Source organism: Reichenbachiella versicolor, from assembly GCF_003171675.1.
Taxonomy (GTDB): domain Bacteria; phylum Bacteroidota; class Bacteroidia; order Cytophagales; family Cyclobacteriaceae; genus Reichenbachiella; species Reichenbachiella versicolor.
On the sequence record NZ_QFZQ01000004.1, the window covers coordinates 57672 to 115342 of the forward strand.

General features: G+C 37.2%; 38 protein-coding genes (1 of these 38 only partly in view). 21 read left to right on the forward strand and 17 right to left on the reverse strand.

The genetic code is table 11. The features are described 5' to 3' along the window. Positions 1 to 134 precede the first annotated feature (134 nt). The 7 genes from DKG80_RS09960 (at position 135) to DKG80_RS09990 (ending at position 11836) form a co-directional block, all read left to right on the forward strand. Positions 135 to 1937 (forward strand): alpha-1,3-galactosidase-related protein, encoded by a 1803-nt coding sequence (locus DKG80_RS09960; protein ID WP_221409101.1) that lies wholly within the window; start codon positions 135 to 137, stop codon positions 1935 to 1937. Positions 1938 to 1988: 51 nt separating this feature from the next. After that, positions 1989 to 2813 carry a hypothetical protein gene (locus tag DKG80_RS09965; RefSeq protein ID WP_162555801.1) on the forward strand — a complete coding sequence of 275 codons (825 nt, stop codon included), beginning with the start codon at positions 1989 to 1991 and terminating at the stop codon, positions 2811 to 2813. A gap of 24 nt (positions 2814 to 2837) precedes the next feature. Continuing rightward, positions 2838 to 5390: a T9SS type A sorting domain-containing protein gene (locus tag DKG80_RS09970; RefSeq protein WP_109831198.1), complete on the forward strand. Its 2553-nt coding sequence runs from the start codon at positions 2838 to 2840 to the stop codon at positions 5388 to 5390. Further along, entirely contained in the window at positions 5332 to 7671 is a 2340-nt protein-coding gene (locus DKG80_RS09975) for a beta-galactosidase (RefSeq protein WP_162555802.1), read from the forward strand. Before DKG80_RS09970 ends, DKG80_RS09975 begins: the two co-directional genes overlap by 59 nt. A 144-nt stretch (positions 7672 to 7815) precedes the next feature. Then, the gene (locus DKG80_RS09980; protein WP_109831200.1) at positions 7816 to 9684 is read left to right on the forward strand and encodes an alpha-1,3-galactosidase-related protein; all 1869 of its coding nucleotides are present in this window, start codon (positions 7816 to 7818) and stop codon (positions 9682 to 9684) included. A gap of 469 nt (positions 9685 to 10153) precedes the next feature. After that, positions 10154 to 10819: a peroxiredoxin-like family protein gene (locus DKG80_RS09985; RefSeq protein WP_109831201.1), complete on the forward strand. Its 666-nt coding sequence runs from the start codon at positions 10154 to 10156 to the stop codon at positions 10817 to 10819. Between the two features lie 420 nt (positions 10820 to 11239). Beyond that, positions 11240 to 11836, forward strand: a complete 597-nt coding sequence (locus DKG80_RS09990) for a Crp/Fnr family transcriptional regulator (RefSeq protein ID WP_109831202.1) — start codon at positions 11240 to 11242, stop codon at positions 11834 to 11836. Between the two features lie 141 nt (positions 11837 to 11977). Here DKG80_RS09990 and DKG80_RS09995 read toward each other — a convergent pair whose 3' ends face one another. Continuing rightward, positions 11978 to 13375, reverse strand: coding sequence for a sulfatase (locus DKG80_RS09995; RefSeq protein ID WP_109831203.1), 1398 nt, complete (start codon positions 13373 to 13375; stop codon positions 11978 to 11980). 142 nt (positions 13376 to 13517) lie between these two features. Next, positions 13518 to 14894, reverse strand: a complete 1377-nt coding sequence (locus DKG80_RS10000; RefSeq protein ID WP_162555803.1) for a sulfatase family protein — start codon at positions 14892 to 14894, stop codon at positions 13518 to 13520. A gap of 554 nt (positions 14895 to 15448) precedes the next feature. On the opposite strand from DKG80_RS10000, the gene DKG80_RS10005 reads away from it, so the two are divergent. Then, a complete protein-coding gene (locus DKG80_RS10005) occupies positions 15449 to 18355 on the forward strand; it encodes an outer membrane protein assembly factor BamB family protein (protein WP_109831205.1) in 2907 nt (968 codons plus the stop codon). A 20-nt stretch (positions 18356 to 18375) separates the two neighbouring features. Here DKG80_RS10005 and DKG80_RS21305 read toward each other — a convergent pair whose 3' ends face one another. Continuing rightward, positions 18376 to 18576, reverse strand: coding sequence for a hypothetical protein (locus DKG80_RS21305; RefSeq protein ID WP_109831206.1), 201 nt, complete (start codon positions 18574 to 18576; stop codon positions 18376 to 18378). 189 nt (positions 18577 to 18765) lie between these two features. On the opposite strand from DKG80_RS21305, the gene DKG80_RS10015 reads away from it, so the two are divergent. Both DKG80_RS10015 and DKG80_RS10020 read left to right on the forward strand, forming a co-directional pair. After that, positions 18766 to 18999 (forward strand): helix-turn-helix domain-containing protein, encoded by a 234-nt coding sequence (locus tag DKG80_RS10015; RefSeq protein WP_109831292.1) that lies wholly within the window; start codon positions 18766 to 18768, stop codon positions 18997 to 18999. Positions 19000 to 19595: 596 nt separating this feature from the next. After that, the gene (locus tag DKG80_RS10020) at positions 19596 to 20864 is read left to right on the forward strand and encodes an alpha/beta hydrolase-fold protein (RefSeq protein WP_162555804.1); all 1269 of its coding nucleotides are present in this window, start codon (positions 19596 to 19598) and stop codon (positions 20862 to 20864) included. A gap of 302 nt (positions 20865 to 21166) precedes the next feature. On the opposite strand, the gene DKG80_RS10025 is transcribed toward DKG80_RS10020, so the two are convergent. Further along, entirely contained in the window at positions 21167 to 21598 is a 432-nt protein-coding gene (locus DKG80_RS10025; RefSeq protein ID WP_109831208.1) for a peptidylprolyl isomerase, read from the reverse strand. Between the two features lie 54 nt (positions 21599 to 21652). Beyond that, positions 21653 to 22351 carry an RsmE family RNA methyltransferase gene (locus tag DKG80_RS10030; protein ID WP_109831209.1) on the reverse strand — a complete coding sequence of 233 codons (699 nt, stop codon included), beginning with the start codon at positions 22349 to 22351 and terminating at the stop codon, positions 21653 to 21655. A gap of 255 nt (positions 22352 to 22606) precedes the next feature. Between DKG80_RS10030 and DKG80_RS10035 the strand changes: the two genes are divergently transcribed. The 3 genes from DKG80_RS10035 to DKG80_RS10045 all read left to right on the forward strand — a co-directional run bounded on the left by DKG80_RS10035 (position 22607) and on the right by DKG80_RS10045 (position 27851). Further along, positions 22607 to 24769, forward strand: coding sequence for a glutamine synthetase III family protein (locus tag DKG80_RS10035; RefSeq protein ID WP_109831210.1), 2163 nt, complete (start codon positions 22607 to 22609; stop codon positions 24767 to 24769). An 11-nt stretch (positions 24770 to 24780) separates the two neighbouring features. Continuing rightward, positions 24781 to 25689 (forward strand): tetratricopeptide repeat protein, encoded by a 909-nt coding sequence (locus DKG80_RS10040; RefSeq protein ID WP_162555805.1) that lies wholly within the window; start codon positions 24781 to 24783, stop codon positions 25687 to 25689. Between the two features lie 128 nt (positions 25690 to 25817). After that, the gene (locus tag DKG80_RS10045; RefSeq protein ID WP_109831212.1) at positions 25818 to 27851 is read left to right on the forward strand and encodes a tetratricopeptide repeat-containing sensor histidine kinase; all 2034 of its coding nucleotides are present in this window, start codon (positions 25818 to 25820) and stop codon (positions 27849 to 27851) included. Between the two features lie 90 nt (positions 27852 to 27941). Here DKG80_RS10045 and DKG80_RS10050 read toward each other — a convergent pair whose 3' ends face one another. Next, positions 27942 to 30179, reverse strand: a complete 2238-nt coding sequence (locus tag DKG80_RS10050) for a S9 family peptidase (RefSeq protein WP_109831293.1) — start codon at positions 30177 to 30179, stop codon at positions 27942 to 27944. A 722-nt stretch (positions 30180 to 30901) separates the two neighbouring features. On the opposite strand from DKG80_RS10050, the gene DKG80_RS10055 reads away from it, so the two are divergent. Then, a complete protein-coding gene (locus DKG80_RS10055; RefSeq protein WP_245906990.1) occupies positions 30902 to 33418 on the forward strand; it encodes a S8 family serine peptidase in 2517 nt (838 codons plus the stop codon). A 152-nt stretch (positions 33419 to 33570) separates the two neighbouring features. Here the strand turns inward: DKG80_RS10055 and DKG80_RS10060 are convergent, their stop codons facing one another. The 5 genes from DKG80_RS10060 to DKG80_RS10080 are packed head-to-tail and all read right to left on the reverse strand — an operon-like array spanning position 33571 to position 37170. Continuing rightward, a complete protein-coding gene (locus DKG80_RS10060) occupies positions 33571 to 34116 on the reverse strand; it encodes a TetR/AcrR family transcriptional regulator (RefSeq protein WP_109831214.1) in 546 nt (181 codons plus the stop codon). 10 nt (positions 34117 to 34126) lie between these two features. Continuing rightward, on the reverse strand, positions 34127 to 35110 hold the full coding sequence (locus DKG80_RS10065; RefSeq protein ID WP_109831215.1) for an alpha/beta fold hydrolase: 984 nt from the start codon (positions 35108 to 35110) through the stop codon (positions 34127 to 34129). Between the two features lie 25 nt (positions 35111 to 35135). Then, the gene (locus tag DKG80_RS10070; RefSeq protein ID WP_109831216.1) at positions 35136 to 35552 is read right to left on the reverse strand and encodes a nuclear transport factor 2 family protein; all 417 of its coding nucleotides are present in this window, start codon (positions 35550 to 35552) and stop codon (positions 35136 to 35138) included. Continuing rightward, positions 35549 to 36178, reverse strand: a complete 630-nt coding sequence (locus DKG80_RS10075) for a pyridoxamine 5'-phosphate oxidase family protein (RefSeq protein WP_109831217.1) — start codon at positions 36176 to 36178, stop codon at positions 35549 to 35551. The genes DKG80_RS10070 and DKG80_RS10075 overlap by 4 nt, the downstream gene beginning before the upstream one ends. A 5-nt stretch (positions 36179 to 36183) precedes the next feature. Further along, a complete protein-coding gene (locus DKG80_RS10080) occupies positions 36184 to 37170 on the reverse strand; it encodes a type I glyceraldehyde-3-phosphate dehydrogenase (RefSeq protein WP_109831218.1) in 987 nt (328 codons plus the stop codon). Positions 37171 to 38287: 1117 nt separating this feature from the next. On the opposite strand from DKG80_RS10080, the gene DKG80_RS10085 reads away from it, so the two are divergent. From DKG80_RS10085 to DKG80_RS10105, 5 genes are all read left to right on the forward strand, one after another. Beyond that, the gene (locus DKG80_RS10085) at positions 38288 to 40936 is read left to right on the forward strand and encodes a S8 family serine peptidase (RefSeq protein ID WP_109831219.1); all 2649 of its coding nucleotides are present in this window, start codon (positions 38288 to 38290) and stop codon (positions 40934 to 40936) included. 428 nt (positions 40937 to 41364) lie between these two features. Beyond that, on the forward strand, positions 41365 to 43737 hold the full coding sequence (locus tag DKG80_RS10090) for a TonB-dependent receptor (RefSeq protein WP_109831220.1): 2373 nt from the start codon (positions 41365 to 41367) through the stop codon (positions 43735 to 43737). Between the two features lie 5 nt (positions 43738 to 43742). After that, positions 43743 to 44603: a DUF4249 domain-containing protein gene (locus DKG80_RS10095; protein WP_109831221.1), complete on the forward strand. Its 861-nt coding sequence runs from the start codon at positions 43743 to 43745 to the stop codon at positions 44601 to 44603. A gap of 15 nt (positions 44604 to 44618) precedes the next feature. Continuing rightward, the gene (locus DKG80_RS10100) at positions 44619 to 45659 is read left to right on the forward strand and encodes a sensor histidine kinase (protein WP_109831222.1); all 1041 of its coding nucleotides are present in this window, start codon (positions 44619 to 44621) and stop codon (positions 45657 to 45659) included. A 6-nt stretch (positions 45660 to 45665) separates the two neighbouring features. Then, a complete protein-coding gene (locus tag DKG80_RS10105; protein WP_109831223.1) occupies positions 45666 to 46436 on the forward strand; it encodes a LytR/AlgR family response regulator transcription factor in 771 nt (256 codons plus the stop codon). Positions 46437 to 46841: 405 nt separating this feature from the next. Here DKG80_RS10105 and DKG80_RS10115 read toward each other — a convergent pair whose 3' ends face one another. From DKG80_RS10115 to DKG80_RS10135, 5 genes are all read right to left on the reverse strand, one after another. Next, on the reverse strand, positions 46842 to 51818 hold the full coding sequence (locus DKG80_RS10115) for a DNA repair ATPase (RefSeq protein WP_109831225.1): 4977 nt from the start codon (positions 51816 to 51818) through the stop codon (positions 46842 to 46844). 89 nt (positions 51819 to 51907) lie between these two features. Beyond that, positions 51908 to 54073 (reverse strand): flotillin family protein, encoded by a 2166-nt coding sequence (locus DKG80_RS10120; protein WP_109831226.1) that lies wholly within the window; start codon positions 54071 to 54073, stop codon positions 51908 to 51910. A 13-nt stretch (positions 54074 to 54086) separates the two neighbouring features. Beyond that, complete coding sequence (locus DKG80_RS10125) at positions 54087 to 54698, reverse strand: OB-fold-containig protein (protein ID WP_109831227.1); 612 nt, start codon at positions 54696 to 54698, stop codon at positions 54087 to 54089. 52 nt (positions 54699 to 54750) lie between these two features. After that, positions 54751 to 55458: a PspA/IM30 family protein gene (locus tag DKG80_RS10130; RefSeq protein WP_109831228.1), complete on the reverse strand. Its 708-nt coding sequence runs from the start codon at positions 55456 to 55458 to the stop codon at positions 54751 to 54753. Between the two features lie 111 nt (positions 55459 to 55569). After that, a complete protein-coding gene (locus tag DKG80_RS10135) occupies positions 55570 to 55962 on the reverse strand; it encodes a molecular chaperone Tir (RefSeq protein WP_109831229.1) in 393 nt (130 codons plus the stop codon). 159 nt (positions 55963 to 56121) lie between these two features. Here DKG80_RS10135 and DKG80_RS10140 point away from each other — a divergent pair, with 159 nt between their 5' ends. Together DKG80_RS10140 and DKG80_RS10150 are read left to right on the forward strand one after the other, a co-directional pair. Next, the gene (locus DKG80_RS10140; protein WP_109831230.1) at positions 56122 to 56928 is read left to right on the forward strand and encodes a LexA family transcriptional regulator; all 807 of its coding nucleotides are present in this window, start codon (positions 56122 to 56124) and stop codon (positions 56926 to 56928) included. A gap of 451 nt (positions 56929 to 57379) precedes the next feature. Continuing rightward, positions 57380 to 57577 (forward strand): hypothetical protein, encoded by a 198-nt coding sequence (locus DKG80_RS10150; RefSeq protein ID WP_162555806.1) that lies wholly within the window; start codon positions 57380 to 57382, stop codon positions 57575 to 57577. 26 nt (positions 57578 to 57603) lie between these two features. Here the strand turns inward: DKG80_RS10150 and DKG80_RS10155 are convergent, their stop codons facing one another. Next, positions 57604 to 57671 carry the end of a class I SAM-dependent methyltransferase gene (locus DKG80_RS10155; protein ID WP_221409102.1) on the reverse strand. Its footprint extends 637 nt past the window's final position, so only the last 68 of its 705 coding nucleotides appear in the window; its start codon lies beyond the right edge, outside the window; it ends in the stop codon at positions 57604 to 57606.

The window sequence follows — 57671 nt, forward strand, 5'->3', positions numbered from 1 at the left end:
CTTTACAGTAAGTGAAAAGAAACACTACCCGAGACATTCGAGATACTGACAGGTACACCTTTGCTTACAAATTGTTTGATACTTGTGAGTGTTTATGAACTCGATTCAGAGTACTAATATCAATAGATAGTAATATGGTGGGAAGAAAAATATTGATTAGTCTAATAGCATTATTGTTAATTGAAACTATTCAAGCAAAAGACATAGTGAGGTTTTCTCCAAATGAAGGAGACTTTACCAGCGTTGTTCGACAAGCAATAGAAAAAGCAGAAAGTGAGGAGATAAAATTAATTTTCGAAAAAGGTGTTTACTCTTTCAAACCTGATTTAGCATTTGAACAATACATGTCAGTTACGAATCATGAGAATGGTTATAAGAAGATAATATTTCCCTTTCAAGGATTCAAGTCAGTTGAAGTTGAGGGGAATGGATCAGAATTTATATTTAGTGGACAAGTAATGCCGTTTTTGTTTTCAAAATGCGGACAAGTTTCCATGAGTGGATTAAATATTGATTGGAGTACACCATTTACTTTTCAAGGAGAGGTTGTAGCTATTAATCCAGAAGAAGGGTGGAGAGAAATAAAACCTTTCACGGATGGATTTAGCTGGAAACTAAATCGAGGACAGATTGAGTTTCCATTAGTAGACGGATTTAAGTTTTCTTGTTTAGGTAGTACTTTGGCTTTTGATCCGGTATCTACAGCCGTTAGTTATGATGCTAAAGATATCTATAGCAAACCCACTACTGTAGAACGTATGCCCAATGGTAATCTTCGGGTGTATGAAAAACTCAAAAAGTATCCAGCAGTAGGTTCCATACTTAATTCAAAAGGACCCAAAGGTGAAAACAGATATGCCCCTGCTATACACGTTATATCCTCCAGTAATATTAATATCGATCGAGTAGTAATACACCATGCATTAGGTATGGGGTTTTTAGCAGAGCGATCAGATACTTTTACACTCACCAATTCAGGAGTATATGTAAGAGAAGGAAGTGATCGAGTTGTTTCGATCATTGCAGATGCGACCCATTTTTGCAATATGAAGGGACACGTATTGATCGAAAATTGTCGATTTGAGCATATGTTAGACGATGGTACAAATGTTCATGGTACCTACGTTACCATTGATAAAGTCCTGAACGACCATCAGGTAAGAATATCACTAGAACACTTTCAACAAACAGGGTTTGAATTTGCAGATCAAGGAGACGAGTTATGGTTTATTCATGAACCCAGCCCTGACCGAATGGAAGTGAATACGGTGATGGACGTAAAGGTTATCAATTCAAAGTATTCAGTTTTGACTTTCAAAAACAAACTTCAACCTGAAACGAAAAAAGGAGATGTACTTGAAAACAAAACATGGAACCCAACTTTTACTATGCGAGGTTGTACTATTCAGAATCACAGAGCAAGAAATATAGTACTTAAATCTCCTCTTAAAACAATAATCGAAAACAATACATTATCATCAATGATGGCCTCTATTTTGTTCAGAGGAGAGACTTATTATTGGTTTGAGTCTGGTCAAGTAGGAGATGTGTTGATTAGGAATAATACTTTCATAGACTGTGTACAAGGCGGAAGTGAGCAAGCAGTATTTTATGTCACACCACGATTAGGTAAACATTTTAATAGTAAGGCTATCTATGATCGAAATATTGTGATTGAAGACAATAATATTCGAACCTTCAATAATCGTATAGTTTGGGCCGATCGTACAGCTGGAATAGTTATTCGAAACAATGATATTGTACAAACAAAGGATCTACAAGTACGATTTCCAGAAGCACCAACCTTTCAGTTTGATAATTGTGAGGATATTTTAATTGAAGGGAATACTTACATCGGAGACAATAATAATATGATTAGAGCCGACGAAAAATCTTCTAAATCTATCAAAATCAAAAAGAATAAAGGGATCCATTAAATGATTCAAATTGAAATAATATAATTCCATGTTAACAAAACTAATAATACTATGAAAAGATTATATGTACTTATAATGATGTTAATATCCACCTTAGGGGTAGTCAGAGCAGAAGAAGTTGTTGATCCTGAGATTAAAAAACTAATTCTCAAAGATGCTAAGTCGAGATTGAAGATAGACGAAGTCGTATCATTGGAAAGAAAAATATGGGGAGTATATTGGTTACGTGTTAAGTGTAAGACGCAGTTTGGTTCAAGTACCTCGGTTGATGTACTTTATGACACCGATAAAGTTTGGGGGCAAACTAAATACAACCTTTTAAAGAAAGACATAGAAGGATCAGAACTACAAACAGTCATCGCCAGAGACAGTTTGTCAAAATATCGGCAATTGATCTTTATAGAATCAGATTTTTACCAGCCCTACTATAGTGTTAAGATGCCTGGAGGGAAGTATTTTTTCTATAGTTCAGACTTGAAAACTTTATCACACGGCTATCTGGATAACTGCAAGTTGACAAACAAAGTTGTCATGGATATGAATGAGAGGTTGATCGATCCAGTAGTTATTAGAGGATGGCGGGGAGCTGAAGGTATGAGCACTTTTGAGATCACTGCAGATACACACAATGGATATACGAATATGGGTCAAATTCAGTATGATGAGTCGGATGAATGGTTTAAAACCAGTTATTACATGAATGATTACTTTAAGTTACCCTTAGAGTTACTCATGTACGTCAATGATAATGGAGGGCTTGAAAAGTTCGAAAAAATAACGCAAGTAATAAATCGAACAGGAACGGTTTATTGGGTACATATCAATAGTAATGCTATAAAGTTGGATCAAGATTTAAACAAACTAGCTTCTCAATAATTATACAAATAAATAAGACTAGCTATGGATTTTCAACCGCTTTTTAGACTGGTTTGTTTGATAAGTATTTATTTGAACTTGAGTATTAACTTATACGCACAGACACTTACAGAAAAAGCAACCACTAGCATAGAGGAATATAAGTTGCTGATAGAAGAAGCTCAGTTACAAGGTATAGATGTTCTCCGTGATAGATTGACCATAAGAACAGCAGAAGTATTTTTAGAATTTGCTGCATATGATCAAGACAATGTATCTAAAAATGAGATAGACTTTTCTATTGTCCAACCCTACAAAGACAATGCCTCAGAAATGGCAAACCTACTTCCTGATTGGGAACGTCAGAATGTCATCAATATGTTGGAATCTGGAATAAAAGAACTACAGGCTGTCATTAAGGGAGAAGTGGTGAGAAAGACTACTCCAAATGTCGATTGGCATCAGGCTTTTCTAGATGGGGATCAAATTACCTATCAAGGCAGACCCGTTTTTTTAGCAGACTGGACATGGAAGCCCTCAATCGATAAGTTAAAAGAATTTCATGGTCAGCAAGATGGTTACTTCTTACCTCTATCAGTAGTAAATAACAAAAGCGGTAAAATTACCCCTTGGGTATTAAATAACCTCAGTAGTAAACCTGATGGTAGTTTGGGGTTTGTTTTCTTCAATCACAGATCAGTTCCGGATTGGGCTAAGTTGGAGTATGGAGATCAATTCGAAATTCGCAATAGCGCAAGATACACAGAGTACGATATAGATCATCCTGGAGCTCGCGAGATGATGGGGTTTCTCATAGACGGGACAGTCCCAGATATGATAGGGAAGAAGTACAGAGAGCTAGGATATATGCTTTGTAATGAACCTCATTTTTATACAACAAAAACCGGTAGTAAACTCGATTGGGCCAGCAGCATTGTCTCTACGTTTACTATTGATAAGTTTAAAAATTGGTTATCTACACAGCATGAGACTATAGCAGACCTGAATCTATTATGGGGAACTAGTTTTAGCAGTTTTGATGATGTAACAATCGAAATCCCTATAGATCGATCCAATATTGGTAAACCGATGTGGTATGATTGGGTATTATTCAATCAATACCGTGTCACAAACTGGTATCAATTTATAAAGGATCGAATTCTCTCCCACGATCCAGAAGGTCTAGTTCATCTTAAAGTGATGCCTAATCTATGGACGGAAAATACCAGAGGGCATGGTATAGATATGGAAGCCCTTACAAGGATGAGCGGTATAATAGGAAACGACGCAGGTGCATTATATAATCATATGTTTAAGACAGAAGAATGGATGGATCATTATGCATTTGATTGGAGAGAGATGTCAATGGGACACGATTTCTATAAGTCCATTAGTCCTCAAAAAATAATGTACAACACAGAAGCACATTACTTGTCCACCGTAAGATCGAGAGATTTATATCAGAACCCCAAATACAGTCGTGCTACATATTGGCTAGCTCATACACAAGGAATGACAGCCTCACAGACATGGTATTGGTCCAGAAGAGAGGACGGTAGTCCTAGAAATGATAAAGACAAAGGTTACGCAGGGTCAAACAATCAACAGCCATGGGTTACCAATGAGGTACACAAAACCATAATGGATCTAAACTCCTTTTCAGAGGAAATCATGGCATACCAACGTCAGCGGAAGCCTATAAGGATTTACTATACAAAGGCTTCAGCAATTAATAAGGCAAAACACATGGATGACCTATTCGAGTTATATGAAGACCTATTTTTTGAAGGTATTCCACTTGGTTTTGCTACACAAGGAATATTGGAAAATGAAAATCAAGCAGATTGGGACGTTATCCTAGTATATAAGACAGAGTACGCTACCCGAGCAGATATTGAAGTATTACAAAAATACATAGACAAGGGTGGGAAGGTAATTCTAGATGGAGAAAGTCTCAAAAAAGATGAATATGGAAGGTCAAGATCTAATTCAATTATTGGAGCTAGTAATGTAAATGGGAGAGATGCGGTTAAATCTTCTGCATTACAAATAGTTGAAGAAAAAGGCCTCACCCCAAAGGTATTGTTGAAAGAGACAAATAGTATTGGAGTATCAGGTTGTACATGGAAGATTATTGAAAATGGACAAGGGAAGTACGTAGTATCTATAGTTAACTTAGGAAAAACAGAAGCAGAAATCGATTTGACAATAAAAGATGCTATCAACGGAACACAGATAATCAATATGTTAGACGGCACATCTATACCTAAAACATTTTCCATGAAACCCTATGATGTCAAGTTCTTGGAGGTACAAGATGCTTCGAATACTACTACAGCTGTGGAAACAAAAAAAACTCAAAAGATCAGTATCTCTCCCAATCCAGTGACTGGAGATTGGGTTGAGATCAAGTTACCAGCTATTAGAAAAAAGATAGAGATAGAAATGATAGACCTTTTAGGAAAAGTAGTATTTCGACATGAAGATAAGCTTAAAGAAGTGATTATACTGAACAAGAGTAGGTTTCAAAATGGAATGTATGCTATCAGAGTTCGTACTGAAACAGAACAGGAAAGTCACATTATTCGAATTGACTAATACAAAGGATAAGAAAAGCATGAAGGGACAAATCTTCGGTATAATACTAATGTTGGCATTGGTAGTACCAGAGTTATCAGCCAGCAAATTAGAAAGTGAAGCGTACAAAAAAATCGATCAGCTCAATACCCTTATCAAAAAAGCTGAAAAAGAGAAGATCGATGTATTAAGAGAGAAAATGACAGTCCGTACGGCAGAAGTTTTCTTAGAGTATGCAGAATGGGATGAGCAAAACTTAGACATCAATATAAAAGAATTTAAGTCTGTAGCAGAATATAAGAACAAGTCCGAAGAGGTAGCTAAGTTACTTCCTGACTTTGAAAGGCAGGAAGTAATTAAAATGTTAGATGAGTCCATTGATTTTTTGAACCAATTGATCAAAGGAGAAGTAAGTAGAAAACAAACCCCAAATGTTGATTGGTCCCAGTCATCTCACCAAGGAGATCAGATCACCTTTGACAATAGACCAGTATTTTTAGCTGACTGGACATGGAAACCTCGTATAGAAAGGCTCACTGAATATCATGGAAATCAAGACGGCTTTTTTATTTCTCCATCTCAGATTCAGAATGAACATGGTAGCATCAAACCAAAAGTAATTAACGAATTAAAGTCTAAACCCAATGGTTCACTAGGTTTTATATTTATCAATCATAAAGGAACTCCGAACTGGGCCAAGAAGAAGTACGGAGAAGAATTCGAAATAGCTAAAAATGTACGCTATACCGAGTACGATATAGATAACCCAGGAGCAAGAGAAATGATGGGTTATTTGCTAGAAGCTACAGTTCCAAAAATGGCTAATAAGAAATTCTCAGAGTTAGGATATATGCTATGCAACGAGCCACATTTTTATACCTCTAAAAAAGGAGATAAACTAGATTGGGCAAGTGGACCAGTATCAAGTTATACCAAAGAAAAATTTAGAGATTGGTTATCAAAAAAGCATAAGTCAATCGACTCTCTCAACACACTCTGGAAAACTTATTTTAGCAGTTTTAATTCAGTAGATATAGAAATTCCAATAGATCAATCATTATTAGGTACCCCAATGTGGTACGATTGGACCACTTTCAATATGTATCGTGTATCAGACTGGTATATGTTCATGAAAGAAAAAATTAAAATGCTAGATCCAAATGCCAAAGTACACCTCAAGGTAATGCCCAACCTGTGGACAGAAAATAACAGAGGAAGTGGAATAGATATGGAAGCCCTGACCCGTATGAGTGATATCATAGGTAATGACTGTGCCGCAGAATACAACCATATGTGGAAAAAGCAAGAATGGATGGAACATTATCAATACGACTGGAGAGAGTTATCTATGTCTCATGATTTTTTTAAGTCAGTAAGTCCCAATAAAATAATGTACAACACTGAAGGACATTATCTAAGTACAGTAAGATCAAGAGACTTGTATCAAAACTCACAATATGTCAGGTCGACCTACTGGTTGGCCTTAACCAGTGGAATGACGGCCACCCAAACTTGGTTTTGGGCAAGGCGAGAAGGCGGGAGCATTCGAAAACAATCAGGAAATGGATACGCAGGGTCCAATAATCAACAACCTAGAGTAGTCAATGAAGTACATCGAACCTTCATGGATGCCAATGCCTATGCAGAGGAAGTCATGGCTATGCAGAGATTACGCAAACCAATTAGAATTTATTATACCAAAGCATCAGCAGTCAATAAAAAAGCACATATGGATGATGTCTTTGAACTATATGAAGCTTTAAACTTCGAAGGAGTTCCATTAGGGTTTATGACACATGGCATCATAGAAGAACAAAGCCCTAATGCATGGGATGTTGTAGCAATTTATAAAACCCCTTACGTTAAAGCTGAAGACATCACAGCAGTACAATCCTATATAGATGCAGGAGGAAAAGTATTTATTGACGAAGAAAGTTTTAAAATGGATCAATACGGCCGTGCCATTAAAGGTTTACAAGGAGCGACGTTAATCAAAAACTTAGCATCAATGAAGATCGCAATACTAGCTGAAGTAGATAAAAAAGGTAGTATGCCTAGTATTTCTTTAACCGAAACACCAGCAGATAACATAAAAGGATGTACATGGAAAACTATTGAGAATCAGGAAGGAAATCACGTAGTCTCAATAGTAAATCTAGGCAAAACCGAAGCCTCCCTTAAGCTTCAGCTGAAAGGTGCAAATAGCATAACGCTTAAAAACTTATGGGATGGCACTAAGCTCAATTCTGAATTTGTAATACAGCCATATGAAACAAAATTTATTGAAGTAAAGCCTCAATAAGTTTTCTCTAGGTAAGAAAGATTTGTTAAGACCAGCGTCATCTATATCAGATATCTACCTAGTATTCAGGTTGACTTTTTGAATAGACTATATGAAGTAGGAAAGGACAGTTCGTATCAAGTTATAAATCATAACAACTCAATCATGACGCTCCCGAAGCACGTAATTCTAATATTAACATTGATTTCTTGTATTCAATCGAAAGGATCTATCGAGCTATACTTTGATACTAGAATAGCAGACGATGCCACGCCTACAGTACTTAGAAAGATAATGGCAGGCAGAGACTCAGGTATCTCCAAGATTACATTTGAGAAAGGGATTTACCATTTCTATCCAGACAAAGCGTTAGAGTATTATATGCATATCTCAAATCATAATGACGTCAATATTCGTACAGCTTTTCCTATCGAAAAAATAGAGAACATCACCATAGACGGACAGGACTCTAAATTTATTTTTCATGGACGAATGGTGCCATTTTTGATTGATCATTGTAAAAATGTGACATTAAAAAATATCACTATAGACTGGGAGCAGTCATTTCATAGTGAAGCAATTGTTGTTGCCAATGATTTGCAGAAAAAAACTTTTGATATAAAGATACCTCAAGAATATCCCTATGAGATAAGAAATGGTCAGTTGATTTTCATCAAAGAATATTACGAACATACCATAGGACAAACAATACTCTATGACCCAGTACGAAAAGCCATATCGTTTAACACAGAATCCTACACCCCATTGACCATTTATGATCGAAATATTACTCAAAGAAACGTCAATAATATAAAATATAAATACGAAAGAGACCTGAGAGGTCCCGAAATGAAAGTCATAGGTTCACAAAACCGGCTAATCGTAGAAGAATTAGAACCAAGTCTTGTAAGAATAGTAGGACACAAGAAGAAAATGCCAGAAGTAGGCAAAATACTAGTCTGTAAAGGAGAACAAAAAGACAATCGACTAGCCCCAGCCATACGAGTCACATTTACAGATCAGCTTCATATTAGTAATATGACAGTACATCACGCAGGAGGTATGGGGTTAATCGCAGAGAACTCTTCCAACCTGTATCTGGACAAATTCAATGTAGTCCCTTCCCAAGGTAGAATGGTGTCAACAACGGCCGACGCTACACATTTTGTAGGTTGTAGAGGGAAAGTAGAACTCACCAACTGTACTTTTCATCAGCAACTCGATGACGCCACCAACGTGCACGGAACCTACCAGAAAGTAATAGATGTACTTAATAAGAATCAACTAGGAGTCAGAATGGGGCACTATCAGCAGCAAGCGTTTGTGATAGGAAAACAAGGCGATGCTATAGGGCTAGTTAGATTAGAGGAATCCTTTTTTCCGTATGAAAAGCTAACCCTACAAAGGGTGCAAAAAATTAACTCAAGATATCAAATACTAACCTTTAAAGAAGAAATTCCCAAAAGCATACAATCAGGAGACCTCATAGAAAACCTAGACGCATATCCAGAAGTATTAATAGAGAATTGTGATATCAGCAGAAATAGAGCAAGAGGGGTGTTGCTCTCATCACCTAAAAAGACAATAATTCGAAATAACTTCTTTGGATCAGAGATGGAAGCAATTTTAATTCCAGTAGAGAGTAATCACTGGTATGAATCAGGAAGCGCTGTAGATTTAACAATAGATGGCAACACTTTTCAAGATTGTTTACACAGTGGTCAAAACAGAGGGGTTATTAGACTCGTGACAGATGATCATAACAAAAATATAGCCTTCAAGAATATCAAAATTATCAATAATACATTCAATCACTTTGACAACTATATATTAGAAATCAATAATACAGATAGCCTACTTGTACAAGGAAATACATTTACAGACTCCCAAACCTTTCCCTCTCTATACCCAGAAAATCCAGTTCTACGGATAAGGAACTCTAAGAATATTACTCTCAGAAACAATAAGTATATAGGCAGCGCACAAAATATTCTAGACACCGATGAACCAAATAAAGCATTAAAATTTCAGTAGTATTATTTATTACCTCTAGGTGAGAAAATTTCCGAGAACACATTTAAACAACCCTTGGCCAGCCGTCATCTACACTTTTTAGAATTAGAGAGAATTGTTTCAGAGACATAAGGAATTGCCCCTATCAAATTATCCTGTGGTTCGGTATCCTATGGAAGTAATGCTTAAACCATAAAGTCAATATCCTAAGCCCGAGAAACTAATAAGTATTAGTTTCTTAAGAGTTCGGCCAACAAGACAACTAAATGAAAAAGCATTTATCAATATATCAGGAGTATTCAAATTTCATGAAGAGTTCAATAACATGGTAATTGAAGAAATGTGCAATTTTTAACAGTGAAAAGACAAGCTACTTCAATGTAATCTTGAACTAGTTCAACCTCTTTTCTTGTTTTAGTTCATTTCTATTGGTTTAAAATCAGGAGACTTTTGTGATGTAACAATTAAATAAACATTCAAAATTCTGACAATGGAAAACGCATTAGAAAAATCATACAAAGAAGCCCTCAAAGAACTAAGAAACAACCTGTCAACCATGCTTCCTGCCGAAGCACTAGAAACTTGGAATAACGATGCAAAGGAATTGCAAAGAAAGCACAGTTCAATTTTAAAACTCAAGGTGGGAGACTTAGCCCCAGACTTTGTACTACCTAATGCAGTAAACAAACAAGTAAGTCTATCAGAGGTACTAAAATCTCAAAAAGTAGTTTTGACCTTTTACCGAGGAACTTGGTGTCCATACTGTAATCTGGCATTGAACCTATATCAGTCCATTCTCCCTCAAATTCAAGAAGCAGGAGCAACTATGATAGCCATTTCACCTCAGACTCCTGACGAATCACTTAACATCAAACAGAAAAACGAACTGCAATATCATGTCCTCAGCGATACAAGTAACAAAGTCGCAAAACAATTTACAACTGTACATCCAAATCCAGAGAAATCTCTAGAAAAGATGACCGAGTTAGGATACGACTTTGACAGCTTTTACTCAGAAGAAGGAAGCGAACTTCCTATACCAGCAGTGTTTATAATAGAACAAAACGGAGAAGTATCATTCGCTAAATCAGAAGGAGGGGACTATAGATATAGAGTAGAGCCATCCGAATTATTAGAAGCACTAAACAATAAATAGAAGTTAAATTGATACTACCGTAGCTAATCAGTTATCAATCTGTTTTTGAAATAAGGATAGAAAAATGTACTGGTTAAATCTATTCCAAAGAAGGTTCATGTCGAAAATATCGAAGTGAACCTTTATTCTTATATACAAACAAACTAAGTCAATAATCAACAGCATTTTCTTTAAAAATAATATTTCCCTCTTTATGTATTTGAACTTAGTAATGAGATATTAAATAATTATAAATCAGATAGTTTTGAGAAAGAGGCGTAGGACCGCTACGGTGATTGATCAAAACTTAGTGAGACGATTGACTTGAAGTTGTTTAAAATCGGAATAAATATTCTAATGAATAAAGCGGGATTAGCCATCTGAGTAGTATAAAATTCGTTGACAAATTCTATTTTAGAATATTAAATTTGTTAGCAGTTAATGAGTGAAGAATCCCAAGAAAAACTGTCAAATTTTCTTAGAAAATTTGAGTTGCTGAATCAAGAAGAAATAAAGATCTATATAGAAGCATTTGAAGAAGTTAAGATTAAAAAAAGACAGTATATAGTACAGCCAGGATTTACAGCAAAGCATAAACACTATGTCGTAAAAGGCGCCTTTCGGTCGTTTGTGGTAGGGGATAATGGATCAGACCACACCACGTCATTTGCCATAGAAGATTGGTGGATAAGCGATTACAATAGTTACATATACCAGCAGCCTGCCACCATGTTTGTAATAGCACTTGAAGACAGCGTTATACTGAAAATAAGTCGTGAAAAAGAAAAACATCTCTGCGATACAAATCACAAAATTGAATCTGTGATAAGAAGAATGGCAGAAAGAGGGTTGGCATTTCAACAAAGAAGGATGATTTCTAACCTTACCCAGTCAGCAGAAGAGCGATACGACTTATTCATGGAAAAATATCCACAGGTAGTTATGAGACTTCCTCAATACGCATTAGCTTCATTTCTAGGGATGAGCACAGAATTTTTATCAAAAATCAGAAATAAAAAATTAAAAAAAAGAACTTAAAACCGGACAACGAATACCACTAAGCAAGAAGTTCTGCCACCCTACAGTAGATAATATATACTTAGGTATCAGAACTAAAGATAGTCAAGATACCCAGTATATATTCACTTCCATAAAGCGGGTTGAAAACCTAATTCCTTACTAATCCAATATTAAAGAGCCATTGTTAGCTGGGATAGCCTCAGCCTCCCATTTCGCCAAATCCACTTTGAGTCTCTCCGCCAGTTCAGACTCCATATCGATCAGATTATTTTGTTCGCTAATATCATCTGCCACATTAAAAAGTTGATACTTACCACTATGATACCTAATCAACTTCCAATCCCCCTCAATCACAGCCGACCGCTGATCTTCGTAGCTCCTAAAGAAAAACAACTGTCTACTACTCTTCGGCTTTTCGCCTCTGATCAATGGTAACAAGCTCTGCCCCTGAATATTATTATCCTCATAAGGGTGACCTGTAGCTATTTCCATCAATGTCGGGAACAAGTCAATGCTCTGGATAGGAGTATTGATTTCAGAACCTGCCACAGACACCCCAGGATAATACATCATAAAAGGAACCCTAGCGCCACCTTCACCCAAGGTATTACCCCCGATCTTTCCACCACTCAATGGCGCATTAGAAAACTTACCACCCTGATCCGACAAGTAGATAACCACAGTATTATCAGAAATGCCCTTATCTTCAATAGCCTCACGAACCCTCCCAATCGACTCATCCATAGCTTCAACCATAGCAGCATAGTGAGCCTCCGCCTTCGGCAATCCTTTATCTATATACTTTTGCAACAAATCCTTTCTACCCACAAAAGGACCATGAACCGTGTAGTACCAAAGTGACAACATAAAAGGCCTCTCATCATTATAACCCTCGATGAACTCAATAGCACCATCAGTTAAAACGGTAGTCAAGTATTCACCATCTTTTCTATCTTTTAGCTCTGAACCATTGAAAAAAGGATAATAATAGCTTTTAGGATGACCAGCATTACCAGTACCATACATAATATCCCATCCTTGATGAATCGGGTGAAAAGGTTCATGACCAAGATGCCATTTACCAACAAAAGCATTGTAATACCCATATTCCCTCAGCTTTTCAGCATAAGTAACCTCCTCCAGAGGAAGCCAATTAATAGAGGGCATCTGTACAGGATCCTTCTTCCAAAAGCTGTACTTACTATCATTAGAGCCATCAGTATTTTCATGACCGATATGTCTCACCATCTGCAACCGAGCAGCCTCCTTACCAGTAGCCAAAGAAGCACGACTAGGACTACACGTAGGAGTAGGAATATAAGCCCTAGTAAAATCAACAGCCTGAGCCTTAAACTCAGCCAAATTAGGAGTCTCGAAATAATCCCTTCTATACTCCAAATCCCCCCATCCTTGATCATCCACAAAAAGCAAGACGATATTAGGACGAGAATTACCTTTAGTAATAGAGTCGTTTTTCGAAGCACCATTCAAGCGAGAGCAAGATATTACAACAGACGAAGCCAAGATAGCTAGTACTATAACTAAGTTTTTTACCATTATCACTTAAAATAAAATTTACAGCTAAGAACGCCAATCAAGCACCAAGCGATGTTGCTCTCCGTATTTTAAGTGAGACTGCCCGTCATTTTAACAAATAGAGACAATAAATGAATCAGAAAAACAATACCATACTTCAATTTTACTGCTCTTCCCTTACTCTTTCATACTCCTTATTCACAGCCCTGTCACCCCATCGTTGCAAGACCGCCCTTAAAGCATCATTTGACTCAGGAAAACGCCCCTTATCATCAGTCTCGATGATCCATCGATACAATATATCACGATGCTCAGCCAGTGCTATTGCATGATCACGATCATATGAATGAATAAGGTTATTAGTCTCATGCGGATCTTCCAATAAATCATAAAACTCCTCAGCAGGGCGAATATCGTCAACAAATCGAGCCTGAACCTTGTTCAACTCACCATTATCATACATATCCCTTAACGTTTTCATGATGCCCCATTCACTCCTATAATTAGGTTGCATATAAGGCCTGTCAGTCATGAAATTTCTAATATACTTATACCGTCTAGAAGTCACAGACCTGATTCGATCTATAGTAAAATCACACCGATCCCTAGCTGCCACTACATAGTCCCTATGAAAACTTGGTTCAAATAAATCCATGCCATGAATATGATCCGGAATATCAATACCAGCCAAAGCAAGAGAAGTAGCACTAATATCTAAGCTACTAACCAAGTCATCCCTCACCCCATTAGAAGGAATATTAGGCCCAGCAATAATCAATGGTACCCGAATACCACCCTCGTATAAAAACTGTTTATGACGAGGTAATTTGCAGCCATGATCCGAAAAGAAAAATACAACCGTACTTTCAAGTAAACCATCCTCACTCAATCTCTTCATGATATTCCCTACGATTTCATCCAGTTTCGATATCGTATTGTAATGATTAGCAATAGTCTCCCTAAAAACTTTCTTATCAGGATAATACGGCATCACACTCACCTCCTCAGGTCTTACCACCTTAGGAGGATTATGGAATTTATCACCCTTAAGTTGAATTTGTCCAAAAAACGGTTGGTCACTCTTGCGACCAGTCCATTCAGAACCATTTACAGCACCTTTAAACCCCTCTTTTTTACCCTTGTGATCGTACAAATCCTCACTTTGGTAAACAAAATTATAATGCTCCTTACCCTCATTGAAAGTATAATAACCAGCAGCCCTGAACATCTCAGGCAAAGTCCTAACGCCAAGATGATTAGGATCCCAACTCTCCATTACAGTACCCCTCCACTCACTAAACGAACTATAGTGCTCATGAGCTCCAATAGAAGTCTGATACATCCCAGTAATAATAGCAGAGCGAGTAGGAGAGCAAACACCAGAAGTCACATAAGCTCTGTCAAACCTCACGCCATCGCTAGCCAGTCTATCGATATTCGGCGTTTCAATAACACTATCCCCATAGCAACTCATCCAAGGATTAGTATCTTCCACATACACCCATAGAATATTCACCGCACCCTCACTGATCCTAGGCACGACAGAATGAGAATTTTGTGAAAAACCCAAAAGACAAGAAAATATAGAACCTAAAAGACACCAAATAGATTTAATGTTATTTACCATAAACAGTAGTTTCAACAAGAGAAAAAAGAACAGAAATTATCATAAGTAAGACCCAAAAGGTCCAAAAAATAAAGTATGCTCATCACCAAGCGTAAAATTCATCGTCTTCAAAATTAAAAACCACCTGATTATTACCCATACCTTACTATACAATGTCTCATTCAATGCACAATTCACATATAATCGAACCGAACCCGCATTATGTATCGTAACCTTGTAATGAGAGCTTTAAAAACAAAAAGCCTAAAAACACAATAAACCAAGGGGCTTTGAAAAAGAAGCGTATCACACCACTAAGTGATTGATCAAAACGTAGTAAGATGATTGATTTGAAGTTGATCAGATATAGGATTCCAATGCATAAAGAAGATTAATTAACCCTAAGTCACACATTATATCCTAATAGAATAGGAAGAAGAACCTTTAAACACTCTATTTACAGTTATAGACGAAGCAATACTCCTAAGATGAAAAGAATAATAATCTTCTTGCTCAGTATGAGCCAAATGCAACTCACTCAACCAGCACAAGCCCTAGTGCCAGAAACTAGACAAGACAAAAACCTAACTACAGTATCTCATACATCGACTCAAAACACCAAGCACAATTCAGCAGTATATAGCATAGACACGCAACATACCATTACAAAAGTTCGCGTAGCCCATATCAAAAAACAAACCCATATCATCGCCAGCACTTATGAAGGTAGAATATTAGCCATCACCTATGAAGGTAAAATATTATGGGAAAGCAAACTGTCAGGCTATATGAATCATGACCTCTGGTGCGGAGATATTGACCAAGATGGAATAGACGAAATATTCGCGGCCAACGCAGACGGAACCATCTACGCCATCAACTCAAACGGGCAAACACTCTGGTCATTTAGACAAAATGAAGCGCCCATGTACGCAGTATGCACAATCAAAACTGATCAAGACCGCACATACATAGTCTGCGGAGGGTACGATACGAAAATCTATTATCTAGATCCCAAAGGCCAACTTGTCAAAAAACTCGATACCGAAAATTTCGGTATCGACAAACCATGGGGAAAAACAGTCAAACCAGAAGACAATCGGTTTGTTGCGAACTTTTTACGTCCAATGTCAAAATCCAATGGAACCCAAATACTCATGATACAAGGTAGCATTAACAGTATACAATCCAAAGGATCAATCTACCTGTTCCACCCATTAGCAGATACCCCATACCTATCACAAAAAAATCAAGCAGGAGCGCCAATAGGAGATGTCAAAATAGTCGATATCAATCAAGATGGAACAGACGAACTCATCAGTGGAACCAGTACCAATATCAAGGACGCTACCTTCACACAATTTGATATATCATCAAAAATTCAGCACAAAATTCAATTAAACACAATTCAAAATCAAATAGATCGATTCGGTTATCGAGTAGCACAAACAGAAGTCATTCCAGACCAAAACACCTATAAATACTTCATACTCTTCGGATCAAGAATATGTCTATTGCCACCATCAAGAAACCTAACCCAAATAGAAATCATAGACAACCCATACTCCTACAACGACATGTGGAGAGACAAAACCAATAATAAAATAATACTAGCCAGTACCCAATCAGGAGGAACCAGCATTCATATCATAGACCCCACCAAAAACCATTGGAAAACACAATTCAAAAACATCACACCACTAGGTAATATATCAGCCATACGACGCAACACCGATCATTATAGACAAGCACTAAAAACATTCGTTAAACCCCACTACGAACGCGACCCACTAGCCATATACCTCACAGAACAAACCCAAAGTACACCAGCCACCAAAAAAGTAGCCCAAAACATAAAAAACAAATACAGCAGTCCAGTATTCCTCAACTACGTATGGAAAAAACATGCCCAAGCACCACAAGACTGGAACAGAAATGAATTAGAAAATCAGAAATACCGAAGCCAAAGAGACAAACGAAAGAAATACGACTACACTCAGCAGCAAATCCTAGATCTTATTCTACCACAATACGAAGGACATCCCGGCATCGCCACTTGGGGAGGCCACGGAAACGACCCCTACTACCATAGTCTACAAACACTAAAGGAAATAATAGACGCATCAGGAAACAAAAAGACCCTTCTCATTTGGCCCGAATTAGAAAAACACGACCAAGACTTCGAATGGGTACTACAAGACCTATTCTACCCACTAGCACAGTACATCCAAGAAACCAAAAAAGACGCAAATATTTACATACGAACCAAACACACGTTTTGGCAATCCATAGCCCATATGGAATTGTGGGATCAGATGCTGTCAGGCCAATACCACGACATCTTCATACCAGGTATGGAAGAAACCACAGACAAATCAATGGAACTAAGCATAGCCAGCAGAATGGGATACTGGCTAAGCGGAGCCGTAGACAGCTGGGGTGCAAGATGCGCTAGAGACAACACCAGCTTTGACCGACTCAGGCAGCACTCACACCAGATGCTACCCAATCATTTTCTAAGACAGATGATATATAGCCTAGCCTCGGGAGCCACCTACACCAACAACTTCTCTGTAGACCAAGACTACATGAGTTTCTATTGGGAACTAATAGCAAAAGGAGCCCTCTACATACCCAAGAGAAACGAGCTACTAAGTCTATCACCCGTATTTATTGGGATCACTCAACCAAACCAACGCTACCTCGATCAAGGAAACAACGTCAAATGGATTACATTCTACGATCAAGAAACAGAAGCAGCCAACCCTATGGTCTTTAGTAGACTCAATGGAACATGGCCAGGAGCACCCAACACCAAATGGGACTTCTCCACATACGCAGCAGGAGTAAAAGACCGAAGACTCAACTATCTACCACCCTATAACCATGGAATGGTACTAATCGCACCTGTACAACAAGGAATATTTGCCCAACAAAACCCCTCAAGAGGAAAACTGGAAGATCACCTACATCCACTCTACAAAGGCAAAACCATAGAGTACATCACAGACGGATATCACTACTATTCCCAAGACGGAAGCACCAAATACCCAGCAGATAAATTCTACAACACAGTACAAGAAGACATCAAAAAAGCAGCAAAGCAACTACCAATCACAGTCACAGGCGAAGTAGCGTGGGTAGTAGCTCAGTCAAGCCCAACCCACCTCAGATTGACACTTATAGACAGCGGTTACATCAACCCAAGCGATAAACACGCCAAAGTAAACATCAATACAACACTAATAAAACCAAAACGAATAGTAGACCTAGTAGACAATACTCAATACCACACATCAGACCCCACTACAGTCACCATAGACATACCCTCTGGACTTTTTAGATTCATAGACATAGAATTAGAGACACCTCTCTTACCATACCATAATTTCTAAACCCCAGCCTCATAAATAGATCAAGGCACAAATACATGAAAATTCATCCAACTAGTCACATCATCAATACCAAGTCCCTCTAATTTTTCAACCAGTTCAGAAAAAGTTAAGCCCCTAAACGAATCTAAAAATTCATAATACCCCTCTACCTCACTACCTTCCGCTTCAATATTGATTTGACAATATTGAAAAATGATTAAGCTTAAATCAGGAAAACTCATAGGACATGTTACCCCACATTTTCGAAAGACCAATGTAAATAGTTGATTTTAATATCCTCTTTGATAAGAGCCAATAATAAATCTTTTGAAATAGATATTTCCATCACAGTATACCCCTACAATTTAGTTGCCTCACGAAATACTACATATGTCGTTTTTAGAATTGTTAGTAGAATGGAATTTTCCGTCATGAAAAAAAGGGAACAAGAATTTCTAATCGCTTTAGGCAATCGAATCAAAGAGATTCGAAAAAGTCGAAACATGACCCAAATACAATTAGCAGCTAAGATTAATAACCACGATGAGCAAATAGGACGGGTAGAAAGAGCAGAAGTAAATGTTTCCGCCAGTATGCTATACCTTATCTCAAAAGGCTTGGAAATAAGTTTATCCGAATTACTTGATTTTCCTATTGAAAAATAAATCCTACGGAATTCAAAAAGAAGAAAGGTAGACACATTCAAGAAAGAGCCATTATCGATTTGTTCTGCCACCCAATCGCCCCGCTGGCGCAAGTAAAAAAAAGTAAATGGCTAGTGCCAGCTTGCAGCTGGTACTTTACGTCAAGCAAGAAATTAACCACTGATCTGTAAAGGTTGGTGGTTTTTTTATTGAGCCAATTGCTGTTGCATATCCTTTTGAAACAAGAAAGCTTTGATAAGGGATTTTACACAATCTCGATCATGGTCGTTAAGAGACTGAGCTTTAGAAAACATGGTCAGCCCCCGCCATGTTTTACATGGTGGTAGATAGCCACAGATCGGAGAAGATATTAGACCACTAATAGATTGGTGGTTTTGTTATTTATAAACTACCCTGATGGGCTTCTAAATACTCCATTTTTATAATTCAGCTTACTCTTTCAGTTATTGGATTTTTAAGGGGATATCCACTCTGGGTCATTGAAATAGCTTTACAACTATTTCAACTCATAAAAAAGAATCTAGATTTGAGATTAAGATGATGGCAATATATGGCTTTGTCTAATCATGCTAAATGAATTTTTAAAACATAGAAAAATGAAAGCTCTTTTTTCGTTTATCATACTGATATCTCATTGTACCATTCTTCTTGGACAGAATGAATTAAATCGAATCAGTATTGGTCATAGAAGTCAAATTGTTTCTAGCTATTTAGGTGAAGAAAGAGAGTTTCAAGTTTATCTTCCATCTACTTACTGTTTTAATGAAATAAGTACTTACCCTGTTATTTACTTGTTAGATGGAGACTATAATTTTCATTATGTCACTGGATTGGTTGAATTGGCTTCCAGTGTGAGCGGTAAAATGCCTGAGTGCGTTGTCGTAGGTATTTCAGATAAGGGTGCTTCTAAGTATAAAAGAAACTGTACACCAACAAATCTTAAAAATGGAACAAAAGGAAATGCAGGGAACTTTATGCGTTTTATATCAGATGAATTGAAACCCTATATAGACAGTGTGTATCGAACCGCGAATTATAATGTCATTATAGGGCATTCTGTAGGAGGGTTATTTGTGACAAATTTTTTCCTTCAAAAACCAGATGACTTTGATGCTTATATTGCTATAGATCCTGCATTATGGGTGGGTGAATACGAAATGGCCAATCAAGCTGATTCAGTATATAGAACTATGAAGTCGATATCATCTTTATTCTATATTTCGTCTTCAAATATTCCCGATATGGGTATTGATAAATACGTTTCTGTATTAGAAAAGTATTTTCCGAAGAATAAAAAATGGAAATACTTTAATCTTAATATGGAGAACCATAATTCAGTAGGTTTACCAACTATAAAGAAATCATTCGAGGATATTTTTAATGGTTGGAGTATATCAAAAGAACAATTTATATCCTTCGAAAGTGCAAATGAAGTAATAGCTCATTACAGAGAATTATCAGATAGGTATTCAGTTTCAATTTCTATTCACCCTTATTTTCTAAGCAATATTATTTATTACTACACTAGTCGCGGTAGAGAAGAGGATTTGTTAATTCTCGAAGAGGGAATTAACAAATATTTCCCAGCTTCTGTTGGAGAGTTTTACTATCAACTTGCCAATGTGCATTACGAAAATAATTCGTATCAAAGAGCAATAGATAATTACAATAAGAGCATTGCGTTCAATTCTTCGTTGTTTTACGCCTTAAATGGTATTGCTAAAGTCTTTTTAGCTCAAAAAGAATATGAAAAGGCCCTCAATAACAGTCTAAGATCAATTGAAATAGCCGAAAAGTGTAATGCGAGACAGTGGATGTTAAATCAACTATATTCAACACTAGAAGATATTGAAAATGAAATGTGATTTCAGTCTTAGGAGTTTGAAGTATTGTCTTTCAGAAATGAAGTACACTTTCGGGAGTCTGAAGTACGCTTTGAGGAACTTAAACTAGGTGAAAAGGAAATAATAATGTCTATTTAGCTAGCGTAGGAGTGTTAAAAATAATTGAAAGTATGCTTTGGGGAATTCAAAGTATGGTTTCGGGAGAATGAAGTGCGTAGTTGGGAATAAGGAGTATGATGTTAGGGAGGGAGACTGTCCGTAATTAGTTCTAGGAAAAAAACTTTCCGAACGTTAAACCTTCGGAAAGTTTCTAGAATGACATTTTAGTCAGCAACTACGATCTTTTCGATTTTGTCACCCTGTCTAATATCGTCCACGATATCTACACCCTCTACTACTTTACCAAAACAAGTATGGTTACCATCTAAGTGAGAAGTATTGTTTCTACTGTGACAGATGAAGAACTGAGATCCACCAGTGTTTCTACCAGCATGAGCCATCGAAAGAACACCTCTATCATGGTATTGGTTACCACCGTCTAGTTCACAATCGATTTTATACCCAGGTCCACCAGCACCAGTGCCGTCTGGACATCCGCCTTGAATTACAAAATCAGGAATCACTCTATGGAAAGTCAAACCATCGTAAAAACCTTTTTTAGCAAGGTCAGTGAAATTTTTCACCGTATTAGGAGCATCTTGATCATAAAACTCCACTTTCATTACACCTTTAGCGGTGTGTATTTCTGCGTTCATCTTATAGAATTTGATATTGAAAAATGTGCGGCAAAGCTAGCCGATATACTGCAATTAATATCCATTGATAATATTCACAGTATGAGCAGCTATTATACCTGCCGTTTCAGTTCTTAGAATGTTCTTTCCCAGATTAGTAGTTTGGAAGCCCTGATTTTGAGCCGATTTGACCTCGTCAAACGTAAAATCTCCCTCAGGACCTATCATGATGATACTATCCATATTAGTTTGGATCATTTTGTTAAAAGCCACTTCGCTTCCTGTTTCCACGAAGGCGATGAATTTTTGACCCGTCAAAGGCTCCTTGATAAAGTTGCTAAAAGTCGTTATTTCATCAATTTGGCACTTCCAAAAACTCTTAGACTGTTTCATAGCACTGATAGCCTTTTTATCCAGTCTATCGATTTTGACTTTAGATCGCTCCGTTCTTTTAGTATCAATGAAGCTAATTCTATCAGCACCAAGTTCACAAGCTTTTTCCACGAACCATTCGATACGATCAATGTTTTTCGTAGGAGCGATAGCTATATGAATAGAAAACGGTTTTCTATCATGTTTCTCTGTACTGACGATCTCGAACTTACATCTGCGGAAATTATCATCAGTGATCCTAGCCTCATAGCTATGACCGAGACCATCCATCAGATGAATAGTATCACCAGTTTTTTTTCGAAGCACTTTGATAGCGTGAGATGATTCTTCACTACTAAGAGTAAGATCAGACTTAGGATCGGCATGATAATAATAGTTCATGGCGCAAAACTAACTTCATTCAGTCTAAAAGATTCCACTCTTACAGAGAGATATAGAGATGCCATTTTAATAGCAAGGTGATGGCTCTTTTGGTTTCATTTCCAGCTCTTTGGATTGAGTAGAAATACAATCCCAATGATACCCAGTACCCTTGGGTCTGGGAGCTTCATTAGATATTTTATGAAAAAACAGCCGAAACTACGTAGTGCAATCAGTGATTCTATAGTTTTGAAGTTTAACTCAAAGCACTAGTAGATGGCACATTTAAGATTCAAAGCATTGGATCATATTCAGTCAAGATCCAAAGTAGGTTTTGATATACCCGCAGGGAAGGTATCAGATTATTTTGGAGAACTCGCTTTTGGTCTCAAGCAGATGAGGGTGTCATTATCCTCAGACTCCTATGAGAAAGTAGCTGCTGCTATCAAGCAAGGTAAAAAAATAGAGATAGAAACGGCGGAAGCCATCGCATCAGCAGTAAAAACATGGGCGATATCCAAAGGTGTGACACATTATACGCATTGGTTTCAACCTTTAACAGGAGCTACAGCCGAGAAACATGACACGTTTTTCAATCCCCAGCAAGGAATAGAAGAATTCAAAGGGTCGGAACTAGTACAGCAAGAACCAGATGCATCGATGTTTCCAAGTGGAGGTATTCGTAGCATGTTTGAAGCTCGTGGTTATACAGCTTGGGATCCAAGTTCTCCAATTTTTATAATGGATACCACATTATGTATTCCTACCGTATTTGTAGCATTTACAGGTGAGTCTTTGGACTATAAGGCTCCTTTGCTCAAATCTATGGATGCCCTAGATCGAGCTGCTACGCGTATTTGTAAGCTTTTCGACAGAAATGTCACACACGTCACTCCATATCTAGGATGGGAGCAGGAGTACTTTGTAGTAGACAAAGCACTCTTTGAGGCTCGGCCAGATTTAGTGATGGCTAATAGAACTGTATTTGGACATAATCCTGCCAGAGGACATCAGTTAGACGATCATTATTTCGGACGGATATCTCCAAGGATGCTTGAGTTTATCAAAGAATTCGAATACGAAGCCCACCGCTTAGGCATACCTGTAAAAACCCGTCACAATGAAGTAGCCCCCTCTCAGTTTGAGTGTGCACCGATGCACGAAGAGGCCAATAAATCTGCTGACCATAATCAATTATTGAAAGATGTAATGGATCGTGTCGCCTCTAAGCACAACCTTAGAATACTTTTCCATGATAAGCCATTCGAAACCTTAAATGGAAACAGTAAGCACAACAATTGGTCCTTGAGTACTGATACGGGAATTAACTTGTTCCAACCCAGTAATAGTGCTCGTGAAAATCTTCAATTTTTGATCTTCTTCATTTGTACGATCAGAGCCGTATACGAGCATACAGATCTGTTAAGAGCAAGTGTCGCTACAGCAGGTAATGACATGAGACTAGGAGAGCAAGACGCACCTCCAGCGATTATGTCGGTATTCATAGGGGAGCAACTTTCTAAGGTCTTAGAAAACCTTCAAAAGAATAAAGATATTAAGCTAGACAAGGGTGATAATGTTTACATGAAACTAGGAATAGACAAGATTCCTGAAATCATCTTAGATAATACAGACCGTAATAGAACATCTCCTTTTGCCTTTACAGGAAATAAATTTGAATTTAGAGCTGTAGGATCTAGTGTCAACGTATCTAATCCTATCACAGTGCTAAATACGATAGTTGCTGATCAGTTAACAGAATTCTACAAGACACTGAACAAAGATTTAGACGCAGGAACCGAGCGCAAAATTGCAATTATCAATCTTCTCCGAGAATATGTATCGAACTCTAAAAAGATACTATTTGAAGGAGACGGTCATTCCAAAGAGTGGCAAACAGAAGCGATAAAACGTAAACTTTCAAATACAAGAGACACGGCTAGAGCTATGGACGCTTTCATATCTAAGAAAACTGTAGATGTGTTTAAGCGAATGAAAGTTTTGTCAGAGATGGAACTTCAAGCGAGACATGAAATCATGTTAGAAAACTACATTATGAAGATTCAGATTGAGTCTCGTGTAATGGGAGATCTAGGGTTGAATCATATTCTTCCAATAGCAGTAGCTTATCAAAACAAACTGATCCAGAATGCGCAAGGACTTCAACAGTTGGGAATTGATAATGCGGAGGTTATCAAAACGATCAAGGAAGTATCAAAATATGCCAGTCAGCTCAAAGCGGACATTCTAAAAATGATAGATGCACGTAAAATAGCCAATAAACAAGAATCATATAGAGAGAAAGCCATTTCCTACTGTGATGAAGTGAAAGGGGAGTATTTTGATATGATTAGGTATGCAGTTGATAAGTTGGAGTTATACGTGGACAACGAAGACTGGCCATTAGTAAAATATAGAGAGTTGTTATTTATCAGATAATGAATAAATGTATGAGCCGTATCGTCCTTAATCTATGGTTTTTGGGATTAGTTGGAATAATGATATCATGTAGTCCAGCACGCAAAGAGAACAGGATCAAAAAAGCGTTCAATCTTGCGAATCAGAAATTAGAAGAAGGTTATTTTGATCAGGCAGTATCGCTATACAGTAAAGTAATTCAAGATAAGCCGGAGCTAACAGACGCCTTTATGAATAGGGGAGTAGCTTATTATGAAAGTGGTCACTATGTATTAGCACTTTCAGATTACAATCACGTCTATCATCAGTTCCCTGAGTACACTGCAGTTTTATTTAATCGAGCCTACACTTATATGGCCATGGATCGGTTGGATGACGCTATTGAGGATATACATTCATTAAGAATATTGTATCCAGATAGTGCGCTCATTGATGTGATGGAGGGACTTTATTGGGAGCAAAGCAATGACCTTGATAAAGCGGGAGAGGCTTTTGGGCGAGCAATTTTAAAAGACCCTACTAATTTTGATGCTCTATCTAATCGAGGAATTATTAATTATAAAATGAAAGAGTATCGGGAAGCAGAAGTGGACTTAAAACGTGCATTGACTTACAACAGTAATAACCCATTTGCTCTCAATCCACTTTCATTGGTCTACACAGAAATGGGAAGGCTTGATGAAGCAGATTCATTGATTGATTTGGCATTGGGTATTTATGTTAATCATTCCTATTTTTTGAATAATAAGGGACGAATAGAGACATTGAGAGCTAACTATTCAATTGCTGATTCTTTAATTCAATTAAGCCTAAAGCAAGACTCTATGAATGCATGGGCGTATTTCAATTTTTCTTTGTTGAAAAAGGAACTAGGAGATAAGGAACAGGCAAAAATTTTACTTCAAAGAGCATTAGCCTTAGATTCTGCTGTCATACAATAATTATTCCCAATAATAGATTAGATGTTTTATTGTCTGGTAGACAGGGTTTTACTATCTTTCTAATAAGCTGAAAGACTGCGCATTCCTCAAATGTGTGGTTAATTGAGAATTATTAGATAGTGAGGGGAATGAAAAGGGTGTTTTTAATGGTCTTTGTGATAGGCGTGGTGCCCTGTAAGTCATCAATACCTATCGACAGTCTCTATCAGCTTCAAATAGAACTCAATAATCCTTTGTTAGCAGACTCTAGTCGAGTCGACCTCTATAATTTCTTAGGGAAAAATCTTCTATACCAAGACGATTCATTGGCGGCTTACTATGCTAATAGAGCTTGGAAACTCTCAGATAGTTTGTATGACCGAAATACTGCCGCATGGGCTATATATAATCAAGGACAGGCTTTAAAAAATCTAAATAATCCTGATTCTGCGCTCATACTGTACGATGAATCCTCCGCAAGATTTAAAGAAATCAAAAATTGGGAAGGATACATTAATGTCTTGATGGTTGCAGGGACAGTAAGTCGTTGGGAGCTTTATATGCATTTAGCTAGTCTTCGAAAGTATGAAGAAGCGCTTTTGGCTACTCAGGAGTATGGTTTTCCTTTTAAGGAGGCAAACTGCCATAGAGCTATTGGGCGAATCTATATGGATTTAGGAATATTTGATCAGGCTCTAGATCATATTAATGAGTGTCTGATTCTTGATAAAAGGCATAGGTTTAATTCAAGATTGGCCAATGATTATTTGGAACTTGGTACCTGTTATAACAGGATGAACTCTTATGATTCGGCAGGTAAAGCGTTTCAAAAGGCGGCTCTATTAGCAGAAGAGCATCCTGAAAAACAACCGATAAATTTCTTTCCCAGACTTTATAATAAAATGGCTTATCTCAATTTCTTAAAAGGCGAATTTGAAGTATCTATTAAATATTATAACATGTCAAAAAATGCCAATAGAATACAGAATAAAAGAGCAGAAGTCTTTGGTTGGACATTCTGGGGGATGGCTCAGGCATTAATGGCTTTGAATCAATATGAAGAGGCTCATGAAGCCTTAATTAACGGATTGGCAGCTGCGGGAAATGATAAAAACCTCAATCTTAGATCTATGATTTATAAGTCTATATCTAAGACTTACGCATATCAAAATGATTATAAGAATGCTTATAAAGCAATATGGAAACATTATGAAATGGAAGGAATACTTGATGCAGCAGATGAAAAATTACAGTTGTCTATTAGTGATTTTCAAAATGAGATAGAAAAAATAGAAAATGAAAAGCTAAAGGAGGAAATGGAATATGCCCTGGAGCGAAAACATGTTAAGCAACGAACATTGTTATTTTGGCTAGTAATTATTCTATCGCTAGCTGGATTTATAACTATGTATCGGTTCAATTCTCTGAAAAAAGAAACGAACAAGGAGCTTTGGGTCAAGCAAAAAGAGCTAGAAAAACATAGTGAAGAATTAGAACAAATAAATCTAGCCAAGGACAAGTTTTTTTCCATCATTTCTCATGATCTGCGAAGCCCCTTGAACAATGTGGTAGGGTTGACTAAAATAATGCATGATCAGTTCGATTTACTGAGTAAAGAAGAACAAAGGTTGTATGTCGGTTTGATAAAGGATAGCTCATTAAATGTTCAAGATTTGCTAGAGAACCTACTCACTTGGGCAAGATCACAGCGAGACGAGATTCAAGTTAAGAAGGAAGAATTTATGGTTTCAGAGGTATTTGAAGATATTAAGAAAGTCAATCAAAGTTTTGCAGACAATAAAAAGATAAATCTTCGATTTGCTGAGTGTAGTCAAAAGGTTAAGCTGACTACAGATCGTAATATTTTGGAAACTGTATTGAGAAATTTAGTTTCTAACGCACTGAAATTTACCCCAGAGGAAGGATGTATTCTTTTAACAAATGATAAGACGGAAGAAGGTAAAGTAGCAATATCGGTATCTGATAATGGTCAAGGAATGAGTCAAGAAGTACAAGATTCTCTTTTTGAAATTGGAACTAATCGGTCTACTCCTGGCACTAACAAAGAGTCAGGTTCTGGATTAGGTCTCATTCTTTGTAAGGAGTTTGTAGAAAAATTAGGAGGGACAATACTAGTCCAAAGCAAGGTAGGAGAGGGGACTGTATTTACAGTTGTTATATAACTGAGAGTTGTTTAGGCGATTCTATTCTTAGAATAAGTTATGAATAGAAACAGTTAGTCCTTCTTGCTAAGAGGAAGGACTAACTACTGATTATTGCATATTTCTTTCGAAGAAATTGAAGATCAAAGTGTATAGGTGACGTCTTGTGTTTTCTCCCTCATAGATGCCATGAGAACGATTAGGGTAAGCCATCATTTCGAACTGTTTGTTTTGTAAAATCAATTCATTGACAAGCATCTCAGCGTTTTGGTAGTGAACGTTATCATCACCTGTACCGTGGATGAGTAGCAGTTTACCTTCCAAATTCTTAGCATGAGTAATAGGTGCTCCCAATACATAATCATCCATGTTTTCTTGGGGCAATCCCATATATCGCTCCTGATAGATGTTGTCATAAGTACGAGCATCTGTCAAAGGGGCTACAGATACTCCAGCTTGAAAGATGTATGGGTATTGAAACAGTAAGTTTAGCGTAGAAGAACCTCCACCGCTCCATCCCCATACACCCACACGTTGAGTATCAATGTATGGAGCTTTGATGATTTCCTTGGCAGCTAATCCTAGATCTCGGATATTCAATCGACCGATTTGGCGATAAACAGATTTTCTCCAATCACTGCCTTTTAGACATGGTGTACCTCTAGGGTCAATCGCAATAACTACATATCCCTGCTGTGCTAAAAATATATTCCACATGCCAACGAATGTATCTGTTGCTTTAGCGCCAGCAGGTTCGCCATAGACATTGAATATTACTGGGTACTTGGTGGACTCGTTAAAGTTTACTGGCTTGATCAATCGGCCATCTACAACAGTTCCATCTTCTGTAGTTACACTGATGAGTTCGACAGTTGGGAGCGTCTGCTTGGATAGCTTTTCAGTAAACTCTTCATTGGTAATTACCTTTCTGATTGTTTTATGAGACGGAAGGGAAATTAGTCTTACCGTTTTAGCCTCAAGTCCACTTGTATGGCTATGGAATGCATACTTTCCATTGGGTGATACATTGTAGGTGTTTACACCTTGGTATGAACTTGGAGTAATACGTTGATCCTTCTTATTCCCTTTTAGGTCTACCGAGTATAGATACCGCTGTGCAGTACTAGTAGGAGATGCATGATAATAAAGTAGCTTACTTGTGTTGCCCGCTACAGAAGCTACATCATAGTCTCCTGGAGATACCATGGTTGTTTTTCCAGTATTGAGGTCAATAGTGTAGGCATTTCTCCACTTATCTTCTGTAAGCCTCAATACAGCACTACCTCCCAAAACAGGTGTTAAATCATTACCCATCCATCGAGATTTTGAAAGGTCAGGGTACTGAATAGCGACCCAGCTGTCTTCTTTCTCCTCATATAATAGTGAAGTAGACTTAGTAGATAGATTATATAACCATACTTTGAGATGATTTTGTTTACGGTTGAGTTGTTGTATTAGTAATTGATCTTTGTTGATCCATTGTATAGCAGGTATGTAGTTTTGAACAATAGAGCCTTTCAATTTAACCCATTCTGTTTTGCCAGAGTTGACATCTACGATTCCGATACGGGCAGATGAAGGGTCACGTCCGACCTTTGGATATTGTACGGGTACGATCTTAGAATATATCGAATCTGTATTGTTGATCATGTTAAATACCCCGATTTGCGAAGCATCCAGCTGCCAGTAAGCAATGTTGGTAGCATCTGGGCTCCATCTGAATCCATCTCTACAGCTAAACTCCTCTTCGTACACCCAGTCGAAAGTACCATTTATGATATCTATGGTTCCATCAGTAGTTAACTGTGTCACTTTTCCCGATTTGAAATCCTCTTTGTAGATGTTGAAGTCCATTACATAGGCTACAAATTGATTGTCCTTGGAGAATTTGGCGAACATCAATGAAGAAGCTTCGAAGTCTTTTCCAATTTGGCTTAGTTTGTTTGTCGAGAGGTCATATACCCAATAGTCTCCCTTGGTGTTTGATCTCCATACTCTTTTGGAATTGGTAAAGATTAAAACTTTACTCTCATCATCAGACATATAAAATTCTTCGATCTTTAGCGCTTCTTTTTTTGATTTGGGAGTAAGCTGTTTACTCGATAGGAATATGGATCTAGTGCTCTTTGAAGAACTGTATTCGATCATTTCATTTTGACCTTCTTTATTCTTCTCTATGATAATGTAAGACTCTCCATTGTCGATCCATTTTACTGGTGGCTGATAGTCTTGACGAAATTCGCTTGACGCAAAAATACGGTCGAGAGTAAGGTAGCTTGAATCTTGAGGCGATTGGGCTAGCGTAGTATAGAAAGTGAAAAACAGAAAGAGGAAAACTAGTTGTTTCATTATTGTATCAATGTTGAGTTTTAATGTCATTATCATGGTGGGGGAATCAATCGAAATTGAAATCGCTAAAGTAAATGATCTGTCTAAAGAAGCAAATCTCGTTACATAGGATAAAATGTGACAATCCGCAGGACAGTAGATGGCATATTCAAAAGCTGAGTGAGTACTGAATTTGGTTTTTGATTCTTATCAGATGTAAGGTAAATGATCAAACTTTTGAGTTTTCTGAGTTAAACTAAACGAGATCAAAACAAATTAGTAATAAAAAATTAATTAAAACAGTTGTTTGACAATGATGTGTGTTTACTATAGTACCGTTAAATGTAGTGGAAAAGTTTTATGACACAGAAGTGTCAAACTAAATCAGTTTTTAAAATTGGAATTCTATTTCATACCGTTGTTTATAAAATAGAATAAAAAAATGAATTGGACAACAATAAAATTTTGTTATTTGTTGATTTTCAGTAAATAAAAGTGGCTAAAACTGCTAAATAACATATTAATCGTTTTTTTCAATGGATACTTTTGAATCGATCTTACTCAGGTCGAAACAACATTAATTTTTTTTACAAAATTTTATTCAACCTATAATGGAAACATTTTTCTCAAAATGGAAAATCTGTGTGATTTTCTTTTTTACCATTACATTAAACGCTTCTGCACAAACACTTTCGCAAAAAAGCGTTATACAGCAAAACTCAAATTTTACTACACTTCAACAGATGAAACAGAGCTTTGAATCAAAAGCTCAGGCTCAACGAAGTTTGGCAATCCAAGAAGCCCGATCACATGGATGGGCAGTACAAGGAGTTACCAAAGATGGAAGTGTAATGGAACTTCAAAAAGTCGAAAATGGAAACCCGATATATTTCGTAACACACAATGTAGATGCTGCAGTATCTACAAGAACGAATCACCTTAACTCAGGAGGATCTTTAGGATTGTCATTGAATGGTGACGGTATGACTGCGCATGTATGGGACGGTGGTATAGCTAGAGCTACCCATCAGGAATACGACGGTCCTGGCGGAAACAATAGGTTTTCTGCAGGTGATGGCGGTTCTATCAACTTTCATGCTTCTCACGTTACAGGAACTATTATGGCTTCTGGAGTAGATGCAGATGCTAAAGGGATGGCTCCACAAGCTAACGTGATTGGTTATGATTGGAACTCTGACTTGGCAGAAATGACATCAGAGGCTGCTTCAGGGATGATAATTTCTAATCATTCATATGGCTATAGAACTAGAAATGATGCAGGACAAGTATTGTTGCCTCAGTACTACTTTGGTGGATATATTACGGAATCCAGAGATGTTGATGAAATCTTGTTCAATGCTCCATTTTATCTGATGGTATCATCAGCTGGTAATGATGGTGAAGATAATACAGCTACTCAAAACCCTACAGGAGGATTTGGTTTTGATAAGTTGACAGCTTATTCTACAGCAAAGAATAACCTTGTGATAGCGAGTGCTGATGATGCAACCGTTAGTGCTAATGGTACTTTGCAGTCAGTAGGAATTAGCTCATTTAGTAGTGAAGGACCTACGGATGATTTTCGTATCAAACCAGATATAGCTGGTAATGGACGAAATGTGTACTCTACGTATCATCAGTTTGATTCTCATTATGCTTCTATATCTGGTACTTCTATGTCATCTCCGAATGTAACAGGATCATTGCTTCTATTACAAGAGCATTATAGTGATCTAAATGGTACAGTGATGAGAGCAGCTACTTTAAAAGGTCTTGCTTTGCACACTGCTGATGATGCAGGTGTATCTGGACCAGATGCCGTTTTTGGATGGGGTCTATTGAACACTAAAAAAGCAGCTGAAGCGATTACTGATAATGGTACACTTTCTATGGTAGAGGAGTTGACGCTATCAGCAGGTCAGACATATACGATCACTGTAGATGCAGATACTGATAGTTCTACTCCTTTGATGGCTTCTATATCATGGACAGACAGACCAGGTCAGCCTGTGACGACTGTTAACTCAACTACTCCAGTGTTAGTCAATGATCTTGATATAAGAGTGACTAAAGGTGGTACAACTAGTTTCCCTTATCGATTGACAAGTGCGACTACTAGTTCTAAGTCGGACAACACAGTTGATCCATTTGAAAGAGTAGATATCGGTAGTGCCTCTGGAACTTACACTATTACTGTTACCCACAAAGGTAGTCTTGTAGGAGGTAGTCAGAATTACTCGCTAATAGTAACTGGTATCAGTACAACTGCTGCAGTATGTAATGCTACAGTGCCAACTGGACTTTCTGCTACTGAGTCTACACTTAGTTGGAACCCAGTACCTGGTGCTAGCTATAACATTAGATACCGTCAGGTAGGAACTAGTTCATGGACTACTGTATCTACTTCAAGTACTTCAATTACTTTGACTGGTTTGACACCTGAGACTTCGTATCAAGCGCAAGTGAGAAGTGTATGTAGCTCTGGAACTTCTTCATATAGCTCGTCTATTACTTTCACTACGCCAGGACTGCCACCAGTTGAATATTGTGATACTGAAGGACAAACTTCTTCTTTTGAGTGGATAGACCTAGTTTCTTTTGGAGGTATGACGAATGCAACGGGTAACAATGGTGGATATGAAGATTTTACATCTCTAGTCGCTACTGTGAGTAAGGGGAGAACTTATACTATGACCACTAGTACAGGGTTCTCAGGTACTGCATATCTTCAGCACTTTAGAGTATGGATCGACTATAACCAAGACGGTACTTTTGCATCTTCTGAGGTTGTTTTCACTAGTGTATCTAGTACATCTGGAAATAGAACTGGTAGTGTAACGATTCCTTCATCAGCTCTTACTGGATCTACTAGAATGAGAGTGTCTATGAGGTACAATGCTGCTCCTGATGCATGTGAGACATTTGCGTTTGGAGAGGTAGAAGACTATACTGTGAATATCACAGGTCCAAGTAGTTCTTCAACCTATACTGCTTCTAATGAAAGATTCGTTGATGATTCATTTGAAGAGGAATCTGAGTTTAGTATTAACATTTACCCAGTACCAGCGAAGGATTTTATAACTATTGAAGCATCTGAGATGCCAGAGTCGGTGAGTATTTATTCATCTACTGGTAGAAAAGTTGAAGGTGCTACTTTAAATAAATCTACGGTGGATGTTTCTAATCTAAGTACTGGTATTTATTTGATCATTACTGAGATAAAAGGTAAAACATACAAGTCTAGATTTATTAAAGAATAATCATACAATTAAGAGGTCTACGAATAGCTCTCTATTAGAGAGTTAGACCTTAATTTTTGACCTGAGTATTATGTTATAATCAGCCGATATTTATATCAGCAATAAATAATTCTTCCCTCTGATGTCGCAAGACTGATAGAGGGAAGAATTTCTTATTTTGTAGAGGTTTCTTCCTTCAACATCTGAGCAACGATTTTTTTCGTCCGAATTACGGGTTCTTGGTTTCTATGGATTTGACTTTCGATGATTGCATTTTCAAACAAGGCATATACTGTGAAAGCCAGATCAGCATCAGATATCCATTTTTCAAAATAGGATCTCAGTTCTATTTTATGTTGTTGAATCTCTTTGAAGACTTTTATATTCTCTTTCGGGGTTTCACTGAGAATATTTAGGAAGCTACATCCTCTAAAATCATTTTCATCATTGTCCTTCATTAGAAAATCAAACGCAGCCAGTACTTTTTGATGCTTGGACTTTAAAAACTCTTCAAAAGCAGACTTCCAGTGCAGATGACGACGACGTAGATAAGCTACACATAGGGAATCTTTACCAGAGAAGTTGTAGTAAAGACTGCCTCGTGCGATACCAGCTTCCTTGATGATTTCACTGATTCCTGTAGCACCATATCCCTGTGAATGAAATATTTTTTCAGCAGCGTCTAATATTCTATCTCTGGCATTAGATCCGTTATTCATAATCTGTTAGTTAAGAAGTTTTGTTCATGAATCTCCTAATCTTTTCGATGATCTCTGTTCCGTATTCTTCCAAAGCAAAATGACCCGTATCATAAATATTATAATCAATCATTTTGACGTCTTCTTTGTAAGCTCTTGCTCCAGATTCAGGAAAAAAGGCATCATTCTTACCCCACACTATTAGAAGAGGAGGCTGGTTTTTTCTTAAGAAGCTTTGCCATTGAGGGTATAATTTTAGGTTGTTTTTATAATCATAGAACAAGTTAATATTCATATCAATTATTCCAGGTCTTTGCATTCTTTGGTAGTCAAGAAACCAAGTATCAGGATTTATCTTATTTAAATCTTTGACACCATGCGTGTATTGCCATTTCAAGCCTTCTAAAGAAAAGGCATCATATAAGGCTATTCTATTTTTTTCAGAGTTGTCAGCCCAGATTTTTCTGATGCCTTCCCATCCTTTCCCAAGGCCTTCCTCATAAATATTCCCATTTTGGATAATCAACCCCTTGATTTTTTTAGGGTGTTTCATGATGATTCTATAACCAATAGGAGCACCATAATCCTGCATCATAAAGGTGTACGAAGGTAAATTGAAAGTTGTCAAAAACTCATCCATCACCTCAGCTAAATGGTCGAATGTGTATTCAAACTCATTGGGATCAGGGTAATCACTTGCACCAAAGCTTGGATAGTCAGGCGCAATAATGTAATAATCATCTCCTAGAGCTGCCAAGACTTTACGGTATTGGTGTGATGATGATGGGAAACCATGCCATAGAATTAGCGCAGGTTTTTTTGGATTACCTGCTTCTCGATAGAAAATATTTACTCCTTGGATTTCTTTCTTTTTGTAAAAAACTGTTGCTGTGGAAGGTATTGTTTCTTCGCTTTTTTTGTTTTGTTCGTTTTCAATCGAATTGCAGCTAGATATGCTGATGATAAGACTAGCCCATATCAATGAGCTAATTTTACTTATGTTTATGTATTTCATTCTGTTGATCTAAATTTCAGCTTTTCTATAATCGTCTATCCTTTTCATCAATAGCAAGGTCGTTAATGCTAGCAAATCGCTTCTGCATCAAACCATTTTTGTCAAATTCCCAGTTTTCATTTCCGTAGGCACGATACCATTGACCTTTCTCATCGTGGTATTCATATTCAAACCTCACTGCGATGCGATTGTCCTTAAATGCCCACAGCTCTTTCTTAAGTTTATAGTCTAATTCTTTTTGCCATTTACGAGTAAGGAATTCTTGTACTTCCTGTCTTCCGTTCAAAAACTCATTTCGGTTTCTCCATTCGGTATCAACAGTGTAAGCAAGACTTACTTTCTCAGGATCTTTGTTGTTCCAAGCATCCTCAGCCATTTGTACTTTTTGCTTAGCAGTTTCCTCATTAAAAGGAGGGAATGGAGCCTTTTGTTCTTTGCTCATAGTTTATCTGTTTTGTATTGTTTTAGTTCTGTTCTTAATATCATCACTTCTTCCTCAAGCGTAGCTGTGTATCTCTTATGATTTGTCATATACTCGTCGAGATCTTCTTGGGTAAATCTCGGAGTTATATGCTGTGGACAGTTCCAGTCAAACGCCTTGATATGAAGAACTATAATTCGCTCAGGTAGATAATTGTATTCTCCCAGATCCAATTTAGTCATTAACTCTACCTCTTCCTCGATTTCTTTTATTTCAACTTCAGCATATAGTTTAAGTCTGGCCCTACGGGCATAGTCCATCAAGAAAAGAGCTACCTTATTATTACTTTGGAAATTGCCAATAGAGATATATTGCTTGTTTCCACTAAAGTCTATAAAGGCTAGTGTATTATCATCAAGTACTTTGAGGAAGCCCTTCGGGCCTCCTCGATGTTGTATATACGGGAAGTCGTTGGTTCCCATTGAAGCCATGTAAAAGCTATTGCTTTCTTTTATCATTTGAATCGCCATCTGATCCAAGTATGGTCGATCCATTCGGTCATGCATCTTAGCATAGCTCTGCCTACTACCATTCTGTTCTTGAATAGCTTTGACATTGTCAGTGAATGCGATATCATGATAATTCATAGTCGTTACAGTTCTAATATTTGTCGGATCATTTGATTTGTAAATCCCCACTCATTGTCATACCAAGTGAGTACTTTGAGTAGATTACCATCTACCACCTTCGTCATCGACAGATCTGCGATGGATGCATATGGGCTTTTAATAATATCCGAAGAGACCAATTCATCATAAGTAGCCTTGAATACTTGATTATATCTATCCGTATTGGCTTCTTGGATCAGAATTTCGTTGACTTCCTCAGCAGAAGTGTTTTGACTAGTCACTAGTGTAATGTCTGACAAAGACCCAACCGCTACTGGTACTCGTACTGCCATTCCGTCAAACTTGCCACCGTACTGAGGAAGAGCTTTGGTGGTGGCTTTAGCAGCTCCAGTAGTAGTAGGGATGATATTGTTTAAAGCAGACCTTCCCATTCTGTGGTTGCTAGACGGACTATCCACCGTTTTATTGGATGCCGTATCAGCATGAATAGTCGTCATGATTGCTTTTTCGATACCGATTCTACGACCTAATATCTCAATTACTGGACTGATATTGTTCGTAGTACAACTAGCGCATGAAAAAACGTTGGTTTTACCATCATCTGTATTGACGCCATGTACGACCGTCGGAACGTCCGGACTCTTGGTAGGACCTGATAAGACGACAGTCTTTGCTCCAGCTTTGATGTGTTTCTCAGCATCCTCTTGATTCGTGAAGAACCCTGTACTTTCAATAACTACATCTATTTTCAGATCTTCCCAAGGAAGCTGTGATGGATCTCTTTCACTGAAGTAAGGAATCGAATTTCCGTCTACATCTAGTTTACCATTATTGACTTCGACTGACTTTTCATATATGCCATGTACAGTATCATACTTGAGTAAGTAAGCAATGTTGTCAATAGGTGCGATATCATTCACCGCAACTAAATCTAGTTCTGGTGTATCCTGAATGATCTTTAATGAGGCTCTTCCGATTCTGCCTAGTCCGTTTATGGCGACTCTTTTCATTGTAAATATGCTTTTAATTAATTATTTGTTAGACTATACGGTCTAAAACGAGGTTGTTTAAAAAAGGTTGTTAATGTGATTGATCTTATTGAACATTTTTAACAAACTAGCTTTTATTTCATTGGTGAGATCAGCTTAAAACAATCATCTAATCTCAATGCTTTTCTCTAATAAAAGAGTGAACGACTTTAGATGAATCTATTTGGAGGGGATTTTTACTTAAGGTATTATATTCAATCCTTAGTAGAGGAGGATAATATTGGGAGAAGGTTAAGTCACTATCATAATCTGACAGTTTTTATTTTTCAGACCAAAGTCATTGATAAGTCGCCGTAAAAAATATTTTTTTTAGGATATTTTCTGACTTGAAGCGCAAAAATTCTTTTTTGCTCTGCGCCAGCTGGATAATTGTGAAAAAAATCTTTTTTGGACTAATTCAGCTGGATAACTCGACAAAATTTCTTTTTTGGACCAAATCAGTCAGATTTTCACGCAAATATTTTTTGGGAGGACCAATTCAGCTGGATTGTTGAGCGAAGAAAATTTACGGACATTAATCCAGCCGGATTATTCGAAAAAAGATCTTTTTTGCTTCTCGCCAGCTGGATTACTCAAAATGAAAAATTCACGAGCTTCAAGTCACTGTAGTTGGTCAAAAATCTTTTTTTAACCGTTCAGAGCAATTATATTCTCTTGTCTCCAATGTCATTGCCCTTGTCTGTAAACATAAATTCTCACTTTTTTAAATTGATCTAAAAACTTGTGTTGGAATAGTTCAATTAATTTAATATGTGTATTACTTGTAAATCGGGTAGGTGCAATTATTTATCTGTAATATGGTTTTATTAATAGTGGGTATGATTAGTTTTTTTATTAACCGTTTTACAGGATGTATCGCTTTTTTGCAATTGTACCGTTATTTATAAAATACATTTAATATTTCTTATAAAACTATTTTTAAGTCTATTTATTTTTAGAAAAATGCTATTAATTACTCAAAAAGCAATCTATAAGCTGCGAAATGGTATGTTTTAGAGTTTTTTTCCTAGATACCTTTGGCCTGATCTTGCACGGTCAAAACAATCATTTTTTATTATAATTTTATAACATCCTTAAAATGAAAAACAGGTTTACAAACTGGAAAATATTAATTATTTTCCTATTTGGCATTTCATTAAATGCAATTGCTCAAACTGATTTAGAGAAAAGTCGTATCCAGAAAAATTCTAATTATGAAAAACTTCAGGATATGAAGAAAACTCTAGCATCAGAAGCGAAAAAACAACAAAGCAAAGCGATAAAGCAAGCAAAAAAGAACGGATGGGTGGTACGTGAAACCACTAAAGATGGAGCTATCATCGAACTGCATAAAGTAGAGAATGGGAAACCGATCTATTTTAAAACAGATAATGCCAATGCTGCTGTATCTACACGTGTTAATCACCTAAACTCAGGAGGTTCTTTGAGGTTATCACTTGATGGAAAGAACATGACTGCACATGTATGGGATGGGGGAGTTGCTCGACCTTCACATCAGGAATATGACGGACCTGGAGGAACTGATAGATTCTCTATTGGTGATGGTTCTAATACTCTAAACTTTCATGCTGCCCATGTGACGGGAACCATTATGGCTTCTGGGGTGGTTCCAGAAGCTAGAGGAATGGCACCATCTTCTAAAGTGATAGGTTCTGATTGGAATGCTGACTTAGCAGAAATGGCTTCTGCCGCATCTGATGGTATGATTCTTTCTAATCATTCGTATGGATATGGTACACGAGATGATTTTGGAAATGTAGTCTTACCTCAGCATTACTTTGGAGGGTATATAGAAGAATCCAGAGATATTGATGAGATCATGTTCAATGCTCCTTACTACTTGATGGTCTCATCAGCAGGTAATGATGGCGAAGATGATACGGCTAATGAAGATCCAACAGGTGGATTTGGCTTTGATAAATTAACCGCTTATTCTACTGCTAAAAACAATCTAGTCATAGCAAGTGCTCGTGATGCAGTCATCAACGCAGATGGTTCTTTAGATACAGTGGCTATCAGTGCATTTAGTAGTGAAGGACCTACTGATGATTTTAGAATTAAACCAGATATAGCAGGTAATGGACAGGATGTATTTTCTTCATATCATGCATTTGATTCTCACTATGCTACGATATCGGGTACTTCTATGTCTTCTCCGAATGTAACAGGTTCTTTACTTCTATTGCAAGAGCATCATAACAACCTGAATGGTACTATGATGAAAGCTGCAACGCTTAAAGGACTAGCACTACATACAGCTGATGATGCAGGTGTACCTGGTCCTGATGCAGTATTTGGATGGGGACTTTTGAACACTAAAAAAGCAGCTGAAGCTATTTCAGGTAAAGGAAGCAATACAATAATCAGAGAGTTGTTTTTATCATCTGGTCAAACGTATTCATTTACTGTGAAAGCAGATGCTGATAGCTCTACTCCGTTAATGGCTTCTATATCTTGGACAGATAGAGCTGGTGAGCCTAATACGATAGTTAACTCTACAGTGCCTGTGTTGGTCAATGACCTCGATATAAGAGTGTCAAAAGGTGGTGCGAAGAGCTTTCCTTACAGATTGACAGGAGCGTTGACCAATTCAAGATCTGACAATACGGTTGATCCTTTTGAAAGAGTTGATGTTGACAATGCTTCAGGAATGTACACAGTGACTATTTCTCACAAAGGTTCATTAGAAGGAGGAAGTCAAGATTATTCGATAATCATAACAGGTGTTGAAGTAAATGAATTCACTTGTGATGCAAGAGTACCAACAGGTTTAGAGTTTTCTAATAGTGTACTTAGCTGGGATTTAGTACCAAAGGCTACTTATACCATTAAGTATCGTAAAAAAGGAACGGCTGATTGGACAGTAGTATCAAGCAATAAGACTTCAATTCCTCTTGAAGATTTGGAATGGGATACTCAATATGAGGCGCATATAAAAAGTACCTGTAGCAACTCAAAAAGTTCTGCATACACGGCACCATTTAAGTTTACAACTGCCCCTGAGCCACCTATTTCGTACTGTAACACCAGAGGATTGTCAGTCGCTGATGAGTGGATTGATATGATTTCTTTTGCAGGAATGGAAAACACTTCAGGTAGTGACGGAGGATATGCGGACTTTACCTCAAGTGTAGCGACTGTGACTAAAGGTGAATCATATGTGTTTACAGCTAGAGCTGGATTTGCAGGCATAGCATATACAGATCACTTTAAGGCTTGGATCGATTATGATCAGAATGGTGTATTTGAAGATTCTGAGGAGATTTTTGCTGAAGCTTCTTCGTCTACTGTTGATAGAATCGGTAGTGTAACTATTCCAGTTTCGGCATTAGAAGGAGATACTAGAATGAGAGTATCGATGAAATATAATGCTGATCCTAATCCGTGTGAAACTTTCCAATATGGTGAAGTAGAAGACTATACTGTAAAGATTCTAGGAAGTGGAGCGAGAGCTTCATCAAATGCTAGATCAATAGATGGTTCTAGTTTGGAGCAGAGCTTTGGTACTATTGTTACTATATCTCCTAACCCTGCTAAGGATTATTTGACTATCGAAGGATTTGATACACCTAAGTCTGTACAGGTTTATTCATCTACTGGAGTTAAAATTCACGGTTGTACATTGACAGAATCAAAAGTGGATATTTCTAGCTTGAGTCAAGGTATATACCTGATCATCGTAGAGATGGAAGGTGGAACTTTCAAAACTAGATTCATTAAAGAATAATCACCCTTGGAGTTCAACTAATAACTATGAAGATCATCTCCTTTGGAAGGTTTGACTTTTAGTTTTAACTGGACTCCTTGTTTAAAATTTATTATAGTGATTAATAGCTGAAACTATTTCAGCGAATAGTTGATTCTTCCCTTTGATATCGAAAGATTGATATAGGGAAGAATTTTTTGGTTTAAAGACTTAGCCTGTTTGTTTTGGTCACATGTCGATGCCTCATTATATTTAATTGACTGACCTTTGAGCCTTATATAATACTAATTCAAAGTGAGGTATAACTTTCTATTCTGAAATTAAATCTCTTCATACGATTCGAAAATTCAATTGCAGGATTCGGAAAGTAGAATGCAGGCTTGAGTAGTAATCTCTTTTTATCCATATCGCTGTTCATTCATTTTGATGTCAACAAACACATAATCAACATGAAGAACAAACTGCTTTTATTAGTCATTTTTCATTGGTCTATGACTACTTATAGTCAAGAGCAAGTACGAATGGCAGGGTATGTCAAGGACGGTACTAATGGAGAGGACCTGATAGGTGCTACTGTACTTATCAAAGAATCGGGATTAGGTAGTGTTACGAATTTGTACGGTTTTTATTCTATTGTGATGTCACCAGGGGATTATACCATCAAGGTGAGCTATGTCGGTTATCAAACGTATGAAAAACAGATTTCAATTCATTCAGATGAGACTCTCAATATTGAGCTAACGCCAGAGGCTGATCTCTTAGGAGAAGTTGTGGTAAGTGCAGAGGCGCTCAACCAGAATGTCACTAAAAATGAAATGAGTACAGCAAAAATATCTGCTGCTACTGTCAAACAAATTCCATCTATATTGGGAGAGCCTGATGTTATTAGGTCTCTTCAACTAATGCCAGGAATCACGACGGTAGGAGATGGAGCCTCTGGGTTTAATGTGAGAGGAGGATCTGCTGATCAAAACCTTATACTCTTAGATGAAGGTCTCATTTATAGTAGTTCTCACCTTTTAGGATTGTTTTCTACCATAAATGTTGATGCGACTAAAGATGTCAAAGTTTATAAAGGGGGAATTCCTGCTCGCTATGGAGGACGTCTTAGTTCCGTACTAGACATACGTCAAAAAGAGGGTAATCTCAAGGAGTTTTCAGGAGAAGGGGGAGTTAGTCTGATTTCAGCAAGGATTTTGGCTGAAGGACCTATTGTAAAAGACAAAGGGTCTTATATGATAGCAGCTCGTAGGTCATATGGTGATGCATTGCTAAGGCTTGCAGGCAATAAAAATACTGCTTATTTCTATGATCTGAATATGAAAACAAATTATCGTATCAATGAGCGAAACCGTGTGTTTTTGAGCGGGTATTTTGGACGCGACAGATTTGATTTAGACGGAATAGTGAGCAATGGGTGGGGTAATGCGACAGGTACTTTGCGGTGGAACACTGTTTTGACCAATCGACTTTTTATCAATGTATCTGCTATCTACAGTAATTATGATTATATCATAGATGATTTGGTCACAGGTGCAGAAAATCGACTTACTTCCAATATCATTAATTATCACCTCACCAGTAATTTAACTTATTACTTAGGAGGAGATGGTCATTTAGAATTTGGGGTAGACCAAAGATGGCATTTGTTCAAGCCAGGAGAGATAGAACCACTAAAGGGTTCGGGTATTGCTGCCGAGAGTTTGGATGAAAAACATGCAGTAGAGCAGGGAAGCTATTTGAGTTACAATGAAACGCTAGGGAAGCTATCATTTAATATAGGAGTGAGGTATTCAAGATTTGCTCGAACAGGTTCACAGTCAATCCTAAGCTATGAAAATGAAAATCCAGTTGTCTACAACAATAGTTTACAGAGATATGAATCAGGGGTTGAGACAGGGACAATTGCTTATGATAGTAATGAAAATATCAGAGTATTTAATAACTGGGAGCCACGTCTTGGATTGACTTATGTCATCAACGATCAACAGTCAGTGAAGATGAGCTACAATCGTATGTATCAATACCTTCATCTCATCTCAAATACCACAGCCCCGACCCCATTAGATATTTGGGCACCTTCAGGTCCTTATATCGAGCCTCAAATGGCTGACCAATATGCTATTGGGTATTTCAGGAATACTAGAGATAATCGTTTTGAATTTTCAGCAGAACTCTATTATAAAAAGATCAAAAACATGGTTGACTATATAGATGGAGCTGACATTTTCGCTAATAATCAAATAGAGACAGTTTTACTCAATGGAGATGGTCGTGCATATGGACTTGAGTTGTTTCTGAAGAAGAAGACTGGAAGATTAACAGGTTGGATTAGTTATACACTTTCAAGAAGTCAAAGAAAAGTATTGGGTCTTCAGCAAGGTGATCAAGGTATCAATGAAGGAAGATGGTATTCCTCTAATTTTGATAAGCCTCATGATTTATCAATGACCGCTATTTATGATCTGAGTAAGAGGTGGACATTTTCTGGTAATTTCATCTTTGCTTCTGGAGCGCCTACGACTTACCCTAAAGGTAGGTATTCATATGCAGGTATTTTCGTTCCTCATTACCAAGGCCGAAATCAAGAAAGACTTCCCGCATATCATCGTCTAGATTTATCTGTAACTATGAGATCTAGATCTAAAAAAGGAAAAGAGAGTCATAGTGAATGGGTTTTTGGGTTGTACAACGCTTACGGCCGCAAAAATGCCAACAGTATATTTTTCAAAGAAGACGAAGAAAACCGAGGTGAAACTAAATCATATAAAAGCTACCAATTCGGTATTACACCTAATATCACTTACAACTTTAAATTCTAATTATCATGAAAATCAATTTTTCAATTTTGCAATACTTTTCTTTTTGTTTGTTAGTCTTAATGTTATCAGCCTGTAGTGAAGAAGTAACTGTTAAATTACCCTCTAGCGAGAATATTCTCGTAGTGGAGGGAAGAGTAGAATTCAATGAAAGTTTGACAGAGCAGTCTATTAACTTGTCGATCCTGGGAGATTTTTATTCAAATAAGATCAATGAGCCAGTTATAGACGCTACTGTATGGGTCGTAGAAGGACAGTCAGGTGATACTTACGAGTTTGAGAATCGAAATAATGGACTCTATACCAATGCTCTCTTGGTAGGGAAAGTTGGCGAATTATACACACTTCATGTTGAATGGAATAACGAAGTGTATGAGGCATCAGAACAACTATTGCCGGTAGCATCCATTGATTCTATATATAGTCTGGAAGTTGCGACTAACACTTTTGATGATGGGGGGGATAAAATAGCGATAGATTTTAGTGATCCTAAAGGAATAGCTAACTACTATTTCTGGGAAAACTATCAAGATGGAGAATTGAATGTAGTACCTGATCCGGGAGCTAAGTTCAACTATATTCTCCCTGATGTGTACTTTGATGGTCAAAAAATAGAAGGGTATGTGACCAACGAAGAAATGGTCATAGAGCTAGGGCAACCAATTACAGTAAAACAAATTGGAATTTCGAAAACGGTATATGATTACTACTATTTGCTTTTTGATCAGGCTGGACGTACAGGGACTTTGTTTGATACACCTCCTGCACCAGTAAGAGGAAATATCAAAAACTTAACTAATCCTAATCATTATGCTCTTGGATATTTTTATGCTTCTCAAGTAGATGAGGCTATGTTTGTTCTGGAATAAGGAACTGTATTAGAAATGATTAGAGATCTTCAGATAGTTAAAGATAAGCGTTATGCATTTTTTTATCTTTTTACAGCAGTAGTTATAGCGACCTTGTTGGCTATCGAAGAATTGACTTCAGGGGACTATACTTATCTCGAGGAAGTGTTTCAGGAATTTTTGACTGATGTACCAGTATTCTTTTTAGTGACCATTTTTATAAGTTTAGTGGGATATGGCATTATTAAATTGTTGAATCAATTGTGCTCTTGGGAGAAGGATAGTTTACGGAGGTTCTTTTATGAAATTATGATCGTCATACTACTGGTAGCTATTTTCACAGTAATAACTAACCTAATAGATAGAGGAGAAGAAGATAATGATGAAGCTAAGTTCTTACTATTGACTATTCTACTTTACTTTATCGATATCTCTATGATTTTCGCTTTTCATGAATATATGGCTCTAAATGCAGATAAACAGGCAATCAGTACAGTAGCTAAGGATCTAGAGAGGCAAAATGTAATGTCACAATTTGAAGCATTGAAAAATCAGGTCAATCCACACTTCTTATTCAATTGTCTAAATGTACTTTCAAGTTTGATTTATAAGGATATTGATCTTTCGGATAAATTCATTCGGAAGTTTTCAGAGGTGTTTAGGTATTTATTGGAGTTGAACACGGGAGAACTGGTGTCATTAAGAAAAGAGGTTGGTTTTATCGAGTCTTATATTTTTCTTCAAAAAATAAGACATGGTGATTGCATATTGGTAGATCAAAATATCAGAGAAGAGGATATGTCTCTTAAAATCCCTCCTATGGCTTTGCAGATTGTTGTTGAAAATGCATTCAAGCACAACATAATTTCAGATCTTCATCCATTAACTATTAAAATCTTTTCAAAAGATGGTAGGTTGATGATAAAGAACAATTTTCAACTTCGTACTAGGCAAGAAGATTCTATTGGGATAGGTCAACGAAACCTTCTTAATAGATATAAAATAATGGGAACAGCATTGCCAGATTTTTATATTGAGGAGACAGACTATGTAGCTGAGCTACCTTTGATAAATTAGGGTGAAATGGAAGTAGTAATTGTAGAGGACGAAGTTTTAGCATCAGATAAGTTGGAAATGATGTTATTAGCTATCGATCCAGTATTGAAGATCAAGGCAGTATTGCGGTCTGTTGAGGAAGCTACAGATTGGTTTATGATGAATCAATGCGACCTTATTTTTCTTGATATCAATTTGTCTGACGACTTGAGTTTCAAAATATTTCAAAAGGTAAAGGTGGACACACCAATTATTTTTACTACTGCTTATGGTGAATATGCACTGAAAGCTTTCGAGCAAAATAGTTTGGCTTATTTACTGAAACCTATAGACAAAGAGGAGTTACGAAACAGTATTAATAAATATCACCGATTGAAGAATGCTGACATTGAAAAGATCAAAAAAGTAATGAGTCATCTTGTTCTAGGTACCGAAGGACCATCTTTTAGTCATTCCAAACGTACTCGGTTTACAGTGACTTACGGAGGTAAAATGAGGTCAATTGCTGTAAAGGATATTGCATTGTTTTTAGTCAAGGATAAAGCAGTATATATGGTGACATTTGCTGGTCAGAAATATTTGATGGATGAGACTATGGAAGTTGTTGCGTCACAGCTGTCAGATAACTTTTTTCGAGTTAATAGACAGTATATTGTTTGTCTAGAAGCCATAGAATCAATTATTCCATATTCCACTCGTAAGTTGAAGATTGAAGTTCAAGTAGATGTCTCTGAGTCGATAGTTGTACCTGCTGATAAAGTAAAATCTTTTAAAGAATGGTTTAAGGGAAGCATTTGAGTTATTGTATTTCATGAATTGAAAGACCAATAAAATAGGCCAAGAAATAGTATCCAAAATAACAATCGGACTACCTTAAATAAACGTGTCTCAAAAAAGGGTTTATAGCTATGTTTTTCATCAGAAATATTAACTGACAAAGTAGCCTTAGTTTGCTTTCTTTTTTTTAGGGTGTCAGAATAGACCTCTTTGACTTTCTCGAATACTTTTTTAGGCTTGCGTGTGTAGACTTCTTTACGCATACCAAATCCCATAGTTAGTGAGTTTAGATGTTACTAAGTAAGTGTATTAGCCTTCAATCAGTTTAGGCTTATCTAGTACACTGAGCGATAGCGAAAAATTGCAATCTATTAGCAGGTTTTTCGCTATTGCTCAGTGTAAAGTGAGGAAATGAAAATGGAGCAATTACTCCTTAGATTTAGTCTTTCTGGTTTTTGGCGCTGCTTTCACCTCATCGTTAGTGTTGCTTTCAGATTGAATAAAGACTCTAGGTTGAACTTTTTTATTCTTGATCGTTTCAGTCAATCCGGTAAGTGTATCCGCAATTGTGTCAAGGCTATTCGCCAACTGTGCGTTTTGACCGAATCCTAATTTCTTCTGTCTATCTAAGAAGGTGTTTAAGATTAACGCCCATCTCTCTTCATCTGCTTCACTTAATATTCCTTGTAGTTCTTTGAGTTTGAGGAGGTTTGCTTCAGCGTTTGAAGTCAAAGTCTGTGCTTCATTTTCATAGTGACTGACAATGATCGTATCAACTTCTTCCTCGTTCATCATAGGAAGTATTTTTTCAGCCATCTTGTTCATATCACGATAAGAGCCCTGTAGTTTAAATGGAGGTTCTACTCTATACTCATCAGCCATGGCGGCAGATTTGATATAGAGTAAGTTTACTTTTAAAACAGCGTCTCTGGCTCTTAGTAAATGCTTGATTATTGCTACATATTCTTGTAGCTCATCTGCAGTATGATTGCCTTCGAACTTCAGACCTTCTGCAGTACCCGTTTCAGCCATTTTGATGACGGACTGAACATCATCGATACTTCTGGAAACTAGTTTACCTAAAATCGGATTTGAGGTTAGACAGTTTTCTATGTAGCTAAGTTTGAAAACTTCTTCATTTTCACCTATGACATCTCCAAGGTTGTAAGTATCAGCACGATTCGTCAACATGTCCGGTATCTGGAATTTTTCGCCAGACTCAGTGTATGGGTTACCAGCCATGACTACACAAACTTTCTTTCCTCTGAAATCATAGGTCTTAGTTTTTCCTTTGTAGACACCTTCGATTTTACGCTGTCCATCACACATGGAAATGAACTTTTGTAGTAATTCAGGGTTGCAATGCTGAATGTCATCTAGGTAGATCATTACATTGTTTCCCATTTCAAAGGACAAATTCAACTTCTGAAGCTCCTCCGCTGAAGCGGCATTTGGTGCATCGGCGGGGTCAAGAGAAGTTACTTCATGTCCAATAGCAGGTCCATTGATTTTCATGAAGATTACACCCAGACGACTGGCTATGTATTCCATCAAGGTAGTTTTACCATATCCTGGAGGAGATATCAATAACAATAGCCCCATTAAGTCTGTACGTTTATTGTCTCCTGCTGATCCCATTTGTTTAGCAAGGTTGGCACCGATTAGAGGGAAGTAGACTTTGTCAATTAGTTTGTTTCTTACGAAAGAGGCCAGTACTCTAGGTTTAAACTCATGGAGCTTTAGCTCCTCTTTATAGTTTTCTGTCAACTCTTTTTTGAGTTGCTGTAATTGTTCAAACCTTGGGACAGTATCTAGATTATATTGATTCAGTCTATTGGTGAACTTGTTGATTTGGAGTGTATAGTTATCTTCTTCTAGAAGTTTGTGATCTCCCTTCAATCCTTCTAGCTGTTTATCTAAGTTAGTGTGAAGAACTTGGTTTTCATTGAAGTGATTGTAGAGTAGGAGTGTAGCTATTTCGGATAAATGATCTTTGGAAATACTTTGCTTCGAATCACTACTTACATAGGAGTTTAGCCATTGAAAGATTAGACGAACAGCCAAGTCGGGTTGGTCTAGTAACGACTTTATCGAATCTTGATATTTTTTTTCTGCTTTAGCAGACTTAAGGTGTTTAGTAAATTCTTGATAACCAGAAGCAGCTTCTGAACTAATTGAAAACAGGTCATTGTTTCCTAGTTCTTCCACAAGATAACTTGCCAATTCAATGCTTTGTGTTTGGCCAAATAGTTTTAATACATCATAGTTGGTAATGTCCTTAGCGATATCATTTTTTAGCGCTTCAAACTCCCTAGATTCAGGGAATATGCTTAGAATAATTGCTGCAGATTTTATTTGATTATTGAAAGCTTCTTTGATTTCTGATTCGATACATGAGTTCCAGTAGAACATTGCAGCTGCTCTTGTAGTCGGATCGAATTTTAATACTCCAGCTACTTTATAGAGTTCTATCAGGTTGTCTAATATCAAATTCGCATCGAACTCATGAATACCTTTTACATATCCTTCTTGGAAACGTGCAGTCATTTCTTTTTGGATAGTTTTAATTCGGTCTTCGTCAGATAGGCTTAAATATTCATCAACCGAAAGTGAACCATCCAACGCAGTTAACTGATTGAATATTGAATAAGCTAAGAATTCTCCACGATAGATGTCTTTGTTTTCAGATACTATATTTTGATCCCAAAGGTCTGCTAAGCTCTTTAGTCCTTCATGGTTTATCTCTTCGAAGAAATCAGTACCTGCCAAATGAAAGTTTGGAACGCTATTCCGAACCACCATACTTAGGTCAAGCTCTAATTTATTCGTGTAGAATTTGTGATTCCCCATTGAGATAATGTTATCTCCATCAGCGAATAACTCAAGCTTATCCTTGAGTTGTCGGAGTACGTCTTCTTTAATAGTCTTAAGTTGACTACTAAGGTCATCAGCCTTTACAGTCTCATCCATTTCAACCAAGTCTTTGGCAATAGATCGAACTTTTTCTACCATCAAGTCAGAAGCGAAATAGCTGTTTATTTGTTCTTTGGACTTCATGCCTCCGGCCTTGTTTCGCACGGCGCTTAGTACTCTTTCGGCTGTTTGAAATAGCTGATTTGACTTTTTACTTCTTTGTTCAGTTAAGTATAGTTTTTTGGATTCGAAAGCATTGTAAACTTCTTCCCGCTTGGATGCTACTATATCAATAAACTCATCAAATTCTGAAAACTTACCTTCTAGTTCTTCAATTTGAACTATTAGCTTAGTCAAGTACTCTTGGCACTGTTCAGGCGTGTCAGATATGTCTAGGTAGTTGGCTACAGATTGCTCAAGTAGCTTTAATGTAGCATTGAACTCAGCTTTACCTTCATCAGATAGAAGCGATTTTCTTTTCTTGACTAATGAACCTTTGATTTGGTTGTACTCACCGTAAATCTCCGAGATATTTTCAATGATCTGGGTAGTTTGAGTAGCGTCAGTGATTTTCAGGTTGCTGACCGTTTCGATAAGTAGGTCGAGCTCATTAGCAATCTTTTCTCCAACTTGAATCAATTCATCCGCTTCTACTACTTTGGCTACTTCATCAATTTTAGTTTGGTATTCAGAAACCTTGTCTTTGAAAGGGTTTAAGGCATGTTCTTGCATCAAGAATCTGACGCAAGATTCGGATACGACATCAGAGGCTTTTGCTAATTCACCATCGTACTCGTCAAGCTTAGGTACATTGATGTATCGCAAGTCTTTTGAACTAATGACTTCACCACGAGACTCACGGATCTCTCCTAGAAGTTTAACATAGGCGTCAATGGTTCCAAAAGAAGCTTTTGATCTTTTGAGAATGTCACTAACAGATTTGCTTAGTTCCTTGAGTTTGAGTTGAGAGTTTTCTCTTATTCTTCGAACTTTCTCATATTCATCGACTGCAGACTCTGCTACTTTTCGAATACCTTCCAAAGGTTCTTTAAGATCGAACTCTTTTTGATCTCCAATCCAATAGTAGGTATCTATGATGTCTGTTGCCTTCTTGATGACATCGAGATATAAATCTCCATATATCTCATCTCGATTAACTAGATTAATGATTTCTTGACATTCAGCCATTGCCCTGACTACATCCTTGTTGCCTATTTTTTGTAAGCTTGACTTTTTCTTTTCAGGAGCTTTGAAGTTAGGTCCTGTAAACGGTGTCTGCCAGATTTGGACAGCATGGTGTTTCTTAGGCTCTTCATCTGCTTTGAATAAGCACATTTCGCCATTTTCAAAGATGGTAAACCCATGACAAACTATTGGGTTCTCTACTTTTTGAGAGATAATATTATAGTTCAATAGGAGGTAAATACCTTTTGCACGATTGTAGAACACATAGATGTAGTCTTCACCATTGATTGATGTTATCCTTCTTTCGAAGAGCATATTTGATAGCTCTAAGTCAAAGGTTTTATATTCTCCTGATTGCAAATAATAGCCATTGCTGAATATTAGGCCATGATTGTCTGGTAGCAACACGCAAGATTCGCTAATTGCGTCGATGCGTTTTACTTCCTTTAATTTTTCATTGAAAACCAGATATCTAGACTCTTCTTGATATGGGGTGATTTTCATGATGATGATATGCCCTAGTACAGCATAGTGAATTTCTCCATCTTCTAACGTCTGTTGCTTGTGCAAAACATCTTCACTGTAGATGCCTTCACCATCTTCGGTATTGTCTTCTATTTTGACAGTCAGATCGCCTCCGACAGTTTCTACGAAGACTCGTTCTTCTATCGAAATATGAGGGTGTAGACCATCTCTATAATGCTCTCTTCGGGTTTTTGTCCATTCAAATTCATGCTGAGTAGGGAAAACATATTCGTTGTCACTTCTATTATCAACGTAGATTAATTTATCTCCTTTAATTTCCCATTTGAAGGTTTTGATATCTTTCTCTTCTTTTCCGATTCTAAACACCATGTGTAGATTGATGCCTTGTATCGTGAAACGGAGGAATTGCGTGTTTTTGTAATATTTATATAGTTTATTATAGTCGTCTTCGAATACAGAATCATTTAAGATATCTGTGATTGGATGCTCGTGAAAAGCATGATCCTTGAATTCGAAATAGCTAAAAACATCTGTGATCTTGACATCTTTTCGAAGTCCCATGTTGACATTGTATCCAAAAAGGAACTTGTCACCAAGTGCGATCATATCCCAAGGGATACAGTTGTTTTCTGTGGTGATGCGCTCTGTGGCCATCACCTTGGTTTCTATTGTTCCAAAAACTTCTTTTCGCTCAGTATTAAGTGAGTTGAGATGTTCTGACAGTTCAGCAGAATGATTTACAATCCTATTGCGTAGCAGCTCGTAAGTTCCTGCTTCTAGATTACCTGAATTTTTGGGTGTAGTGGTCTCTTCGGCCATGGTCGTCGATAGATAAAATGAAAATAATGAGTAAAAAGAACTAGGGGAGTTGGTGCCCCTAGTCCATGGTAGGGTTAATTAGACCTTAATTAGATGTTGAGATCTTCAACTTTTGATTCTGATATGCCAAGAGCCTCTGATATTCCCCCCAATTGACGGAGTAAGTTCCTGTCATCTTGGTTATCAGCCTTATTAGTCAATTTTAAAAGTAGACTAGCTACACTCAAATCTTTGACGTCTTGGGCACTCATTCCAAATTGGCCAATAAAATCAGAAAGTCTTTTCTTGAAGCCATCACCGCTATCATTGCTAAAGAAAGTGTCTTTTACCTGTGTCAGAGTCTCGCTATGGCTCATCAGTTTGTCGACAGATTTACCTTTAGTGATTGATCCGACAATCTGATCGAAGAACATAGTTTCTCCACCAACAATGTCAATGTTAGCAGCTCTAAGCGCTTCTGAGATAACCTGAGCCTGCGATAGTGCAATCTCTTTTTGGATTGCGATTTTCGAAAGTTCGATTTCCTTCTCATTTTGGATTTGGATCTTGAATTCCTCGTGTCCTCTTCCAGCTTCGTCAAGAGCTTTCATAGCTTCTGCTTTCTCTTTGATGCCTTCAGCATCAGCACTGAACTTCTCATTCATTACACGAGCCTCAGCCATTCCAGCTTGCTCATCAGCAGCAGCTTTCATTTCAATTACTTTAGCTTCAGACTGTCCTTTTTCCAGATTTATTTTAGCATCAACGAGTCCTAGTTTTTCATCTGCTTCAGCTTGGGCTAAACCTTTCTCTCTTATACCTTTCGCTTCCGCTTCTGCTTGCATTTCTATCACAGAAGCAGCTGCTTCTCCTTCTTTCTCACTAGCAGCAGCTTTAGCCTCCATCACTTGAGCTTCAGACATACCAATCGCAGCTGCCTCAGCCGCTTGTGCTTCAGCCAGAGTTTTGGTAGCAGCAGCTTTGTGTAGAGCAGCGCTTTCTTCAGCTTGTGCATCGATCAATGCTTGCTTGGCATAGTGTTCAGAAGCTTGCTTCTTCGCTTCTGCATCTTTGATTTGCTTGACAAGAGCTTCCTCAGCGTCTTTTTCTGCAAGCGTGATGGCTACTTTCTTAGCTCTTTCAGCCTCGGCGATAGCTTCGATGTCTTTCATCTTTTCTTTCTCCTCGACTACTGTTTTCTCAATAGATACTCTCTCGCGTATCACATCTTGGATGTTTTTGCGCTCTTCTTCGACAGCTCTGATTTTTTCGATTTCAGCGATCTCTACAAGTCTTTGCTTTTCAGTTTCTTCAAGTTTTTTAGCTCGATCTACTTTTTCAGCTTCAACTGCTTCTGTTCGCTCCTTATTCTTTTCAGCAACTACTACTTCACGCAGTCTGTTTTGTTCAGCAACTTGAATCTCCTCTTCAGCTATAATTCTAGCTTTTTCGGCTTTGAGTCGTTCTTCTTCTTTGACTTTTGCTGCTTCGGCCTCTTCTCTTGACTGAATAGTCTCGATTTCTCGCTTCTGCTTAGCTTCTGCTTCAGCCTTTTGTTTGTCAAGTTCTAGAATAGTTTCTTGTGCCTCGACATCTTGCTTCTTAAGAGTTTTTTCCTTCTCTCTTTCGATCTGGTTAGACTTCATTTTTTCAGTAGCCGTCAGTTCGATGATCTTTTTGATACCTTGAGCATCAAGGATGTTTTTCTCATCAAGATCATACAGAGGAGTTTGTTCCAAGTAATCAATTGCACAGTCATCTAGTACGTATCCATTTAGATCTGTACCGATAATGTTCAAGATGTCTTGCTTGAAATCATCCCTACTATTGTAAAGCTCCACGAAGTCAAAGTTCTTACCTACAGTTTTCAGAGCTTCAGAAAACTTAGCGTCAAATAGTAGTTCTATTGACTCCTGATGAGAGGCTCTCAAACTACCAATGGATTGAGCAACTTGCTTTACATCTTCTACAGTTTGATTAACTCTCACAAAGAAGGTTACCTTGATATCTGCTCGCATATTGTCTTTACAGATCAAGCCTTCTTTTCCAGTTCTGGCTATCACAATTGTCTTTAATGTGATATCCATAATTTCGAGTTTGTGTATAACAGGGACTACAAACAGGCCGGAAAAAGAAACTTTTGTTCCTCCAAATCCAGTTCTTACTAATGCTTGTCCTTGTAATGCTTTTCTAAACATCTTGATAATCAGGATTAGTATCCCAATGGCAATTATTACAAGGGCAATTCCAACGGTCAAATAAATTTGTTCTGACATATTGTTAAATTAATTAAAGGGTATATGGTTCTACAATGTAGAAGTTGTGATCATTGGATTGCTGAATAATTAATGCAGTGCTTCCTTTTTCTACAACTTCTTGATTTTGAGTTTTTGCCGATATTAGAACAGAAGTTCCACCGACATTGATTTCTGCCTGACCTATTCTGTCAGATGTTATTCTGAGCTTGGCTGTGCACATTTTGCCAACTATGTCTTCAATAGCTTCGGTGTTTTTTCTTACTTTTTTATAAAATCGAGCTATTGGAATCGTAAAGAATTTAGCTATAAACAGGCTTCCAATCATTGTAGGTATAAATACAATAAGTTGAGGGAGCCATCCGAAGTAGCCTAAATAGTCATTGATTAATAAGGTAATCATCCATAATGGAATCGTGAAAAAAGTCACGAATATCATCAGTGGCATGTGTCCTATATTGAAAAATGATAATAGAGCTGCAAAGCCACTAATCTCAATATCTGTATCAATATCAATGTCGATATCTACAGCGTCAATATCAATCATACCAAGAATGGCAATCAACCAATATAGAATGACAAATAGGAACAGCATGGACGGGATCAGGTTAATACCTGAAAAGGCGAACTCTAGTAATTCAGACATAGGGTAATAGATGTGCTTGAGTTAATAAATCAGGTTAGGAAATGGATAAGGATTACTCCTTGTCCATTCCTAGTTTTGCTTTTAATGCTGCAAGGTCGTCATTTGCTTTCGCAGATGATCCTCCTAATGCTTTATCAATTTCTTGATCAATAGTCTTACTTTCGGTAGAAATGTCTCCATAGGCTTCAGCAAGAGCTTCTTGCTGAGCTACTTTGTCTTTCATTTTTTCCAGCATGCTCACAGTGCTAGTAGAATCTATTTGAGCCATTTGTTTATTGACTTTGGCAGATGCTTCACTGACTTTTACTCTCGCTTTTAGCGTCTTCAATTCGTTTTCGTATGAACTGATAGTAGATTTCAATTCTTTGATATTAACATCCAATTGTTCTACGTTCTTATCGAAAGTTTCTTTCTCCTTTTGACTTCTAGCGAGTGCAGCAGTAGCTTCTTCTTTTTTAGTTAAAGCTTCAGAGGCCAATCTATCTGCTTCAGATGCATCTAGATCTCCTGATTGAGCTTTTTTAAGCAAAAGTATTGCTTTGCTTTCGTAATCTTCAGCTTTGGATTTATGAGTGTCGACATCGTTTTTAGCTCGAATAGCCATGGCTTTCACTTCTGCGAAGCTTTTAAGGGAATTGTCCAAGTCTTTTTTTAAATCTCTGATGCCTTGTTCAGTCATCTTGATTGGATCTTCCAGTTTGTCAATAGCAGATTGTGTTTCTGCTTCACCGATTTTAAATAATCTTTTAAAGACGTTCATTTTATTAATAGTTATTGGTTAATTCTACATAGATCTCTAATCACAGCGCATATTAATATAATAAGCTGGATCACAGCGAGAAGTTTTGATGAATATTTAACCCTGATGAGTTTATTTACTATAATTAATTAATTGATCTGAATACTCACTAAGTAATAAACTCAATGAGTTTAGAGTAGCTTCTAGTTCATTTAGGTTCAAGTTCTCACATTCGTGAGTGTTCCTGAATAGAACTTTAGTGCCTGAATCATCCAAAGCAAAAGCTCCATGGATAATATCTCTATTTTTAATCAATAGGCTCTTAAAAATATCGAGAGAGTCTTCTTTGAGTTCAAATAAGTACTGCTCTACGATCACAATAGGATCTGCGATAATGAGTACAACATTTTTGATGCCGTAAGCTTCATTTTCGATTACAATGACACCTTCCGATTCATTCTCTTGAATGATGTTGTATTGAAGGTCAAGTAGATAGGTTGTGACTTTTTGAAAGTGTTTATTCATAGTTATGGAATGTGGTTTAAGTGGTGATTTCGAAAATACTAATAAACTCTAGTTTAAAGCCTTGAGTAGACTGTTTTGTTGAAATTGAATATTTATAATAATGTTTGGTTAATTGAATTGTGAGTAAGTTTACGGAATAAAAATGACAAAGGTTATAGCATGGCTCAAAAAAGTAGCAAAAAATTTTCTTATGTAGGTTCGAACATCAAGAAAATTAGAAAAGTCAAACATATCAGTCAGGCGGACTTTGCTAGTTTGTTTAATCTGGCACGCCCGAGTGTAGGAGCATATGAAGAAGGAAGGTCGGAACCTAAGCTTGAGACTATTATCTCCATAGCTAATCATTTTAGAATATCAATAGATATATTGTTGACTAGAGACTTGACGGTAAATGAGATTTTTAGCTTAGATCAGCTTAATAAGAAGCTGGATAAGGTGCATTTACCAAATGATAAGAATACGATAGAGTCATCTAATGAGCATAAATCAGGTGTGCCACTTGTGAAAATTCAAGATTATTTGAATTACATAGTTGGGTATCAAAATGCGGATTTTATCCAGGGCCTAGAACATGTTAATGTGCCTAGAGAGTTTGAAGGTGTAGTAAAATGTTTTCAGATGAATGGTAGTGAGATGGAGTATCATCAGCAAGGTTTACACCATGGAGATTTATTATTGGCCAAGCTTCAGAGTTTTGATGAAGCATTACAAAAAATCGGTGAAATCTACGTTGTAGTACATAAGGATCATATCTTCACTAGAAGATTGTCTAAAGTAAATGGTAATTTGCTACAATTTGTAGCGGATGATCCTCATTATGAAATAATAAAAGTTGATTCAGAGGATGTTTTGCAATTGTGGCGAGTGAAGATGGTTATGTCTCAATACCTTACCAGACCGACAATACTGGAGGAAAGAGTAATGAAGTTGGAAAAGAGGTTGGATGAGATGATGAAAACAAACTAAGCTTTTTCTTGACCTTGTAGAAAAACGGTACGAAAAGTTGTCTATATATCAGGAATTGGGGCAGATTCTAGAGCGTTTCAAAGAATTAGCCTAGACGAAGAGTTGGAAGAGATCTATGCGGAATGGATTTCATTAGAATTAAAGAACGAGTCATTTGAGTCATATTGTGAGAGAATTGTTAAGACTTATAATATTCAGCCGGTTGATATATTAATAGGGCTTTCATTTGGTGGGCTCGTCGCACAACAGATTGCAAAAAATCTTAAGAACTCAAAAGTAGTATTGATATCAAGTTTTAGAAGTAGAGATGATCTGACTTTTATCATGAAATTTGGACTTAAGTTTAGACTTATATATTCTGCTACCTTGCTATTATATTCCTTTGATTTCAGATGTTACAGTGTTCTTTCTTAATTCTTTAAAAAGAGATTCGAGACCTGTTTTAAAAGCTATGCTTAAAGAAGCTGATTTTAGTTTTATTAACTGGGCAATACGGAAAATTAATATTGTAGATTTAAACAGATGCTTTAAACCTACGTACCTGTGTTTTACCGGAACTAATGATTTATTAGTGAGTAATTGGGGTAAGAAAGGTTATTATGAGATTGTTGGAGGAAAGCACTTTTCTGTATTTGATCATGCTGAGTAAATAAGCAAAAAGGTCAATTTGTATATTTAAACGTTGGCTATTGCCATTTTAGTCTTTGTTATACATCCCAAATATTGATCATCATCTCCTTTGG

What these genes read in the sequence shown, in the direction of transcription:
- DKG80_RS10125 (WP_109831227.1), bottom strand. Translation starts at nt 54,698, where the DNA reads ATGTCTGAATTACTAGAGTTCGCCTTTTCAGGTATTAACCTGATCCCG.
- DKG80_RS09990 (WP_109831202.1), top strand. Translation starts at nt 11,240, where the DNA reads ATGAGTGAAGAATCCCAAGAAAAACTGTCAAATTTTCTTAGAAAATTT.
- DKG80_RS10095 (WP_109831221.1), top strand. Translation starts at nt 43,743, where the DNA reads ATGAAAATCAATTTTTCAATTTTGCAATACTTTTCTTTTTGTTTGTTA.
- DKG80_RS10085 (WP_109831219.1), top strand. Translation starts at nt 38,288, where the DNA reads ATGAAAAACAGGTTTACAAACTGGAAAATATTAATTATTTTCCTATTT.
- DKG80_RS10140 (WP_109831230.1), top strand. Translation starts at nt 56,122, where the DNA reads ATGGCTCAAAAAAGTAGCAAAAAATTTTCTTATGTAGGTTCGAACATC.
- DKG80_RS10005 (WP_109831205.1), top strand. Translation starts at nt 15,449, where the DNA reads ATGAAAAGAATAATAATCTTCTTGCTCAGTATGAGCCAAATGCAACTC.
- DKG80_RS10100 (WP_109831222.1), top strand. Translation starts at nt 44,619, where the DNA reads ATGATTAGAGATCTTCAGATAGTTAAAGATAAGCGTTATGCATTTTTT.
- DKG80_RS10045 (WP_109831212.1), top strand. Translation starts at nt 25,818, where the DNA reads ATGAAAAGGGTGTTTTTAATGGTCTTTGTGATAGGCGTGGTGCCCTGT.
- DKG80_RS10115 (WP_109831225.1), bottom strand. Translation starts at nt 51,818, where the DNA reads ATGGCCGAAGAGACCACTACACCCAAAAATTCAGGTAATCTAGAAGCA.
- DKG80_RS10065 (WP_109831215.1), bottom strand. Translation starts at nt 35,110, where the DNA reads ATGAAATACATAAACATAAGTAAAATTAGCTCATTGATATGGGCTAGT.
- DKG80_RS10070 (WP_109831216.1), bottom strand. Translation starts at nt 35,552, where the DNA reads ATGAGCAAAGAACAAAAGGCTCCATTCCCTCCTTTTAATGAGGAAACT.
- DKG80_RS10080 (WP_109831218.1), bottom strand. Translation starts at nt 37,170, where the DNA reads ATGAAAAGAGTCGCCATAAACGGACTAGGCAGAATCGGAAGAGCCTCA.
- DKG80_RS09970 (WP_109831198.1), top strand. Translation starts at nt 2,838, where the DNA reads ATGGATTTTCAACCGCTTTTTAGACTGGTTTGTTTGATAAGTATTTAT.
- DKG80_RS10040 (WP_162555805.1), top strand. Translation starts at nt 24,781, where the DNA reads ATGAGCCGTATCGTCCTTAATCTATGGTTTTTGGGATTAGTTGGAATA.
- DKG80_RS10090 (WP_109831220.1), top strand. Translation starts at nt 41,365, where the DNA reads ATGAAGAACAAACTGCTTTTATTAGTCATTTTTCATTGGTCTATGACT.
- DKG80_RS10015 (WP_109831292.1), top strand. Translation starts at nt 18,766, where the DNA reads ATGAAAAAAAGGGAACAAGAATTTCTAATCGCTTTAGGCAATCGAATC.
- DKG80_RS10020 (WP_162555804.1), top strand. Translation starts at nt 19,596, where the DNA reads ATGAAAGCTCTTTTTTCGTTTATCATACTGATATCTCATTGTACCATT.
- DKG80_RS10030 (WP_109831209.1), bottom strand. Translation starts at nt 22,351, where the DNA reads ATGAACTATTATTATCATGCCGATCCTAAGTCTGATCTTACTCTTAGT.
- DKG80_RS10035 (WP_109831210.1), top strand. Translation starts at nt 22,607, where the DNA reads ATGGCACATTTAAGATTCAAAGCATTGGATCATATTCAGTCAAGATCC.
- DKG80_RS10130 (WP_109831228.1), bottom strand. Translation starts at nt 55,458, where the DNA reads ATGAACGTCTTTAAAAGATTATTTAAAATCGGTGAAGCAGAAACACAA.
- DKG80_RS10055 (WP_245906990.1), top strand. Translation starts at nt 30,902, where the DNA reads ATGAAACAGAGCTTTGAATCAAAAGCTCAGGCTCAACGAAGTTTGGCA.
- DKG80_RS09965 (WP_162555801.1), top strand. Translation starts at nt 1,989, where the DNA reads ATGAAAAGATTATATGTACTTATAATGATGTTAATATCCACCTTAGGG.
- DKG80_RS09995 (WP_109831203.1), bottom strand. Translation starts at nt 13,375, where the DNA reads ATGGTAAAAAACTTAGTTATAGTACTAGCTATCTTGGCTTCGTCTGTT.
- DKG80_RS09985 (WP_109831201.1), top strand. Translation starts at nt 10,154, where the DNA reads ATGGAAAACGCATTAGAAAAATCATACAAAGAAGCCCTCAAAGAACTA.
- DKG80_RS09975 (WP_162555802.1), top strand. Translation starts at nt 5,332, where the DNA reads ATGCTATCAGAGTTCGTACTGAAACAGAACAGGAAAGTCACATTATTC.
- DKG80_RS10105 (WP_109831223.1), top strand. Translation starts at nt 45,666, where the DNA reads ATGGAAGTAGTAATTGTAGAGGACGAAGTTTTAGCATCAGATAAGTTG.
- DKG80_RS09980 (WP_109831200.1), top strand. Translation starts at nt 7,816, where the DNA reads ATGACGCTCCCGAAGCACGTAATTCTAATATTAACATTGATTTCTTGT.
- DKG80_RS09960 (WP_221409101.1), top strand. Translation starts at nt 135, where the DNA reads ATGGTGGGAAGAAAAATATTGATTAGTCTAATAGCATTATTGTTAATT.
- DKG80_RS10150 (WP_162555806.1), top strand. Translation starts at nt 57,380, where the DNA reads ATGCTTAAAGAAGCTGATTTTAGTTTTATTAACTGGGCAATACGGAAA.
- DKG80_RS10060 (WP_109831214.1), bottom strand. Translation starts at nt 34,116, where the DNA reads ATGAATAACGGATCTAATGCCAGAGATAGAATATTAGACGCTGCTGAA.
- DKG80_RS21305 (WP_109831206.1), bottom strand. Translation starts at nt 18,576, where the DNA reads ATGAGTTTTCCTGATTTAAGCTTAATCATTTTTCAATATTGTCAAATC.
- DKG80_RS10075 (WP_109831217.1), bottom strand. Translation starts at nt 36,178, where the DNA reads ATGAATTATCATGATATCGCATTCACTGACAATGTCAAAGCTATTCAA.
- DKG80_RS10025 (WP_109831208.1), bottom strand. Translation starts at nt 21,598, where the DNA reads ATGAACGCAGAAATACACACCGCTAAAGGTGTAATGAAAGTGGAGTTT.
- DKG80_RS10120 (WP_109831226.1), bottom strand. Translation starts at nt 54,073, where the DNA reads ATGTCAGAACAAATTTATTTGACCGTTGGAATTGCCCTTGTAATAATT.
- DKG80_RS10050 (WP_109831293.1), bottom strand. Translation starts at nt 30,179, where the DNA reads ATGAAACAACTAGTTTTCCTCTTTCTGTTTTTCACTTTCTATACTACG.
- DKG80_RS10135 (WP_109831229.1), bottom strand. Translation starts at nt 55,962, where the DNA reads ATGAATAAACACTTTCAAAAAGTCACAACCTATCTACTTGACCTTCAA.